Source organism: Pedobacter lusitanus (genome assembly GCF_040026395.1).
Classification (GTDB): domain Bacteria; phylum Bacteroidota; class Bacteroidia; order Sphingobacteriales; family Sphingobacteriaceae; genus Pedobacter; species Pedobacter lusitanus.
In genome coordinates this window covers 4,325,356-4,383,026 of record NZ_CP157278.1, presented here as the reverse complement: position 1 = coordinate 4,383,026, position 57,671 = coordinate 4,325,356, and the positions used below count along the sequence as shown (strand labels likewise).

Below are 57,671 nucleotides of genomic sequence, written 5' to 3'. Positions count from 1 at the left end.
ATCCCAGGTGAAAGTATAAACCTGATCGCGAAAAACAACATCATCAGCAAACCATTGGGATAAGCCGTTTGGCTCACTTATAAAACTAAACAAAATACGTGGAGACGATTTCAACTCATATTCTAGTGTAAATTTTTTCTTTTCTGACATCTTAAATCGCTTATATCTTGTTATTTGTAAATTATTTTAACTTTTTTTTCTAAAGAAAAGTATTTTATTCTATATTTGCAACTCTTTAAAAAAGAGACACCCACGGCGGGGTAGCTCAGATGGTTAGAGCGCAGGATTCATAACCCTGAGGTCGGCAGTTCGATCCTGCTCCCCGCTACTTGATAATCAAACCTTTAGATGTAACACTCTAGAGGTTTTTTTATGTCTGAACGTTTCTTTCAGGGCGTTTTTACTCAATCCTCAGCAAACAGCCTATTCCAAATATAATATAATAACTCATAAACAAGCATAATCAGACATTTTTTGACTAATTAATCTCTGCTCCAAAAAAATTCAGCAATAAACGGGTTTCAATCTGCTTATTCATTTCGTATTTTTGAGTCTGATCTTTATCTTATGCATACACCACAAGACCAGTCAGCTGACCAGATAATCAGCACGATCGAAATCTCTACTCCGCTGGGCCCTATGCTGGCAGGAGCGTCTACCAAAGGTATTTGTATACTTGAATTCATCAACCGTGTTAAACTGGAAAAAGAAATTGCAGACCTGCAGCTATTGCTGAATGCAGTTTTAGTACCCGGTAAAAGCCCATTTTTAACACAGCTGGAAACAGAATTAGCCGAATATTTTGACGGAACAAGAAAAACATTCTCCGTTCCTCTGCATACTCCAGGTAATGATTTTTCACAGACGGTCTGGAAATCCCTGCAGAAAATCCCCTATGGAGAAACCTGTTCCTATAAACAGCAGGCCGACATGATGAATAATCCAAAGGCCATACGCGCAATTGCCTCTACAAACGGCCGGAACCGTCTGGCTATTATCATCCCCTGTCACCGGGTAATTGGCAGTAACGGAACCATGACCGGATATGCCGCCGGAATAGAAAAGAAAAAATGGCTGCTTAAGTTTGAAAGAAGCCATTCCGAAGTACCAGCAGGTAGTTTATTTTAGTGTGGGACAGACCGGTCAGAATTTAAAAATCTAATGAGAAAGATAAAACTGATTATAGCACTGCTGATAGCAGGTATTACCGTATCTGCCCAATCCAGGCATTCTTCTATAAACGGCAATCATGGGATACCAGAAGATTTAAAACAGCTTTCCCTTTGGAGTAATGCTGTACCCGATGGTCCGGGCCCATTGGGTGCAGAAAAAATAACGGCCTCCGGTTCCATAACCAATATATCAAATCCCCGGTTAATCGTTCATCAACCCGTTAAACCTAACGGGACGGCAATTCTGGTCATCAGCGGAGGTGGTTATGCACATATTGAAATGGGAAAAGAAAGTGCGCCGGTAGCAAACTGGCTGCAATCGCAGGGGATCACTGCCTTTGAACTCATTTACAGATTACCACAAGAAGGCTGGAAAACTACTGACGTCCCATTTCAGGATGCACAACGTGCGATGAAAATCATTCGCAGCTTAGCCGGACAATATCATATAAATCCTGATAAAATTGGCATACTGGGATTTTCAGCTGGCGGGCATCTTGCCGGAATAACGGCAACTCAATCCAATAAAAGATTCTATAAACCTATTGATGCTGCAGATGCCCTTTCAGCAAGACCGGATTTTGCAGGGCTCATTTATCCCGTACTCACTATGCTGCCTCCATTTAACAAAACCCATGCGAAAAAGAGTATTCTTGGAAAAACCCCGGCAAAAGCACAGGAAGAAGCATACTCAGTAGAACTGCAGGTCAATAGCAGCACTCCGGTTACTTTTCTTGCTCAGGCCGCTGATGATCCTATATCGCCGGTAAACAATTCCTATCTAATGAATACCGCTTTAAAAAAAGCAGGCATACCAGTTGAAATGCATATTTTTCAAACTGGCGGACATGCCTGGGGAATGGGCAAATCAAACTCACCCACTGCAGCCTGGCCCGCACTTTTTGAAGTCTGGGTAAAATCCTGTGGATTCTGGAAATAGCCGGTTAAGGTGCAATAATAGTAAACAGATAAACCGAGAAAATCACCAGCAGAACTATCCCCTGTAATATATTGGTACGGCCGGTAGCCAGTGATAACATAATTGTAAACTGGGCCAGCAGCAACAATACAGTCGCTTTCATATCAATTCCTAAAGTAATACTCATACCTGTTAAAATAGAAACGATTGCAACCGCAGGAATAGTTAGCCCTATACTTGCAAGTGCAGAGCCCAAAGCCAGATTAAGACTCGTTTGTAAACGGTCTTTTTTAGCAGCGCGATAAGCAGCAAGCCCTTCAGGCAATAATACCACAGCAGCAATGATTACCCCTACCAGAGATTTTGGCGCACCAAAATTGATTACTGCCTTTTCTATATCAGGAGCCAGTGCTTTGGCCAGTAAAACAACAATTCCTAAACATAAAACCAGAAGCAAGCCACTTATTAATGCCACTTTTTTTGTTGGAGGATCAGCATGTATATCCTCATTTCCATCAGCTTCAGGGGGCAAAAAATAATCACGGTGTCTTACTGCCTGAACCATCACAAAAGCACCATACAAAACCAGACATATAATTGCCACAAAAATCAGCTGTACCTGGGTATACTGAGGACCAGGATGGCTGGTCGTATAATTTGGAAGAATTAGCGTCAGTACCATAATTGCGGTAAGTGTGACCAATGCAGCACTTACGCCTGGCAAACTGAACACCTGTTCCTTAAACTTTGCACCCCCCACCAGCAGACTCATGCCCACAATTCCCGTTAAGATAATCATCACGGCAGCAAGTACCGTATCTCTGGCGAGCTCAGCCGTGTCAGGCCCTCCGGTCAGCATCAGCGAAACTATCAGTGCAACTTCAATAATAGTAATCGCCAGAGCCAGTAATAAAGTACCAAAAGGCTCACCTACCCTATGTGCCACAACTTCGGCATGATGTACAGCAGCCAGTACACCACCAATTAATACAGCAGAAAGAAAAAAGGTATAGAATACACCAAGATCCAGAGAAATTCCAAAATAAGCCAGCCAGGCTAACACGGGCGCTACTATTGTCCATAAGGGCAGTGGTAATTGTTGCTTCATAAAATTCCTGTTTATAATGTAATTGTGAAAATAAGAGCAAGCAATTATGATGCTAAGAAATATTCACAAAATTGTTTACAAATACTTAACAATAGTTTATATTAGTATTTATAAACTAAGTTTAGTTTTGCTATACTTATAGTATATAACCTCTAAACGAAATTAAAAATATTCCGATGAAGAAACTAGTATTAGCAGCAGCTATCCTTTGTGCAGGATTCCAGCTTAAAGCACAACCAAAAAACATTAAACACATTGTCCTGATTGGCTGTGACGGATTTGGTGCCTATGCCATTCCCGAAGCAAAAATGCCTAACCTGAAACAATTAATGAGCACAGGCTCATGGTCATTAAAAGCACGTTGTGTGTTGCCCTCATCAAGTGCAGTGAACTGGGCATCGATGTTAATGGGTGCAGGGCCAACAGAACATGGTTATACCGAATGGAACAGTGCTGTTCCGGAGATCCCTTCTGCCGTTAAATCCCAGTACGGATTATTTCCCGGTATCTTCACTTTGATTAAAGAACAAAGGCCAAAAGCCAAAACCGCTGTAATTTATAGCTGGCAGGGCATTCGTCCATTAATTGAAAAGGATGCCATAACCTTTGTCGTACCAGGTCCGTCAGGTGACAATGATAATTTCTGCGCAGATACAGCAGCTGCATTGATCATTAAAGAAAAACCCTTACTGACTTTTGTACATCTTTCCGAGCCTGACGGAACCGGGCATAATATAGGTCACCGTACACCAGCGTATTATGCAGAACTGGAAAATGTAGATAAACGGATAGGAAAAATCGTTGATGCAGTAAAAAAAGCAGGTATAGCTAATGAAACGGTAATTATTGTTTCAGCAGATCATGGTGGTACCGGTAAAGGACATGGCGGTAAATCCCTGGACGAGGTTCAGATTCCATGGATTGCCAATGGCACAGGGGTATCAAAAGGACATGAAATCAAGGATGTGATTATTACTTATGATACTGCTTCTACCCTAGCCTGGCTTCTGGGTTTGAAAGAACCACAAAGCTGGAGAGGGAAACCTGTTACCGAAGCATTCAAAAATCACTAAACGAGAAAAAATTAACAATAATATAACACAAAATTGTTTACAAATATTAAACAAAAACACTATTATTGTAAACAAACAAAATTATAAGTGATGTCGATAAAATTAGTAGTGTTTGATATGGCAGGTACAACCGTAAGTGATAAAAACTACGTAGCCCTATCATTTCAGCAAGCAATGAAAAAGCATGGATATATGATGGAAGTGGAAGATGTAAATCCACTGATGGGCTATGAAAAGCCACTTGCAATAAAGATGATGCTGGATAAATATGAAACTGATACAAAAAAAATCAATGAAGATTTAATCGGTCAGATACATACTGATTTTGTAAATATAATGATTGATTTTTACACCCATTCCACAGATATTAAACCACTTCCGAATGTTGAAAATACATTTAGTGAATTAAGAAATATGGGTATTAAAATTGGCCTGGACACTGGTTTTTCCAGAGATATTGCAGAATTGATTATCAGTCGTCTGGCCTGGGAAGACAAAATTGATGTCATGGCAGCCAGTGACGACGTAAAAAATGGTCGTCCTTATCCGGACATGATTAATCAGATCAAAGCACAATTGAATATCCTGCCAACTGATCAGGTGGTAAAGGTTGGAGATACCGAAGTTGATATTAATGAAGGCATAAATGCAGGTTGCAAATATGTAATCGCTATCACTACCGGAGCTTTTACCAGACAGGAGCTGGAACCTCACCATCCAACACATATTATTGATGATATTTCAGAAGTTATAACGATTATCAACTCTTAACATACAGACAGGATGAATAATGATCAATACGATTTAATTGTTATAGGCGGCGGAATCTTAGGTACTTTTCATGCATACCACGCCCTGACAAGAGGAAAGAAAGTACTTCAGCTGGAAAAAGACAATTTCCCTGTCGGTGCAACCGTTAGAAATTTTGGCCAGGTGATTCCTTCAGGAATGACAGGTGAATGGTTTAATTACGGGTTACGTTCAGTAGAGATTTATCAGCAGATACAGCAGGAATTTGATATTTCAGTTAGAAAAAACGGTAGCGTATATATCGCTTCCGATCAGGATGAGCAAACATTAATCCATGAATTAAGTGCTTATTATGATACATTAGGCTATTCTCACAGTCTTTTAAATAAAGAACAGATTCTGAGCAAATATCCTTCTATTAAAGAATCATATGCCCGCGAAGCATTGTTTTTTGATCAGGAGATCAGTGTGGAACCAAATCTCATGATTCATCGTCTGCACGAATATATGAAGACGAAATTTGAGCATTTCACACTATTATATGATTCGCCCGTGGTTGATTGTTATTCTGCCGCACAGGAGGTAGAAGTACGTTTAAGCAATGGCGATAAATTCAAAGCTGCCAAAGCGGTCTTATGTAATGGTTATGAATTTAAGCTACTGTTTAAAGATCTTTTCCGGGAAAGCGGGCAGGTGATGAGTAAACTTCAGATGATGCGTACTGTACCCGTAAAAAATATCGCACTTCCTGGAAATATTCTGACCGGACTGACCATTCGCAGGTATGAAAGTTTTGAAGAATACTGCCCTTCATTCAAAACCACTCCCCTTCCTGCGCATTATGAAGAGCTAAAATCATATGGTATTCACCTGCTTTTCAAAGTAGCTCCGGATGGCAGTGTGATTATCGGAGATTCCCATGAGTATGCAGCAGCGACCAATTTTGATGAGCTGGGTTATAATCTCAATTCACATATCAATGAACTGATGCTTGCCGAAGCCAGTAGAATTGTAAATTTTGATGTTCGTCAGATTGCAACTACCTGGGCTGGTTTTTATCCTCAGCATCCCGATAAACATATAATAGAATACGATATTGATAATCGTATTCATATACGTACCTGTATAGGTGGGAAAGGAATGACTGCAAGTGCAGGATATGCAGAAGCCAGTATAAAACAGCTGTTCGATTAGCAATCAAATCCGGATTTACTGTTTTTTTTGACCTGTAACTTAATTCCTGGTGGGTTTTGACATAGTTTTAACTAATATTTACGATTAAACTCTGCCGAATTTCTTAAGTTTGAGCAATTGCCCCTTTATGGAAGAGAATATTATACTTAAGATAAGTAACAGAATAAAAGAAATAAGAAGAGAGAGGAATACAACAGTACAGGAACTTGCTGATCGTGCTGGTGTAAGTAAAGGTTTGATTTCGCAAATTGAAAACAACCGTACAGTCCCTTCATTAATGGTGCTTATTGATATCATAAGTGCGTTGGATGTTGATTTGAATCAATTTTTCAAGGATATATCCGCCAGTAGTCAGCTTAGTCCTGTTATTATTAAAAGGAAAAATGAATATCAGTCCTTCGAAAAAGAACAGGCCCTGGGATTTTTGTATCAGCGGATTTTCACCAAGACCTTCAAAAACTCGACTGTTGATATCGTCCTGCTTGAACTTGAGCCCAATGCGACCAGACCTATGGTGGTTACAGAAGCATTTGAATACAAGTATATCCTTTCAGGAAAAGTAGATTATATTTTTGAAGATCAGACTTACAGTCTTTCTGATGGGGATTCCATGCTTTTTGACGGACGTTTACCCCATACGCCCAAAAATACTTCAGCAGAAAAAGCCATCATGCTGATTATTTATTTCTTTGAACAGAACGGAAACAGTTCCGGAAAATAAAAAGGCAGAAGCCAGCCGGAATTTGCCTTTATAAAAAGATGAGCCTTAATTCTATGAATTAAGGCTCATTTCTTTTAATGCCATTGCATTTCTCCCGTATTTACTTTTGCACTCAGTTCCAGTGCCAGTATAAACTTAGAATCAGGATATATTTTCTTTAATGCTGCAATCAAACCGGCAGAAGTCTTTTCTTTCTTCAGTTGCTGTTCATAAACTTCAAGATATTGCTTCGTATATTTCACAGAAGCAGCATTCATAGCTGCACCTGCTCCTGCATGAGCCGGCACAACCACTTCAGGTTTTAAAGCACTTATTTTATCCAGAACGGCAACCCAGTCTGCTCTTTTCTCTGCAGTTGCATCATCAGCAAGCCATACGTGAAAATTATCACCAAAAACATTAATACCACCAATTACAGCTTTAATAGATGGAATCCATACGAAAGATCTCTCAGGTGAAGCATCAGTACTTAATATTTCCAATTGCTGACCTTCCAGCTCCAGGCTATTGCCTTTCAGTACCTGGGGCAATACTGCATTCTTAGGCGCTGCATCTTTTAATTGTGGTCCCCAGACATCCAGTTTGCTCTGAGCTGTTGCTTTAATATGATCAACAGTTTGGGCTGTAGCGTATACAGTCACCTGCGGATAATACTTTTTGATAACTTCCAGACCGAAATAAAAATCCGGATCACCATGACTGATATAAACAGCTTTCAGATTTTTGCCGGTCTTTTTTAACTCCGCCACTACCCGCTCTGCATCAGGTAAGGTAAACTGTGCATCAACCAGGATAGCATCAGTTTTACCACTTACAATAACAGATGCAACGCCCAGACTCGTTTCCGGTGCATTATATACGGTTAATTTTAACGGGTTTGTTTCTACTTTTTTAATTGTTTGTGCATTTGTTTTTGATACAATGAACGTTAGTATCAATGCTGAAATAATGACATTTGTTTTCATAAGATATGTTTTATTATTAAATAAGATTTGTTTGGGTTTCATCAATCAGGCGATCAATATGTTTAGTGATCTCCGTTAAAGAAGAATAACCTTGTTCCAATAAAGTCAGCTGTCCCTGTTCTTCAAATAACAAAGTCGGATAAGAAGAGGCATACTGTATAGCTGTGGCAAATGTAGCCTGTGTGCTTGCTTTCATCTCTTCACTATTGAAGTGAATTATAAACTCAGCACTGTCAATCCCGAGTTCAGCACAGATTTCCAGATAAGTATTTTCCATATTCAGATCTTTACCATCCCTGTATCTCGCCTGTTGCACAGCAACCATAAAAGGTATATTCCGGTCATTCCAGAATTTCTGTACCGTAACAATTGCTCTGGATGGTGTTTCACTATCCAGTTTAACTTCGTGCTGATGGATAAACTGAAAATATGCTTCTCCGAATTCAGTTCCGGTAAGCTGTGCAATCCGCTCATCATGTTTCAGAAAATAACCAGCCATCTGCGGCGATTGCATTCTCACATTTGGCCCTGCCCACATGCCACCAGGAATAATCACAAAATCAAGTCTATCGTTATAAGCTTCAAAAAGTGCAAGCGTATGTTTACTGTTTCCGTAACACCAGCCACAAAGCGGGTCCATTACATAAATCAATTTCATATATTCAGATTAATGATTAGTGATATATTCGAATTTACCATGAAGGAATTCTGTTTTTCTTCCTGATGGAGCAGTCGTATCTTTATAGCTCAGATAAGCAGTTACTTCCATATCTTTTGTATTAATGATCTGGCTTACAGTTAATCCGCTTGCTTCCATCCAGTTTAAAAAATACAGATGGTCATTCAGTTTCTCCAGAGCTACGTGTTCTGATTCTTCTGCGACAACCCCTTTGGCATCTACCGTTTTCCAGTGAATAGTAGAATCGTTAAGATACCGGACCTCGGCCTGAAATTTTTCATAGGTAATTTTTCCTGTTTCCCCGATCAGTTCATGTCCGGGATTTCTTACCGAAGGATCGGTTGAAGTATCCGATGTATTACAGGCAGCTAATACTGCAATCCCCAGAAAACCAAATATTTTAGAAACGGTAGAAAATTTAATAGTCAGCATAATTATTATGTTTTAATATCTACACAAAATTAGGCCTTCCACTGGCGGGAAAAGTTGAACTAGTTCAAAAAAGCATTTACCTCAGTCTGGATACTTTTTTCCTTATTTTACTAAGGAATTCATGAGATATGCCCAGGTATGCTGCTACCTGTTGCTGAGAAAGTCTTTGTTCCAGTTGCGGATATTTCGTAATAAATTCCAGGTACCGCTTATCAGCTGTTTTACTTAATGAAGAAATCATTCTGCGCTGTAAGGCTGCATGCGTTTTTTGTGTCATGACCCGAAACAGTTTTTCTACTTTAGGGAGTGTTTCGTACAGTATATTTTTATAAGGATAGGTAATCATCAGAATTTCACTGTCTTCAAGAGCTTCAATATTCAGTATAGAGGGAGACTGGTTCGTAAAACTATCAATATCTGTAATCCACCATCCTTCTATTGCAAAATACAGGACCTTTTCAAAGCCAGATTCGTCCAGATAATATACCCTCAGGCAGCCTTTATTTACAAACCCTTCAAACTTGCAAATCTCCCCTTCACGTAACAGCATATCCTTTTTCTGCACTTTCTGCAGATAGAAAGGAGCAGAAAACTGCGCAAATTCTTCATCAGTAAGATGAATATGTTTTTCTACATTTTCCCGAAGCAAAGTATACATATGGAGGGTAATTAATCATCCCAAAAATACGGGATAAGTCTAAAATAGGTAATATTTACAAAATGTGATTCAGCACATCATTCAGGGCTATTCTTTTACAAGATTACTTTTGTAACTTTACCATTGCAAATCTCTTAATAAGATAGAATTAATGCTGCTCTCAACACAAATGAAAATGAGTTTAACCAGTGGTTTAACTAAACTATTCAATAACCGGTTATTTATTTTCAGCTTTTTTATCCTGCTGCCTGCAATTACCACTTACAGACAATATCATACAGGCGCTTCTCATAATAATTACCTGATCTTCATTTATACCTATTTTCATGCCAATGAGCACTTGTCATTGTTTGCCAGGTATCCCGAATATCTGGACATGAATCATTACGGGCCATTGTTCTCGCTAATTATTGCCCCTTTTGCTCAATTGCCTGAATTTATCGGTATGTTTTTCTGGGAACTGGCCAATAGCCTGTTTCTGTACTATGCGATCAGGAGTCTGCCGATGAAAGATACGAAAGTTAATGCTGTTTACTGGATTATTGCCCATGAACTGCTAACGGCCTTATTTGCCTGTCAGATTAACCCGTCTATTACAGCAATCATTGTATTAAGCTATACACTGATTGATAAAAAACAGAACTTTTGGGCAGCATGTCTGATTATGCTGGGTACGTTTATCAAACTTTACGGTATTGTAGGGCTGGCTTTCTTCTTTTTTGTTGAAGGAAAGCCAAAATTTATCGCTTATTGCATCTTCTGGGCACTGTTGTTTTTGGTTTTACCTATGCCTTTTTATGGTCAGGAGTATATCCTCTCCCAATATAAAGAATGGTATCTTTCGCTGAGTGCCAAACAGCTGGAAAATGCTACGCTGGTTTCCTGGCAGGATATATCCATTATGGGAATATTCAGAAGAGTAAGTGGCAATGCCAATATCCCGAATCTGCCATTTCTGATTACAGGAGTTATACTTTTCTGTCTGCCATATCTGAGGATTAAACAATATAAATCACCGGATTTCAGACTGATGTATCTCGCATCGACTCTGATCTTTACTGTAATATTCAGTAATTCATCTGAATCACCAACCTATATTCTTGCATTCACAGGTGTTGCTATCTGGTTTGTTCTGCAAAAAAAACCAGTTCAGCCTATAGTAATTGCCCTTTTTGTATTTGCCATCCTGCTCACAACACTGGCGCCTTCAGACTTCTATCCCCGGTATATCCGTGAACATTATATTATGCGGTATTCGTTAAAAGCTCTTCCTTGTGTGCTGATATGGCTATTTATTACTTACCAGATGGTCTTTAAACAATTTGATCTAAAAACAACCTCTGCCTAATGAAAAAACTGGTTTCTGTTGTGATTCCTGCTTTCAATGAGGCAGAGAATTTAACCGTCATTATAGATAGGTTAGAAAGCGTTTTCAGTGAAACTGCCTATAATGTAGAGTTTATATTTATTGATGATGGCAGTAAGGATAAGACCCTGGCTATACTCAAAACAATAGCTGCGGTAAAGCCGAACTTGTTTTATATAGAGTTTTCCCGAAACTTTGGGCATCAGCTTGCACTTAAGGCTGGGCTGGATAAAGCTGCCGGTGATTGTGTGATATCTCTTGATGCTGATCTGCAGCATCCACCTGAACTGATAATTCAAATGCTTGAAAAATGGGAAGAGGGTAACGATGTAGTTTATACGCGCAGAAAGGAGGATAAAAACCTTCCCTACGGAAAAAGAAAATCTTCCATGCTATTCTATAAATTACTAAATGTTCTATCCAGTATACATATCGAAGATGGCACTGCCGATTTCAGACTTATGGATAAAAAAGTAATAGAAGTATTCAGAAATTTTGAAGAAAATGAACCCTTTATAAGGGGGCTTATTCAGTGGATGGGTTATAAACAAATAGCTATTGATTATATCCCCAGCAAACGCTATGCGGGGTCCAGTAAATACAATGTACGTAAGATGATGCGTTTCGCTCTTCAGGGGGTAACCTCTTTTAGTATTAAACCCCTGTACACGGCAGTCTATCTCGGCTTCTCTTTTTCAATGTTATCAATTTTATATATCCCCTATGTATTTTATTCGGTTTACATGGGTATTGAAGTGGATGGCTGGGCATCAACTATCATGACCATTGTCTTCTTCGGTGGTTTGCAGCTCATTATTATGGGAATTATAGGTATCTATATTGGAAAGATGTTTATGCAAACTAAAAACCGTCCTAACTATATTATCAAGTCTACAAATTTAGTTCAACCGCTATAAATATGGTCTTACTCAGTTTTGATATCGAAGAATTTGATATGCCTTTTGAATATGGGAAAACTATAACATTCGAAGACCAGATCAGTATCTCTGCCCAGGGCACGAGGATTATACTCGACCTGCTGTTAAAGAATAAACTTAAAGCAACTTTTTTCAGTACGGTAACCTTTGCAAAGCATGTTCCTGAGCTGATCAGACGTATACTTGATGAAGGTCATGAACTGGCCTCCCATGGTGTTTATCACTCTGATTTTAAAAAAGAGCATTTACTGGAATCACGTCTGGCATTGGAAGAGCTTTCCGGTATAAAGGTAACAGGTTACAGAATGGCCAGAATGATGCCTGTAGATGAACAGGAAATACAAAAAGCAGGATATCTGTACAACAGCTCTATAAATCCGACCTGGTTGCCCGGAAGATATAATAACAGGCATATATCCAGAACATATTTTTATCAGAGCAGCGTTTTACAGTTACCAGCTTCGGTAAGTCCTGTATCACGCTTCCCACTTTTCTGGTTATCCTTTCATAATCTTCCGCTTTGGTATTACCAGCACCTGGCTAAAAGGACCTATCAGAAAGACAACTATCTCAATATTTATTTCCATCCCTGGGAATTTACAGATCTGAAAGATAAAGAACGTTTCGGTTTTCCAGGTTACGTAAGCAAGAATACAGGTGAAGATATGATCAGACGAATGGACCACTTTATGGGTTGGATTAACAGGCAAGGTTATCCTTCAGGAACAATCTCCCAATTCACAAAGCATATTCCTCTGCCTTAATTTAAAGGGTATACCTTACACTTTAAATAACAGAATAATAGCATTCCTGTATACTCAGGTTTTAAATCCGGAGTATACCTGTTATCAAATTACATTTAAGCGTCAGATCAGGCTCTTTCCCTGAAAGTCACATAAGACTGGAAGAAGTAACTGAATGCTGACATTAGCACGATTATAAAGGCTTGTGATGGCGTTGCCCACAAGCCCCAGTATCCGACCAGCAAATGCAGCAGACCATAGTTCATCAGTAATGAGCTTACAGTGACTACTCCATATAATATAAGCTGCTGTACGCCCCTTCCATGCTGCTGAAAAACAAGATATTTATTCAGCATAAAGCCTACCGGAAAACTCACAGAAAGAGCCATCAGATCTGCGGCAATATAAGAGGTGATAGTCAGACTACCGATTTTCAGATCCTGCCCGAACAGGATAAAATTATAACTCAGATAGAATATAGTCAGATTTAATAAGGCATTGCTTCCTCCGGTTACTCCATATCTGAATGTTTTGATAGGAAGGAACTTTGAAAAAGGCGGATAAAAGAAATCTATTAACTTAATGAGCGGATTCTTGAGCAAGACTAATCAGTTATGTAATACAAATAGTAAAAATGATACAGTTGGTAAATATAGGACTCTTTTCAAATCCCTTTCCAAAAAAGATTTAGAAATCAGTAAATGAAAACTCCGGGAGTAAAATGTAAAGGAATATAACCCCATCAGGAAAGGTTTGTAAACTCAATCAGGAAAGACTTATAAACTCAATGCAGAAAGGTTTATAAACTCGATGCGGAAAAGTCTATAAACAAGAAAAGCCTGTAGTTTCCTACAAGCTTTCTTTAAGATTTGGCACCGACCTACTCTCCCACGTGTTACCGCAGTACCATCGGCTCTGGTGGGCTTAACTTCTCTGTTCGGAATGGGAAGAGGTGGACACCACCGATATAGGCACCTAAATGTCTTTATCAATTGTTATTGATCAGTATTTTATTTGTTTTTCTCCAAATAACCTTTACAGTTATCCTGTTTCCAGCTCAGAGACAAACGATGACATATTATTGAAAGAAGTTAGTTATGAAGAACAAACAACAGTTTATTGCTCTTGAAAGCTTCGGATGATTAGTATTACTCGACTATGCTGTCACCAGCTTTACATCTGTAACCTATCAACGTAGTAGTCTGCTACGGTCCTATATGGAATTCTCATCTCGTGGCTAGTTTCGCACTTAGATGCTTTCAGCGCTTATCTATTCCCAACGTAGCTACTCTGCAATGCCCCTGGCGGAACAACAGATTCACTAGAGGTTAGTCCAACCCGGTCCTCTCGTACTAAGGTCAGCCCCACTCAAAATTCCTACGCCCACAACAGATAGGGACCGAACTGTCTCGCGACGTTCTGAACCCAGCTCGCGTGCCACTTTAATCGGCGAACAGCCGAACCCTTGGGACCTTCTCCAGCCCCAGGATGTGACGAGCCGACATCGAGGTGCCAAACCTCCCCGTCGATATGAGCTCTTGGGGGAGATCAGCCTGTTATCCCCAGCGTACCTTTTATCCTTTGAGCGATGGCCCTTCCATGCAGAACCACCGGATCACTATATCCGTCTTTCGACCCTGCTCGGCTTGTCTGCCTCACAGTCAAGCAAGCTTATGCTATTGCACTCCTCATACGGTTACCAAGCGTATTGAGCTTACCTTTGAAAGCCTCCGTTACCTTTTTGGAGGCGACCACCCCAGTCAAACTACCCATCAAACAATGTCCTCTCCTAAAAGAGTTAGACACCGAATACAAAAAGGGTGGTATTTCAACGTTGACTCCACAACACCTAGCGATGCCACTTCATAGTCTCCCACCTATCCTACACATCCTGTATCCAATGTCAATGTTAAATTGTAGTGAAGGTGCATGGGGTCTTTCCGTCCCGTTGCGGGTACCCGGCGTCTTCACCGGGACCACAATTTCACCGAGCTCATGGCTGAGACAGCGCCCAGATCGTTACACCATTCGTGCAGGTCGGAACTTACCCGACAAGGAATTTCGCTACCTTAGGACCGTTATAGTTACGGCCGCCGTTTACTGGGGCTTCGATTCAATGCTTCGCCTTGCGACTAACATCCCCTCTTAACCTTCCAGCACCGGGCAGGTGTCAGGCCTTATACTTCATCTTTCGATTTTGCAAAGCCATGTGTTTTTGTTAAACAGTCGCCTGGGCCTTTTCACTGCGGCTGACATTGCTGTCAGCGCCCCTTCTCCCGAAGTTACAGGGCCATTTTGCCGAGTTCCTTAGCCATGATTCACTCGAGCACCTTAGAATTCTCTTCCCGGATACCTGTGTCGGTTTGCGGTACGGGTTTTTATAACCTGAAGCTTAGCGGTTTTTCTTGGAAGTCTGATTACCTGCGCTATCCACTTACCCGAAGGCTTGCGGTACTATCGACCTTTAGCAAAGAATGCGGATTTGCCTACATTCCCTATACCTACAGTCTTTAACGATCTATTCCGTCAGATCGCGGCAGTGTCACTACTCCGTCCCCACATCGCAGTTATAAAAAGTACTGGAATATTAACCAGTTGTCCATCGAATTTCCCCTTCGGGTTCTCCTTAGGCCCCGACTAACCCTGATCCGATTAGCGTTGATCAGGAAACCTTATCCTTTCGGTGGGCAGGTTTCTCGCCTGCCTTATCGTTACTTATGCCTACATTTGCTTTTCCAGAAGCTCCACCCTGGCTTACGCCAAAACTTCGCTGCCGCTGGAATGCTCCCCTACCGTAATATTAATATTACCCATAGCTTCGGTGTACTACTTTATGCCCGTTTATTATCCATGCACGATCGCTCGACTAGTGAGCTGTTACGCACTCTTTAAATGAATGGCTGCTTCCAAGCCAACATCCTAGCTGTCTAGGCAATCGCACCTCGTTAGTTCAACTTAGTAGTAACTTAGGGACCTTAGCTGATGGTCTGGGTTCTTTCCCTCTCGGCCCGTGACCTTAGCACCCCGGGCCTCACTGCAGTGTATATTTAATAGCATTCGGAGTTTGTCTGGATTTGGTAGGATTTGACTCCCCCGCACCCAATCAGTAGCTCTACCTCTAGTAAACTTAACCACCACGCTGTTCCTAAAAACATTTCGGGGAGTACGAGCTATTTCCCAGTTTGATTAGCCTTTCACCCCTACCCACAGATCATCCGGAAACTTTTCAACGTTTATCGGTTCGGTCCTCCAGTACGTGTTACCGCACCTTCAACCTGTCCATGGGTAGATCACAAGGTTTCGCGTCTACCTCCCCTGACTATACGCCCTATTCAGACTCGCTTTCGCTTCGGATCCATGTCTTAAACATTTAACCTTGCCAGAGAAGAGTAACTCGTAGGCTCATTATGCAAAAGGCACGCCGTCACGCCACCTGGACGCTCCGACCGCTTGTAAGTACACAGTTTCAGGTTCTATTTCACTCCCCTGTTCGGGGTTCTTTTCACCTTTCCCTCACGGTACTGGTTCACTATCGGTCTCTCAGGAGTATTTAGCCTTACCGGATGGTGCCGGCAGATTCCCACAAGGCGTCTCCGACCTCGCGGTACTCAGGATACTACTAGACTAATGTTACTTACGTGTACGCGGCTCTCACGCTATATTGCCAGGCTTCCCATCCTGTTCCACTTCATTTCATTAATGCCACATCGTAGTCCTACAACCCCAGTTATGCCGTAACATAGCTGGTTTGGGCTCTTTCCAGTTCGCTCGCCACTACTTTGGAAATCATTATTATTTTCTCTTCCTCTGCTTACTTAGATGTTTCAGTTCGGCAGGTTTGCGCATCGTAATGCGACTAGTCTTCAACTAGCCAGGTTTCCCCATTCGGAAATCTTCGGATTAATTCATATTTGCTAATACCCGAAGCTTATCGCAGCTTATCACGTCCTTCATCGCCTCTGAGAGCCAAGGCATCCCCTGTGTACTCTTTCTTACTTTCTTCTCTCCATAGCCTTTTGCGCCTATGGAAATGCTTTTTTTGATGGTTATTAACCCTACGGATTGTATCAGTGCAAGCACCTTTACCTTCCTTCAAGCTAACAACGTCTCTATTGTTGTTTGCTCTTCTTTATTAACTTCTTCCAATATGTCAAAGAACTTTATTGTCCCAGATATTTGTATTTCTACTCGTATCCTATTTCCTGTACCTTTTATCTTAAGTACGGGCCAATGGTGGAGAATAACGGAGTCGAACCGTTGACCTCCTGCGTGCAAGGCAGGCGCTCTAGCCAGCTGAGCTAATCCCCCTTAGAATTATAACTGTAGTCCCGAGCAGATTTGAACTGCTGACCCCTACATTATCAGTGTAGTGCTCTAACCAAACTGAGCTACGGGACTAAATTGTCTTTACTGCAGTAGGTGAACACTTATTCGATGTTTCATCCTATGGGTTTTTCTTTTGAGATTTGTTGTCATTTACTTATACCAATTGATCAATCGGTATATCATTTACGCAGCGAGTAATCTACCTTTCTCCAGAAAGGAGGTATTCCAGCCGCACCTTCCGGTACGGCTACCTTGTTACGACTTAGCCCCAGTTATCGGTTTTACCCTAGGACGCTCCTTGCGGTTACATACTTTAGGTACCCCCAACTTCCATGGCTTGACGGGCGGTGTGTACAAGGCCCGGGAACGTATTCACCGTATCATTGCTGATATACGATTACTAGCGAATCCAACTTCAAGAGGTCGAGTTGCAGACCTCTATCCGAACTGTGAATGGCTTTTGGAGATTTGCTTGCTGTTACCAGCTTGCTGCCCTCTGTACCATCCATTGTAGCACGTGTGTAGCCCCGGACGTAAGGGCCATGATGACTTGACGTCGTCCCCTCCTTCCTCTCTGTTTGCACAGGCAGTCTGTTTAGAGTCCCCACCTTAACGTGCTGGCAACTAAACATAGGGGTTGCGCTCGTTGCGGGACTTAACCCAACACCTCACGGCACGAGCTGACGACAGCCATGCAGCACCTAGTTTCGTGTCCTTGCGGACTCATCTATCTCTAAATGATTCACTAACTTTCAAGCCCGGGTAAGGTTCCTCGCGTATCATCGAATTAAACCACATGCTCCTCCGCTTGTGCGGGCCCCCGTCAATTCCTTTGAGTTTCAATCTTGCGACCGTACTCCCCAGGTGGAATACTTAACGCTTTCGCTTAGCCGCTAACTGTGTATCGCTAACAGCGAGTATTCATCGTTTAGGGCGTGGACTACCAGGGTATCTAATCCTGTTTGATCCCCACGCTTTCGTGCCTCAGCGTCAATAAAATCATAGTAAGCTGCCTTCGCAATCGGTGTTCTGTGACATATCTATGCATTTCACCGCTACTTGTCACATTCCGCCTACCTCTAATTCATTCAAGCTCTTCAGTATCAAGGGCACTGCGATGGTTGAGCCACCGTCTTTCACCCCTGACTTAAAAAGCCGCCTACGCACCCTTTAAACCCAATAAATCCGGATAACGCTTGGATCCTCCGTATTACCGCGGCTGCTGGCACGGAGTTAGCCGATCCTTATTCCTTCGGTACATTCAGCACACTACACGTAATGTGGTTTATTCCCGAATAAAAGCAGTTTACGACCCAGAGGGCTGTCTTCCTGCACGCGGCATGGCTGGTTCAGAGTTGCCTCCATTGACCAATATTCCTTACTGCTGCCTCCCGTAGGAGTCTGGTCCGTGTCTCAGTACCAGTGTGGGGGGTCATCCTCTCAGATCCCCTAGACATCGTGGTCTTGGTGGGCCGTTACCCCGCCAACTAACTAATGTCACGCATGCCCATCTTAATCCTATAAATATTTGATCATTGTACAATGCTGTACTGTGATTTTATGCGGTGTTAATCCGAATTTCTTCGGGCTATCCCCCTGATTAAGGTAGGTTGCATACGCGTTACGCACCCGTGCGCCACTTTCGCTACCAGCAAGCTGGTAACTATCGTTCGACTTGCATGTATTAGGCCTGCCGCTAGCGTTCATCCTGAGCCAGGATCAAACTCTCCATTGTAAAATGTGTTGTTTGAACGCTGACCATTCTTAACTTGTATTAATAATAGTCTTTATTCTTATTTGTCTGTCAGAATAGACTTAAAAAACTCGCGCGGTTCATGTACTTTGAACTTGTACGTGTTTACCTCGCTACGTTTGTAAATGACATCTCTTTAATGAACTTCTCGACTTAACCTCCCGGCAGTCTATATATGTTGCAATGCTAATCTTTCTAATCCCTCAAGTCTTAATCTTCTCAAGGTCTTTTCCAGCTTCTCATCGTTTCAATCTTGTTTATTTGCTTTGTCAACATCCGTTGTAAAGCTTCCCGTTTTTGTTGGGACTGCAAAGGTAGAAATCTTTTTTAATTTGTCAAGCTTTTTATTTTTTATTTTTGAAGTTTTTTATTCCTTCTTCAAACTCAACCAATCTCTGTTTTTGCACCCTCTCCATATCCTTTTCACTGTTTCCCTTCCTCCGAAGCGGGATGCAAAAGTAGGAAAATTATGCCGCTATCCAAACATTAACACACTATTAATTGTATCATTCCTTTAACTACATGATTATCAGTTCAAATACTTATCGCTTTAAAAATATATCCTGTGAAATTAACCTTCTCTGCTCTTTAATTCGTTTTCTATTTCTTCAATTGTAGGCAGGCTTGACCTCAGATCCTTTGGCAAAGACCTTGTTAATTCAAATTCAGAAATCCCTATAGGCTTATTCATATCTCTTAAAGCATATTCAGCCATAACCTTATCCTTCGTTTGACAAAGTATAAGACCTATCGTTGGCTTATCACTTTCATACTTAATTAAATCGTCGACTGCTGAACAATAAAAATTCATTTTCCCTGCATATTCAGGTTTAAAGTCTCCCTTCTTTAAGTCAATAACTATAAAACATCTCATTTTAAGATGGTAGAATAAAAGATCCAGGTAAAAATCCTGATCACTTACGGTTAAGTGATATTGTCTGCCAACAAAAGCGAAACCTGCCCCTAATTCCAAAAGAAACTTCTCGACATGTCTGACAAGTTCGGTTTCCAACTCCCTTTCTGTGAAAGGCTGTGCGAGTGTAATGAAGTCAAAGATATACGGATCTTTCAATGTTTCCCGAACCAAATCTGATTCGGGAACAGATAGTGTTTTAGAGAAGTTATTAATTGTTTCCCCTTGTCTGAGATGAAGATTATTTTTTATCATTAACCCCAGAATATCCCTGCTCCAACCATTTAGTATCGTTTGTTCAACATACCAAAGTCGTACATCTTTCTCCTTAATTTTTTGCATCAGCAAAATATTATGACCCCAGGGAATTTGGGAAACAGGTTGTTCACCATTACTTTCCTGTAATTGGGAAACCGCTTGTTTCCCAATTACATCATCAAAATCATATCCTTTGTAAAACTGAACCATAAACTTCAGATTCCTTTCAGAAAAGCCTTTGACCTCCGGCAATTCATTTTTAATATCATTAGCCAGGCGGGACGTAACAGTAGCTCCCCACCCTTGTTCTATCTGCTGTTGATTAACCAACTTACCGATATCCCAATAAAGCATAATCATTTCAGCATTTGCCGAAAGAGCAGCTCTTACCTGAGCACTACGAATTCTAACCTTTATCTCTGTTAATAAATACTGATATACTTTAATCTCCATTGAGTTATGATTACATCAGGAAATTTAAGCCTTATTAAAATTACCTGCATTTCAAAATTAACACAAATTGCTCTTTGGGTGGTAATCTTTTATGTGCTCTCAGATGAGGAATTGGTTATATGATGTAGTAGTCCTTTGCAAAGCCATGAGATAAGCTATTCCCGGTTCTTCCATATCAAGTATAAAAGCGAAAAAAATAGGTAGGAAAACGTTTGTACAGAGAAAACCAGGGCGGTTTATATACAAAAAAAAGGTTGTGCTGTAAAAGTTTGTAAACTCAATCAGGAAAGACTTATAAACTCAATGCAGAAAGGTTTATAAACTCGATGCGGAAAAGTCTATAAACAAGAAAAGCCTGTAGTTTCCTACAAGCTTTCTTTAAGATTTGGCACCGACCTACTCTCCCACGTGTTACCGCAGTACCATCGGCTCTGGTGGGCTTAACTTCTCTGTTCGGAATGGGAAGAGGTGGACACCACCGATATAGGCACCTAAATGTCTTTATCAATTGTTATTGATCAGTATTTTATTTGTTTTTCTCCAAATAACCTTTACAGTTATCCTGTTTCCAGCTCAGAGACAAACGATGACATATTATTGAAAGAAGTTAGTTATGAAGAACAAACAACAGTTTATTGCTCTTGAAAGCTTCGGATGATTAGTATTACTCGACTATGCTGTCACCAGCTTTACATCTGTAACCTATCAACGTAGTAGTCTGCTACGGTCCTATATGGAATTCTCATCTCGTGGCTAGTTTCGCACTTAGATGCTTTCAGCGCTTATCTATTCCCAACGTAGCTACTCTGCAATGCCCCTGGCGGAACAACAGATTCACTAGAGGTTAGTCCAACCCGGTCCTCTCGTACTAAGGTCAGCCCCACTCAAAATTCCTACGCCCACAACAGATAGGGACCGAACTGTCTCGCGACGTTCTGAACCCAGCTCGCGTGCCACTTTAATCGGCGAACAGCCGAACCCTTGGGACCTTCTCCAGCCCCAGGATGTGACGAGCCGACATCGAGGTGCCAAACCTCCCCGTCGATATGAGCTCTTGGGGGAGATCAGCCTGTTATCCCCAGCGTACCTTTTATCCTTTGAGCGATGGCCCTTCCATGCAGAACCACCGGATCACTATATCCGTCTTTCGACCCTGCTCGGCTTGTCTGCCTCACAGTCAAGCAAGCTTATGCTATTGCACTCCTCATACGGTTACCAAGCGTATTGAGCTTACCTTTGAAAGCCTCCGTTACCTTTTTGGAGGCGACCACCCCAGTCAAACTACCCATCAAACAATGTCCTCTCCTAAAAGAGTTAGACACCGAATACAAAAAGGGTGGTATTTCAACGTTGACTCCACAACACCTAGCGATGCCACTTCATAGTCTCCCACCTATCCTACACATCCTGTATCCAATGTCAATGTTAAATTGTAGTGAAGGTGCATGGGGTCTTTCCGTCCCGTTGCGGGTACCCGGCGTCTTCACCGGGACCACAATTTCACCGAGCTCATGGCTGAGACAGCGCCCAGATCGTTACACCATTCGTGCAGGTCGGAACTTACCCGACAAGGAATTTCGCTACCTTAGGACCGTTATAGTTACGGCCGCCGTTTACTGGGGCTTCGATTCAATGCTTCGCCTTGCGACTAACATCCCCTCTTAACCTTCCAGCACCGGGCAGGTGTCAGGCCTTATACTTCATCTTTCGATTTTGCAAAGCCATGTGTTTTTGTTAAACAGTCGCCTGGGCCTTTTCACTGCGGCTGACATTGCTGTCAGCGCCCCTTCTCCCGAAGTTACAGGGCCATTTTGCCGAGTTCCTTAGCCATGATTCACTCGAGCACCTTAGAATTCTCTTCCCGGATACCTGTGTCGGTTTGCGGTACGGGTTTTTATAACCTGAAGCTTAGCGGTTTTTCTTGGAAGTCTGATTACCTGCGCTATCCACTTACCCGAAGGCTTGCGGTACTATCGACCTTTAGCAAAGAATGCGGATTTGCCTACATTCCCTATACCTACAGTCTTTAACGATCTATTCCGTCAGATCGCGGCAGTGTCACTACTCCGTCCCCACATCGCAGTTATAAAAAGTACTGGAATATTAACCAGTTGTCCATCGAATTTCCCCTTCGGGTTCTCCTTAGGCCCCGACTAACCCTGATCCGATTAGCGTTGATCAGGAAACCTTATCCTTTCGGTGGGCAGGTTTCTCGCCTGCCTTATCGTTACTTATGCCTACATTTGCTTTTCCAGAAGCTCCACCCTGGCTTACGCCAAAACTTCGCTGCCGCTGGAATGCTCCCCTACCGTAATATTAATATTACCCATAGCTTCGGTGTACTACTTTATGCCCGTTTATTATCCATGCACGATCGCTCGACTAGTGAGCTGTTACGCACTCTTTAAATGAATGGCTGCTTCCAAGCCAACATCCTAGCTGTCTAGGCAATCGCACCTCGTTAGTTCAACTTAGTAGTAACTTAGGGACCTTAGCTGATGGTCTGGGTTCTTTCCCTCTCGGCCCGTGACCTTAGCACCCCGGGCCTCACTGCAGTGTATATTTAATAGCATTCGGAGTTTGTCTGGATTTGGTAGGATTTGACTCCCCCGCACCCAATCAGTAGCTCTACCTCTAGTAAACTTAACCACCACGCTGTTCCTAAAAACATTTCGGGGAGTACGAGCTATTTCCCAGTTTGATTAGCCTTTCACCCCTACCCACAGATCATCCGGAAACTTTTCAACGTTTATCGGTTCGGTCCTCCAGTACGTGTTACCGCACCTTCAACCTGTCCATGGGTAGATCACAAGGTTTCGCGTCTACCTCCCCTGACTATACGCCCTATTCAGACTCGCTTTCGCTTCGGATCCATGTCTTAAACATTTAACCTTGCCAGAGAAGAGTAACTCGTAGGCTCATTATGCAAAAGGCACGCCGTCACGCCACCTGGACGCTCCGACCGCTTGTAAGTACACAGTTTCAGGTTCTATTTCACTCCCCTGTTCGGGGTTCTTTTCACCTTTCCCTCACGGTACTGGTTCACTATCGGTCTCTCAGGAGTATTTAGCCTTACCGGATGGTGCCGGCAGATTCCCACAAGGCGTCTCCGACCTCGCGGTACTCAGGATACTACTAGACTAATGTTACTTACGTGTACGCGGCTCTCACGCTATATTGCCAGGCTTCCCATCCTGTTCCACTTCATTTCATTAATGCCACATCGTAGTCCTACAACCCCAGTTATGCCGTAACATAGCTGGTTTGGGCTCTTTCCAGTTCGCTCGCCACTACTTTGGAAATCATTATTATTTTCTCTTCCTCTGCTTACTTAGATGTTTCAGTTCGGCAGGTTTGCGCATCGTAATGCGACTAGTCTTCAACTAGCCAGGTTTCCCCATTCGGAAATCTTCGGATTAATTCATATTTGCTAATACCCGAAGCTTATCGCAGCTTATCACGTCCTTCATCGCCTCTGAGAGCCAAGGCATCCCCTGTGTACTCTTTCTTACTTTCTTCTCTCCATAGCCTTTTGCGCCTATGGAAATGCTTTTTTTGATGGTTATTAACCCTACGGATTGTATCAGTGCAAGCACCTTTACCTTCCTTCAAGCTAACAACGTCTCTATTGTTGTTTGCTCTTCTTTATTAACTTCTTCCAATATGTCAAAGAACTTTATTGTCCCAGATATTTGTATTTCTACTCGTATCCTATTTCCTGTACCTTTTATCTTAAGTACGGGCCAATGGTGGAGAATAACGGAGTCGAACCGTTGACCTCCTGCGTGCAAGGCAGGCGCTCTAGCCAGCTGAGCTAATCCCCCTTAGAATTATAACTGTAGTCCCGAGCAGATTTGAACTGCTGACCCCTACATTATCAGTGTAGTGCTCTAACCAAACTGAGCTACGGGACTAAATTGTCTTTACTGCAGTAGGTGAACACTTATTCGATGTTTCATCCTATGGGTTTTTCTTTTGAGATTTGTTGTCATTTACTTATACCAATTGATCAATCGGTATATCATTTACGCAGCGAGTAATCTACCTTTCTCCAGAAAGGAGGTATTCCAGCCGCACCTTCCGGTACGGCTACCTTGTTACGACTTAGCCCCAGTTATCGGTTTTACCCTAGGACGCTCCTTGCGGTTACATACTTTAGGTACCCCCAACTTCCATGGCTTGACGGGCGGTGTGTACAAGGCCCGGGAACGTATTCACCGTATCATTGCTGATATACGATTACTAGCGAATCCAACTTCAAGAGGTCGAGTTGCAGACCTCTATCCGAACTGTGAATGGCTTTTGGAGATTTGCTTGCTGTTACCAGCTTGCTGCCCTCTGTACCATCCATTGTAGCACGTGTGTAGCCCCGGACGTAAGGGCCATGATGACTTGACGTCGTCCCCTCCTTCCTCTCTGTTTGCACAGGCAGTCTGTTTAGAGTCCCCACCTTAACGTGCTGGCAACTAAACATAGGGGTTGCGCTCGTTGCGGGACTTAACCCAACACCTCACGGCACGAGCTGACGACAGCCATGCAGCACCTAGTTTCGTGTCCTTGCGGACTCATCTATCTCTAAATGATTCACTAACTTTCAAGCCCGGGTAAGGTTCCTCGCGTATCATCGAATTAAACCACATGCTCCTCCGCTTGTGCGGGCCCCCGTCAATTCCTTTGAGTTTCAATCTTGCGACCGTACTCCCCAGGTGGAATACTTAACGCTTTCGCTTAGCCGCTAACTGTGTATCGCTAACAGCGAGTATTCATCGTTTAGGGCGTGGACTACCAGGGTATCTAATCCTGTTTGATCCCCACGCTTTCGTGCCTCAGCGTCAATAAAATCATAGTAAGCTGCCTTCGCAATCGGTGTTCTGTGACATATCTATGCATTTCACCGCTACTTGTCACATTCCGCCTACCTCTAATTCATTCAAGCTCTTCAGTATCAAGGGCACTGCGATGGTTGAGCCACCGTCTTTCACCCCTGACTTAAAAAGCCGCCTACGCACCCTTTAAACCCAATAAATCCGGATAACGCTTGGATCCTCCGTATTACCGCGGCTGCTGGCACGGAGTTAGCCGATCCTTATTCCTTCGGTACATTCAGCACATTACACGTAATGTGGTTTATTCCCGAATAAAAGCAGTTTACGACCCAGAGGGCTGTCTTCCTGCACGCGGCATGGCTGGTTCAGAGTTGCCTCCATTGACCAATATTCCTTACTGCTGCCTCCCGTAGGAGTCTGGTCCGTGTCTCAGTACCAGTGTGGGGGGTCATCCTCTCAGATCCCCTAGACATCGTGGTCTTGGTGGGCCGTTACCCCGCCAACTAACTAATGTCACGCATGCCCATCTTAATCCTATAAATATTTGATCATTGTACAATGCTGTACTGTGATTTTATGCGGTGTTAATCCGAATTTCTTCGGGCTATCCCCCTGATTAAGGTAGGTTGCATACGCGTTACGCACCCGTGCGCCACTTTCGCTACCAGCAAGCTGGTAACTATCGTTCGACTTGCATGTATTAGGCCTGCCGCTAGCGTTCATCCTGAGCCAGGATCAAACTCTCCATTGTAAAATGTGTTGTTTGAACGCTGACCATTCTTAACTTGTATTAATAATAGTCTTTATTCTTATTTGTCTGTCAGAATAGACTTAAAAAACTCGCGCGGTTCATGTACTTTGAACTTGTACGTGTTTACCTCGCTACGTTTGTAAATGACATCTCTTTAATGAACTTCTCGACTTAACCTCCCGGCAGTCTATATATGTTGCAATGTTAATCTTTCTAATCCCTCAAGTCTTAATCTTCTTAAGGTCTTTTCCAGCTTCTCATCGTTTCAATCTTGTTGTTATTGCTTTGTCAACATCCGTTGTAAAGCTTCCCGTTTTTGTTGGGACTGCAAAGGTAGAAATCTTTTTTAATTTGTCAAGCTTTTTATTTTTTATTTTTGAAGTTTTTTATTCCTTCTTCAAACTCAACCAATCTCTGTTTTTGCACCCTCTCCATATCCTTTTCACTGTTTCCCTTCCTCCGAAGCGGGATGCAAAAGTAGGAAAATTATACCGCTATCCAAACATTAATACACTATTAATTGTATCTATTCCTTAACTACATGATTATCAACCCAAAATACCGTAAACTATTTTCAGCAGCAGCAGCAGAGCGATCAGCTTTCCTTCAATGAAGCCTTAATAGTGCAGTATTTAACAACAGCATGAAGTCCAATTACACCGATTAACAGCAACATCAGCCCGGTCAACTAAGCAATCGCAGCTCTCAAATCGCACAATTACATCACATAGACCTGCCCTTTCACCTCTCATCACCACAATTTCAACATTCAATACTCAACTGATTGTCCGGTGAATTATTATTTCCAGGGTTTCTTTAGGGGTAGTGCTGGGGTTTGAACTAGCCTTGAACTGGGGTTGAACTAGCCTTGAAGTAGTCCAGGCTAGTTCAACCCCAGTTCAACCCTACTTCAATACCACTTCAACAGGCTACACAACCCCTACCCAACCCAAACAATACAATCTAATACCGGTCATGATATATATACTCCAGCCAGATGACCATTCCTTTATAGCACAGCTATAGCACACATCTAACAGATTTGTTCAATCCCCACAGATAACAACAAGTCAGCTCACAGCTCAATAAGACTTCGGGGTTGGTATAGGGTTGGTATACCCCAGGGGTATACCAACCCTATACCAACCCCGACCACAAACACCCTTTAAACCTCCCCGCAATTCAACCCTCCTTTTCCAATTTATAAAACCCCGCATATGATAATCATATATACTGTATAAAACTATCCCCCATTATCCTCTGTATAAAGTCATTCTTACAGTAACCTTCATAAAATTTAGATTTTATTATTAAATTTGCAGCTGTTAAACGCCGTTTGCAGCGGTATCAATTTTTTATGGAAAAATTCAATACAATACTATACTATTGCTATAGCCCTATAGCGAATGCAGAACAATTTGCTGCCGATCACCTTAAATTTTGTAAATCATTAGGTCTTGTTGGCCGTATCATCGTTGCTGATGAAGGATTAAACGGAACCGTTTCTGGTTTGGAAAGCGCTTGTAAAGCTTATATGGATGCTGTTCATGCCGATGAACGTTTTGCAAAAACAGAATTTAAGATAGATGAAGTTGCTGAGCCGTCTTTCATTAAAATGCACTGTCGCTATAAATCTGAGATTGTACACTCAGGTCTGAGAGATGCCAGCATTATCAATCCTAACGAACAGACAGGAAAACATCTTGAACCGACTGAGTTTAAAGAAATGATTGATCAGGAAGATGTGATCATCCTGGATGTACGTTCCAACTATGAACACAGCCTTGGCAGATTCAAGAACGCGATCACACTTGATATCGATAATTTCAGAGAATTCCCTGAAAAGATCAATGAACTGGCGCAATACAAAGACAAAAAAGTCCTTACCTACTGCACTGGCGGGATTAAATGTGAAAAAGCCTCTGCCTTACTGCTTCACCATGGTTTTAATGATGTTTACCAGTTACATGGTGGGATTATTAAATACGGAAAAGAAGCGGGTGGCGAAGATTTTGAAGGTAAATGTTATGTATTCGACAACCGTATAGCTGTAGATGTAAACTCAGTGAACCCGACTATAGTTTCAAAATGCTATAACTGTGGTACAATAACGGCAAAAATGATTAATTGCGCTAATCCGGAATGTAATGAACACATTACCCAATGTGATGAATGTGGTACAAAACTGGAAGGATGCTGTTCAGCTGCCTGTGTAACTAATCCACGCCGTCGTCCATATGACGGCACAGGTTATTATGTCAAAGTTCCTCAACAGGTAAATGTAGCCGTAAAATAATCTATCCGGGTTTTATTGTCTGCTGATACGTATTAAAGCTTATATATACCTCTGTTTCCCAATATTTCCGCTATAACCGGCAGTATTGGGAATTCATATAACCATACCTGATGAACAGTGGCGAACCAATCTTTCGTTTACAGATAAATGTGCTTTAATGCAGTGTAAACGCTGCCCTGAAACGAAAATCCCGCATTCGGTGTTCGATTTTATATGGAGAAACTAATTTTTAATGTATAATTTGCGGAGCTTATAAATATTCGAGTATCAATTTTATAAATGAAAATCCGCCATCTCCTGAATTCCCTGCTGTTCCTGTCTTTGATTTTAACAGGTATGCTGCTAAAGGCGGCACAAATAAAGAGCATCGGTGTTCCTTATGTCCAGAACTTCCCAAAATCCGTTTATCTCTCCGGGAATCAGAACTGGGCTATCGCAAAAGATGCACAGGGAATCATGTATTTTGGCAATACACAAGGCCTGCTGACCTATGACGGTAAATACTGGCAGCAATATCAGCTGCCTAACCGGCAGATAGTCCGCTCAGTTGCAACCGACTCCAAAGGCAAGGTTTATACTGGTGGTTTTGGTGAATTTGGTTACTGGTCTACGCAAAACAAAAAACTTACCTATACTTCTTTAGTTAAACTGATTCCTAAAATTCCGCAGCTGTCTGATGAGATCTGGAAAATTCATATAGATGGCAAAAGGATTATCTTTCAGTCATTCACTACCATTTATATTTACGAAAACAATAAGATAAGTGAGATCAAAGGCCCCGGATCATTTCTGTTTCTGCATCATGTGGGCAGCAGATATCTAATCGAAGTATTGGATAAAGGGATATTCGAACTGAAAGGACATAAACTGACTCCTCTGCCGCATACCGACCAGATAATTCCGCGGAATATCATGACCATTCTTCCTTATAAAAACGGAAGCATGCTGATTGGAACCAGTAAAGACGGTCTGTTCATCTATAACGGTTCAACCTTCACCCCTTTCCAGACACCGGCAAATGATTTTCTGATCACATTTCAGCTGAATAACGGCAGCAGAATAGATAATCAGTATTATGCTTTCGGCACTATTCTGAATGGCCTGATCATCATTGATCAGGAAGGAAACATTGTACAGCAGATTAATAAATCCAGAGGTCTGCAGAACAATACGGTATTAAGTGTCTTCACAGATAATGAGCAAAATCTCTGGGCAGGACTGGATAATGGAATTGACAGGGTTGAATTAAACTCTCCGCTTTATTTTTACCTGGATAAAGCAGGGCAGTTCGGAACAGTCTATTCCAGTCTGATTTACAATAATAACATCTATCTGGGCACCAATCAGGGCCTTTTTTATAGCCCATGGGCACCTGATAACGGAAAAAGATTCAATGCATTTGATTTCAGGCTGGTTCCCGGATCACAGGGGCAGGTATGGGACTTAACTGTACTGGATGGTCAGCTGATCATGGGACATAATGTGGGTAGTTTTACTGTAAAGGGTAACCAGCTGGAGAAAATTTCTGCTTCAAGCGGAGGCTGGACTATTAAAAAGTTAAACAGTAACCCGGGTTATCTGATTCAGGGAACTTATAATGGCCTTGTTTTGTATCAGAAAGATGCTGCAGGACAATGGAAATATTTTACAAAGATCCAGAACTTCGAAGAACCTTCACGTTATGTGGAACAGGATTCCAGAGGCGATATCTGGGTAAGTCACGCCTATAAGGGGCTGTACAAGCTTACGCTGAGTCCGGACTTCAAAAAGGTAGTTAAAAAGCATTACTATGATGAGAAGAACGGCCTGCCCGGAAATTATAACATCAACTTGTTTACCCTCGAAAATAAACTGGTCTTCTCTTCTGACGCCGGCTTTATGCTGTATGATGAGATCAGCAACCGCTTTACGCCCTATAACGAATTAAATAAAGGTCTGGGTAGTTTTTCCCGCTCCAATAAAATTATCAGTGCCGGTGTAAAAAAATACTGGTTTATCAACCATGGAAAAACAGCAATGGTTGATTTCAGTGAGCCTGGCAAACTGAAGATTGATTCTAACAGGTTAAGCCTGCTGGACGGCAGAATGGTACAGTATTACGAAAATATAAGCCCGATCAGTAATACAATGCACCTGGTAAGTGTAGATGATGGATTTGTTATTTACGATGCGATTGCCGGGAATGATCCGGGAAAGAAAAAAAGTCTGCCGGCTGTACTGATCAGAAGAGTCGAGGATGTTACTGATACTTATAAAACCATCAGTGAAAACGGGAATAACGGGGATGAAATTGAAATTCCTTTTAGCAGGAATAATATCCGTATTTCTTTTGCTCTCCCTTATTACAGACAGGCAAAAATAAAATTCCAGTACTACCTGGAAGGCTATTCAAAACAATGGTCAGAATGGAGTCCTTCGTCTCAGAAAGACTTTACCAATCTGAGCAAAGGCAGTTACAGGTTTTTGGTTCGTGCTAAAATCAATGATGAACTGATCAGCCAGGTCAGTGTATTTGAATTCACTGTTCTCCCTCCTTTTTATGCCAGCAACTGGGCTTTCGCAATATATGTTATTTTGATTGTTCTGCTTTTTCTGATGGCTAAAAAACAGTATGAGCTGAAACTCAGAAAAGATCATGATGAGATCCTGGCAAAGGTTCAGCTGGAAAAAGAGATCTTCCTGAAAAAAGAAGCGGAAGAAAGAGAAAAACAACTGAACATCATTCAGACTGAAAGACTCCATACGGAGTTAAAAAGTAAAAATCGTGAACTGGCCAATTCGGCCATGAGCCTGGTCTATAAAAATGAACTGCTGCAAAAGCTGAGTCAGGAGATGATTAAACTCAAAGACGAGAAAGGTAAAGCTGTTGCAGATGATCAGTTCAGGAAAATACAGAAAGTCATAGACGAAGGTATGAACGACGAGCGGGACTGGAATTTATTCGAGACCAGCTTCAATGAAGCACATGGAAGTTTCTTTAAAAAGCTTAAAGCAAGCCATCCGGACCTGGTTCCAAACGACCTGAAATTATGCGCATATCTGCACATGAATATGAGCAGTAAAGAAATGGCTTCTCTGCTGAACATCTCTTTAAGAGGGGTTGAAATCAGAAGATACAGATTGCGTAAAAAGCTGAATATACCCCACGACAAGAACCTTGCAGAGTTCTTTATGGAGCTTTAGGACTACATCATTACTACACATAGTCTCAAAAACGTTTTAAATACCGCAATTCTTCTCCAACAGAATCACTGTGCCCTATCCTTTCTTAAAGGCCTTTTTAAAGCATTTTTTACGGCTTTAACACTTATTGTATTTTCTACACAAAGATATAATGATGTATTAATGTAGAGGTACTTTCCTTGCTTATGATCCAAATCCGACGGAGATTTAACGGAATATTAACACAAAACCAATAATCAGTATGAAACGAATCTTTACAAAATTTTCTGTTTTAACTTTTCTATGTTTGCTTTTTATAAACGCAGCATCTGCCCAAAACATTACTGTTAAGGGTACCATTACAGATGGTCAGGATAAGACAACTATTCCTGCAGTGAGCGTCGTGGTAAAAGGAACAACCATCGGAACACAGACAGATGCCAACGGTAAATATGCCATCAGCGTTCCAGCCAATGGAACCTTAGTATTTACCTATATCGGCTACAATACACAGGAGATTCCTGTCAACAATCAAACTACTGTAAACGTAATTTTAGCTTCCAGCTCCCAGCAGTTAGAGCAGGTAGTGGTGGTAGGTTATGGTACCCAGCGTAAAGTTGACGTAACGGGCTCCGTAGCTAGTCTTAAAGGCACTGAAATATCCAAGCAGGCTTCTACCAATCCGGTAAGTGCATTACAGGGTAAAGTAGCCGGTGTGTCTATCACCAATACGGGTACTCCCGGTGCTGCACCACAAATCCGCATCAGGGGTTTAGGTACGATATTCGGTAACCAGGCCCCTTTGTATGTAGTTGATGGTGTATGGTACAGTGATATTAATTTCCTGAATCCTGGTGATATCGAAAACATGAGTGTTTTAAAAGATGCATCAGCACAGTCTATTTATGGTATCCGTGCTGCGAATGGTGTAGTGCTGATTACTACCAAAAAAGGAAAACTGGGTGCTGCCACTACAATTAATTATGATGCTTATGCAGGTTTTCAGTCAGTGACCAATCAAGTTAAAATGGCCAATGCTACTGAATATGCAACGCTGACTAACGAATTATATACTTATAACGGTCAGCCAGCCCTGTTTAGTGATCCTTCATCTTTAGGAGCCGGTACAGACTGGTACAAACAGATTTTACAGAATGCATTTGTAATGAATCACAATATCTCTATTACTGGTGGTTCAGAAAAATCTACTTACAATGTTTCCCTGGGTTATTTAGATCAGGATGGGATTATAAAAACAAATAATTACAAAAGATATACGGCAAGGGTATCCAATGATATTCAGGTTTTCAAAGCACTGAAAATCGGCTATAACGTTACCGGTGTTGCCAGTAAATCAAGAGACGTTCCTCAAACAATTTTCCACGAGATATACTCTGCTTCTCCAACAGTACCAGTATTCAATGCTGACGGAAGTTATGGTGATCCAAGACTTCAGAACTTAGGAGATGGAGCGAAAATCAATCCTCAGGCCAGTATTGACTTCTTCAATCAGAGATCTCAGGATTACAGAGCTACCGGTAATATCTATGCTGAACTGAAATTTGCTAAACACTTTACTTTCAAAACCAGTATAGGCGGAGAGTTTGGTCAGGCAGAATCAAGAAAATATGCTCCTGTTTATGCGGCTACTTCTTCACAAAGAAGTGATGTCAGTACTTTAGACCTTAAACGTGTTGAAACCAGAAACTGGATCGTTGAAAACACACTGACTTATCAGAATACTTTCAATGAAGATCATAGTCTGACTGTATTATTAGGTCAGTCTGCACAAAGCAATAAATCTTATACAATTAATGCTTCGGCACAAAATGTCCCATTCAACAGTGATGCTGATTTATATTTGAGACTGGGTGATGCAGCGACAAGAAATGTGCTTGATCAGGGATCACTGATTAAGTTTGCTTCTTATTTTGGCAGGGTAAATTATGGTTTCAAAAATAAATATCTGCTGAATGCTTCTATCCGTGCGGATGGCGCGTCGCAGTTCTTTGGTAGCGAAACCTGGGGATATTTCCCATCAGTAGGTGCCGGATGGGTAGTTACCAATGAAGATTTCATGAAAAACCAGACTGTATTCAGCTCTTTAAAAATAAGAGGAAGCTGGGGTAAAGTAGGTAATGCAAGTGTACCGGTTAATCCTAGTCAGTCATTGATTGCACAAACAGCAGACCTGATTGCTTTTTATAATAACAACCCAAATACTGGCGCAAGTGGTAATACATTGATACCACCAGTTATTGTATGGGAAAAAGGAATCGGAAGCAATATCGGTTTTGAAGCTGCTTTCATCAAAAACAAACTGACTATTGAGGGTGATTATTATAGCAGAAAAACTTCAAGAGCAATTTTCGGTTTACCGGTTCTGGGTTCTTTAGGTACTGTGGATAACCAGATTTTAGGTAATCAGGCGGATTTACAGAACAGAGGTGTCGAGCTGTCAGCAAACTGGAGTGATGTAACCGGCGGTGGTTTAACTTATTCAATTGGCGGTAACATCAGTTATAATCAAAACAAAGTTCTTTCTGTACTTTCAGGTAAAACGCCTATTTATGCAGGTAGTACTGGTCTGACAAACGGTTATGTAGCGAACAGAACAATGGAAGGCAGCCCGATCGGAGAATTCTTCGGTTATAAAACTATAGGTATCTTCCAGAATGCAGCTGATATTGCTAATTCTCCGACACAGTCAGGGGCTTTACCGGGTGGATTTAAATATGCGGATACCAATGGTGACGGACAGATTAACTCTCAGGACAGAGTTGCCCTGGGCAATCCTAACCCTAAATACACTTATGGTATCAACACCAGTTTCTCTTATAAAAACTTTGATCTGGCTTTAGATTTTCAGGGTGTAGCTGGCGTTGATGTTTATAACTCTAATCTTGCTTATCGTTTTGGAAATGAAAATTTCACCAAAGATTTTGTAGACAACCGCTGGCATGGTGAAGGTACTTCAAATACCTACCCTTCAGTAAACATCGGTTCTTCTGCCAACTCAGCTCCAAACTCTTTCTATGTAAGCAGTGGTTCTTATTTCAGAGTAAGAAATGCACAGTTAGGCTATACCCTGCCTAAAAGCATTCTGGCAAAATGGAAAATTCAGAAGATCAGGTTCTATGCCAATGCACAAAATGCGATTAACCTGTTTGGTTACAAAGGATTCAGTCCTGAAGTCGGACCTATTCCGGTTGATAACTCTGAAAAAATCAAAGAAAGACCAACTAACTATTTAAATGCAGGTCTTGACGCTAACGTTTATCCGTTATACGCGACTTACAACTTTGGTGTTAACCTTACTTTTTAATCTGAAACATCATGAATAAAAATATATATACAAAAACGGTATTAGGCCTGGGCCTGATCGTTTCTATTGCTGTAATTCCTGCCTGTAAGAAAAGCTTCCTGAATGTACCTGAACAAGGACAGCAAAACAGTATCATATTCTGGAAAACTGCTGAGGATGCCGGAAAAGGTGTAAATGCAATTTACGGAAACCTGCGTTCATGGGAAAATACAGCTTTCCCTGCTATTGCAATTGAAAGTATGGGTTCTGATGATGCTGAAAAAGGCAGTACACCAAGTGATGCCAGTTTCTTTCTTGACTTTGATGAATTTAAAGTAGACCCTGCACAAGGTAATATTGCTGGTTTCTGGACCGGACAGTACAGAAATATCAACTACGCTAACCGGGTACTGGATAATGTTCCTGCTATTGTTATGGACGACGCCCTAAAAGCGAGATACCTTGCAGAGGCCAAATTTGTAAGAGCATTCTCTTATTTCAGACTGGTTCGTGCTTTTGGTAATATCCCATTGCGTCTACATGTACCGACTGATCCTAACAAGGATTATAACCTGCCCCAGACTCCTGTCGCACAGGTTTATGCACAAATTGAAAAAGATCTGACAGAAGCTGAAGCCGTTTTACCACAGAGTTATGCCGCGGCTGATCTGGGAAGAGCGACCAAAGGTGCTGCTTTAACGCTACATGCTAAAGTTGCGATGTATCAGAAAAAATGGAATGACGTGCTTACATTAACTAACCAGGTAATGGGTATGGGTTATACTTTATTACCTGATTTTGAGCAGGTATTCAGACTGGCTAATGAAAATAGTTCTGAGTCAATTTTTGAAATCCAGTGCGTATTGCTACCTGGAAATACAGCAGCATCAAACTCTCAGTATTCACAGGTTCAGGGTGTACGCGGAGTTAGCGGTGTAGATGGAGGCGGATGGGGCTTTAATGTGCCTACTCCTGATCTGGCTGCTGCTTTTGAGCCTGGTGATCCAAGAAGATCAGGCACCATTCTTTTCAGAGGTACGACTACTCCTGAAGGTGATGTAATTCCTAAAACTGGTGATAATCCGATGTACAACATGAAATCATATGTTCCATTTAAATTATATGTAACTGGTTTCAATGAAGGTGCTCAGCAAAATGTACGTATGCTACGTTATTCTGATGTTTTATTAATGAATGCAGAAGCTGCAAACGAACTGGGCAACTCTGGTCAGGCTTTATCTTCATTAGAACAGGTAAGAAGAAGAGCGCGTCAGGGAAATCCAAATATATTACCGGCTGTAACGACTACAGACCAGGCTGCTTTACGTGCTGCAATCTACAGAGAAAGACGTGTAGAATTTGCAATGGAGTTTGACCGCTACTTTGATGTGATCCGTCAGGGAAGAGGTGCTACCGTTTTTGGTCCTAAAGGCTGGAGAGCAAACAGAAATGAAGTATGGCCTATTCCACAAACAGAGGTCGATCTGAGTGGTGACGTACTGGTACAAAATCCAGGTTACTAATTCAATAAACACACAAATCCAGGAGGTTGCCAGACATAGTCTGGTAACCTCTTTTAACATCATTCAGGCTCGCTGCACGCAAAACACACATCAAATGAAACTCAATTCTTTAAGTATACTTAGTTTTCTGATTCTGACAACGTTTGGTTTCTCTGCATTAGCACAAAAAAAGAATAGTGCTTTTCAGGGTATTAAACCAGAATTGAAAATACAGAAAAACCTGACCGATGAACAATTGCTTGATCTGGTACAGAAACAGACTTTCAGGTATTTCTGGGACTTTGGTCATCCGGTAAGCGGAATGGCACGTGAACGCAGTAATGCCGCTTTTGATTATGGCCATGAAGTGGTAACTACAGGAGGAACCGGTTTTGGAATCATGGCCACGATTGTAGCTGCCGAACGTCAGTTTATCACCCGCGAACAGGCCGCTGCCAGAACCAAAAAAATTGTAGACTTCTTATATAAAGCAGATCAGTTTCACGGGGCTTTCCCCCACTGGCTAAATGGTGAAACCGGAAAAGTAATCCGTTTCAGTCCTAAAGATGATGGAGCTGATATTGTAGAAACGTCCTTTCTTTTCCAGGGACTGCTTACCGCCCGTCAGTATTATACAGCAGACAATGCCGTTGAAAGTGACATCCGTAATAAAATACTCTGGATGTGGGAAGGAATTGAATGGAACTGGTTTACGCAACAGCAAAATGTTCTTTACTGGCATTGGAGTCCTAATAATGGATGGAGCATGAATCACCAGATTAAAGGATGGAACGAATGTTTTATCACCTATATCATGGCTGCAAGTTCTCCTAAATCTGCTATTGACCAGAAAGTTTATCATGAAGGCTGGGCTAACAGCAATACGTTTTTCAACGGGAAAAAATTTGAGGGAATTACCCTTCCGCTTGGCTTTGATTTTGGTGGCCCCTTATTCTTTTCACAATATTCCTTTATAGGACTGGATCCGCGTGGATTGAAAGATCGTTACGCAGATTATTTTGAACAGAATAAAAACCACACACTGATTAATCATGCTTATTGCGTTGAAAACCCTAAACATTACAAAGGTTATGGTGAAAATAGCTGGGGCCTGACAGCAAGTGACAGCTGGCAGGGATATGCTGCACATTCTCCATCAGAAGATTTAGGGGTGATCAGCCCTACTGCTGCCTTATCGGCTTTCCCATACACTCCCGAATATTCAATGAAAGCTTTAAAACACTTCTATTTTGACCTGGGTGATAAAATCTGGAGTGAATACGGTTTTGTTGATGGTTTCAGCGAAGAACATAACTGGTATGCCAAATCGCATCTGGCAATTGACCAGGGGCCTATTATTTGTATGATAGAGAATTATCGTTCCGGCCTGTTATGGAAATTGTTTATGAGCAACCCTGATGTTAAAAACGGGCTAAACAAACTGGGTATTCAAAGTCCTGCAATCACTAAATAAGATGGCAATGAAAAGAAATATACTTTTATTCTGCTTCCTGATTTCGGGCTGTGCATTATTTGCCCAGAAAAAGCAGCTGACTTACTGTAATCCGGTAAACCTGGATTATGGTTATACGCCTATTCCGCATTTTGCTGATCAGGGTAAACACAGGGCAACTGCAGACCCGGTAATTGTCAACTATAAAGGAGATTATTTCTTATTTTCCACCAACCAGAAAGGTTATTGGTGGAGCGCTGATTTATATAACTGGAATTTTGTTTCCCGCTCTTTCCTGCGCCCGGAACATAAAGTTTATGATGACCTCTGCGCACCATCTGTCTGGATACAGGGTGACACGATGCTGGTATTTGGCTCTACTTATGCCAAAAACTTTCCGATATGGATGAGTACAAACCCGAAAAAGGATGAATGGAAAGAAACCGTACATGAATTTGAAATCGGTGGATGGGACCCGGCACATTTTATAGATGAAGACGGCAAATTGTATATGTACAATGGCAGCAGTAACCGTTATCCGTTATATGGCGTTGAGCTAAACCGCAAAACCTTCGCTCCAGTCGGAACAAGAAAGGAATTACTGCTGCTGGAAGATGAAAGATTTGGATGGCAGCGTTTTGGAGAAAATCTTGACAATACATTTTTAGATCCTTTTATTGAGGGTGCCTGGATGACTAAACATCATGGGAAATACTATTTGCAGTATGGCGCACCGGCAACCGAGTTCAGTGGTTATGCAGATGGTGTGGCTATATCCAAAAGTCCGCTTGGCCCATTTGAACATCAGTCTTTGCCGCTCTCTTATAAACCGGGAGGTTTTGCCAGAGGTGCCGGACATGGTGCAACATTTCAGGACCGCTGGAAAAATTACTGGCATGTTTCTACGATGGTTGTCTCGGTTAAAAATAATTTTGAACGCAGACTGGGAATCTGGCCTGCCGGTTTTGATCAGGATGATGTGATGTATATGGATGCAGCATTCGGGGATTACCCGCATTATCTGCCTACAAAAGCCACTGATCATTTAAAATCCGGTTTCACAGGCTGGATGCTGCTTAATTATAATAAACCGGTAACGGTTTCTTCTACACTGGGCGCCTTTACGGCAAATAATGCTGTGGATGAAAGTATCAAAACTTACTGGAGTGCTGCCAGCAGCGCCAAAGGAGAATGGATACAGTCTGACCTGGGCAAATTATCCGTGGTTAACGCAGTACAGCTCAATTATGCAGATCAGGATGCAGAGTTTTTAGGTAAACAGACAGGGATCTGTCATCAGTATAAACTCTGGTACTCTGCAGATGGTAAAAACTGGAAAATTCTGGAAGATAAAAGTAATAATCAGAAAGATGTTCCTCATGATTATATAGAGCTGGACAAACCTGTTTCGGCCCGTTTTATCAAACTGGAGAACATTCATGTGCCAACGGGAAAATTTGCGATCAGCGGATTAAGGGTATTCGGAAATGGAAATGGTCAGAAACCTGCAGCTGTTAAAGATTTCACTGTATTAAGAACAGAAAAGGATAAAAGAAATTCTTGGATCAGATGGAATACGGTCAATGATGCTTATGCCTATAATATCTATTTGGGTACTGATCCCGACAAATTATACAACAGTATTATGGTTTACCAGGCCAATGAATATTGGTATAAAGGCATGGATAAAGAAAAACCATATTACTTCTGCATAGAGGCTATCAATGAAAATGGTGTATCTGAGAAATCAAAAGTAATCAGGGTCAATTAAATCCATCGTTATAAAGAATAAACACAACACACAAATGAAAATCCGGCAAAACCGGATACAATACAATTAAACAGAATATACATCATGAGAACAAAGACTTCCTTATTTTTCCTGACGGCTGTTTTCTGTGCAAACTCTTTAGTTGCACAACAGAAAAAAACCGTTAGCGCGCATGAACAGAAAATGAATGCCCACATCGCTCAGCTAAAGTCTGAAAAGACAAAGATGAATGCCTTCATTGATGAGCTGATGTCTAAAATGACGCTGGATGAAAAAATCGGACAACTTAACCTTCCGGCGGTAGGTTTCGATGTAACAGGCCCGATCTTGAGTCAGGGTGTGGATGAAAAAATTGAAAAAGGCCTGGTAGGAGGTGTTTTCAATACATTTACTCCGCAGGCTGTGCGTAAACTGCAAGAACTTGCTATGACTAAATCACGCCTGAAAATCCCTTTGTTATTTGGTTATGATATAGTACATGGTCATAAAACAATATTCCCTATCCCTTTGGGATTAAGTGCCAGCTGGGATATGGGCCTGATTGAGAAAAGTGCACGTATTGCTGCAAGAGAAGCAAGTGCTGATGGTTTGAACTGGACCTTTTCTCCTATGGTGGATATTGCAAGAGATCCGAGATGGGGAAGAATTTCTGAAGGTTCTGGTGAAGATCCTTATCTGGGTTCATTAATCGGCGCTGCCATGGTTAGAGGTTATCAGACCAACAGCCTGGCGAATAAAGATGCGATACTGGCTTGTGTAAAACACTTCGCTTTGTATGGTGCAGCTGAAGGTGGAAGAGATTATAATACGACGGATATGAGTCTGATCAGAATGTATAACGAATATCTGCCTCCTTATAAAGCAGCTGTTGATGCTGGTGCTGAAACAGTAATGGTGTCTTTCAATGATATTAACGGCATACCGGCGACTGCCAATAAATGGTTATTAACTGATTTATTACGCAATCAGTGGGGTTTCAAAGGTTTTGTTGTCAGCGATTATACAGGTGTATCTGAGTTGATTCCGCATGGTTTGGGAGATTTGCAAACTGTTAGTGCAAAGGCGCTGGAGGCAGGAACTGATATGGACATGGTTAGTGAAGGTTTCCTGACTACGCTCAAACAATCCCTGAAAGAGAAAAAAATCACGCAATCTGTTATTGACCTGGCCTGCCGCAGAATTCTGGAGTCAAAATATAAACTGGGTCTGTTTGAAGATCCCTATAAATATGTTGATGAAGAGCGTGCAAAAACTGAGATTCTTTCAGTCCAGAACAGACTGGATGCCAGAAATATTGCTGCTGCTTCTATGGTGTTATTGAAAAATAACAATCAGTTACTGCCGTTGAAGAAAAATGCGAAGATTGCGCTAATCGGCCCTCTGGCAGATAATAAGCGTGATATGATTGGTAACTGGAGTGCAGCTGGTGACTGGAAAAAAGCCATCAGTGTACTGGAAGGGCTGAAAAATGTTGCACCTGAAATGGATATTACTTATGCTAAAGGTGCCAACCTGGTGGATAATGCAGCAATCCTTAAACAGATCAATTTTAATGGAGCTGATATCATTGCTGATGCAAAATCACCACAGCAATTAATTGATGAAGCTGTAGCTACAGCTAAAAAGGCCGATATTGCCGTGGTCGTTTTAGGAGAAAGTGCTTTAATGGGTGGTGAAGCGACCAGCCGTACCAATCTTGATCTGCTGCCTAATCAAAAGGAATTATTAAAAGCACTGACTGCAACGGGTAAGCCTGTTGTTCTGGTCCTGATGAACAGCCGTCCGCTGACACTGGAGTGGGAAGATGCAAATGTTCCGGCAATTCTGGAAACATGGTTCAGTGGTACCGAATCAGGAAATGCAATTGCAGATGTGCTGGTTGGAAATTATAATCCTGCTGGTAAACTGACAGCTACCTTCCCCAAAAATGTAGGTCAGATCCCGCTGTATTATAACCACAAAAACACGGGCCGTCCTTATGACGGTATTTCAAACGAAAAATTCAAATCCCGCTATATAGATAGTTCAAACGACCCTTTGTACCCGTTTGGTTTCGGTCTGAGCTATACAGATTTCAGTTTCTCACCAGTTAAATTAGATAAATCATCGATGAAAAGCGGTCAGACTATCAAAGCTACAGTAGAGGTAAAAAACACTGGAAATTTTGATGGACAGGAAGTAGTTCAGCTATATCTCCAGGATATTTATGGCTCTGTGACCCACCCGGTTAAAGAGCTAAAAGGTTTTCAAAAAATATTCTTAAAAAAGGGTGAATCGAAGCAAATTACATTTACCATTGATACAGAAATGCTTAAATTTTATAACACTGATTTAAAGTTCGCAGCCGAGTCCGGCGACTTTAACGTATTCACAGGACCAAATTCGAGAGACGTCTCCTCAGCAAAATTTAGTTTTACGCTTTAGGTGTAAAATTCAAAAAAGCCTCTCAGCGATATTGCTGAGAGGCTTTTTTTTTGTCTTTACCAAAACACATCACTCCTATTTCGCTCCATTTCCATGGAAATAAGCTATAGGACATATGGCAGAGAAAAATAAATTTCTTTAACTATTGCATTTAAACTTTCCTTTCTTTAGTTTAGATATAGTGTACGAACTACACATATAACATTGTGTATTAACTACACGTATATTTTTTATTAACCTTTAAACCCATTTAAATAAAAAAAAGCTTTACAAAAATAATCCCTTCACCTAAACCAAATATAAACTTATGCAACGAAATTTACCACTTTTCAAGAGGGGCTTCCTTCTCTTGTGCCTGGGCTTGTCTTTTGCTATCGGAGCAATGGCCCAAAGTAAAATTACCGGAAAGGTTATCGCAAGCGATGATAAACTACCTGTTATCGGCGCTTCAATCAAAATCAAAAATTCCCCGGGTGGCACGACCACAGATGGGAATGGTGCATTTGCACTCAATGTAAAACCAACAGACATCCTGGTGGTATCTTTTGTAGGCTACGGAACCAAAGAAGTACCGGTGGGCAAACAATCCAATATTACCATCACGCTGCTTGCAGACAACAACAATCTGACCGAAGTTATCGTAACCGGTTATTCTTCGCAGCGAAAAAAGGATCTGACAGGTTCTGTTGCTGTTGTCAATATGGGGCTTTTAAAGTCTCAGCCGGCGGCAAGTGCTGTTGAAGCTTTACAGGGTAAGGCAACCGGGGTACAGATTATCAATGATGGTGCACCGGGCGGAACACCACAGATCAGAATCCGTGGTATCAGTACAATTAACAACAACGAACCTCTTTATGTAATTGACGGAGTACCATTTGAAGGAAAATTATCATGGCTTAACCAGAATGATATTGAAAGTCTTCAGGTATTGAAAGATGCATCTTCTGCTTCAATTTACGGATCAAGGGCTAATAATGGGGTTGTAATTATTACAACGAAAAAAGGAGTAGCCGGAGCACCAAGAATCACGCTGGACTCCTATTACGGTACTCAGGTTCCAAGAAAAGGCAGTTTCCCAAAAATGATGACTCCGCAGCAATATGCCCAGTATGTATTTGACGGTTATACCAATGCAGGAAAAACTATTGCAGCAGGAACAAATTACGGATCAGGTTCAACACCTGTACTGCCGGATTATCTTGTGGCAGGTTCAAAAACAGGTCAGGAAATTACTGCTGCTGATCTGGACATGTCAAAATATAATTACAGCCGTGATCCTAAAACTTTTTACCAGATCACCAGAGCAAATAAACAGGGAACCAACTGGTTTGATGAAATTACAGACGTTGCTCCTATTCAAAACTATCAGTTAAGTGCTACGGGTGGCGGAGAAAATGCTACTTATACTTTTTCGGGTGGTTACCTGGATCAGAAAGGAACGTTAAAATATACAGGCTTTAAGCGCTATAATTTCAGATCAAACACCAATATTTCGGCTTTTAACAAAAGAGTACGTTTTGGTGAAAATGCACAATACAGCTATTCTGAAGGTTATGGTCTGGGTGTAAATCAAAATGGTTCGGGAGATTACCAGGATCAGGGAAGTGCATTAGGCTGGGCTTATCGTATTCCAACAATTATCCCGGTATATGATGAAGGCGGAAATTTTGCGGGTAGCCGTGGTAGTCAGCTGGGTAATGCAGAAAATCCTCTGGCTTTCCTTTACCGTGGAAAAGACAACAAAAACAAGAGTAACTTCTTTTTCGGAAATGTATACGCTGAGGGTGACATTTTACCGGGACTTGTATTAAAGACAAACTTTGGTTTGCGCTATGAAAACTACAACGGTTTATCCATGCGTTATCCGAATCTGGAGTTCTCAGAGGGTAATAACTCCAACAGTCTGAGTGAGTACATGGGTTATACTACGGAGTGGACCTGGTCAAACACACTGAATTACAGTAAAGTATTTAATGATAAACACAGACTGAATGTATTGGTCGGTACTGAGGCAATCAGGTCTAAATCCCGTCAGCTGAATGCAGCCAGAAATGACTTCTTCCTTTTAGGTAACCAGGACTATTATTACCTGAATACGGGTTCTTCAAACATCAGTAACTCCAGTTATGGTGCAGTAGGTTCACTTTTCTCTTTATTTGGTAAAGTTGATTACTCTTATCATGACCGTTATCTTGCCAGTATTACCCTGCGTCGTGATGGTTCATCTAATTTTGGTCCGGCTAACAAATACGGATATTTCCCTGCCGCAAGTGCTGCATGGAGAATTTCTGAAGAGGACTTTATGAAAAATGTGAAGTGGGTAACTGACTTAAAGTTCCGTGTTGGTTATGGAGAAACGGGTAATCAGAGAATACCTTCAAACCAATATATCAACAGATTCCAGAGTTCTATCGTGAATGCAGCTTATGCAGTTGGCGGAGGAAATGGCTTAACTACCGGAGTATGGCAGAATGCCTATCAGAATCCGGATATCAAATGGGAATCTGTAAAATCTCTGAACGTAGGTATTGACTTTACCTTACTGGATGGTACTTTTGACGGATCAGCAGACTGGTATAACAAAAAGACTTCTGACATGCTTTATAACCTTCCGCAGCCTTCAAGTGTAGTCGGAATGGGTAGTTCTCCTTATGTAAATATTGGTGATATGAGCAATAAAGGGATCGAATTTAATGTAGCTTATCATTATGGAAAAAAATCTGATAGTCCGTTTAAATTTGATGTTGGTCTGAATTTCTCTAAAAACATTAACAAAATTGTAAGACTTGCCCCTGGTATATTCAACCAGACTTATGGTAATTACAGAAGTTTACAGACCAGTGTTTTACAGGAAGGCTCACCATTTGGTTCATTCTACGGATACAAAACGGTTGGAATTTATCAGAGCGCAGCGGATATTGCAAACAATCCATCCTATACAGGAGCGAGAGTTGGTGGTTTACGTTATGCTGATATCAACGGGGATGGGGTAATTGATCCTAAAGATCGTACCGTTATCGGAAATCCAAATCCGGATTTCACTTACGGTATCAATTTAAATGCTTCTTATAAAAACTGGGATATTGCAACTTTCTTCTATGGAGTTCAGGGTAATGATCTTTTTGAAGCAACACGTTACTTCACTGACTTCCCATCATTTGATGGTGCCAAAAGCACAAGATTGTTGAATGCATGGAGCCCAACCAATACTTCAAGCCAGATCCCTTCAGCTTATACAGGAGCATCTGATCTGGAATATGCTTCTTCGAGCTACTATGTTCAGAAAGGCAGCTTCTTCAGATTGAAGAATATACAGATAGGTTATTCTATTCCAACAGCTAAGGCATTTGGTCCGAAATCAGGTATCAGCAAACTAAGAGTGTATGTAAGTGCTACCAACCTTTTCACCATTACTAAATACACAGGCCTTGATCCGGAAGTAAGTCAGACAAGAGATGCCTCTGTTTCAGTTGGAGGTGCAAGCCCACCAGCCGATACGTTCTCAGCACTTGGCGTTGACAAAGGAGTTTATCCTTCACCACGTCAATTCCTTATTGGTATAAATGTTGGATTTTAATTAAAAGAGACAAAGATGAAACACTTAAAATATATTTTCCTATCCTTTTTAATTTGCAGTATACTTTCCTGCAAAAAGGAATTCCTAACGGTTCAGCCACAGGGTGAGCTGACAGATAAGCAATTGACAACACAAGATGGTGTTGAAGGATTGCTTGTCGGGGCTTATGGTTTACTTAATGGCAACGTAAATGGCACATGGGGTAATTATGGTGCTGCACCAAGCCAGTGGTTATTTGGTGAAGTGGCTTCAGATAATGCCCATAAAGGCAGTAGTAATGGGGATCAGCCTAATATGAATGCCATAGAACGTCATGCTCCTACCAGCACCAATGATAACCTGTCAAATTTATGGGACAGATGTTTCGAAGGAATTCAGCGTTGTAACAATACCCTGAAAATTCTAACTGCGCTGCAAGCCGGACAGGGTACTGCAAAATTTGATGATGCCCGTGCAAAAGAAATTCAGGGTGAAGCGAGATTGCTTCGTGCCCATTATTATTTCTTTTTAGTCAGAGTTTTCAAGGCTGTGCCTTATGTTACGGAAGCTACCAACGGGGCAATTGTTCCAAATGATAAAGATATTTATCCAAACATTGTTGATGATCTTCAGTTTGCAGTAGCAAATCTGAGTACAACCAAACCAAAAGGCCAGAAAGGCCGTATGGATAAATATGCAGCACAAGCCTATCTTGGAAAGGTATTTTTATATCAGAAAAAATATCCTGAAGCTTATGCTTTGTTAAATGCTGTAATTGCAGCAAAACCAAGTCTGATCAATTTACCTTATTCAGATAACTTTGATATTACCAAAGAAGATGGTCCGGAATCAATTGTTACCGTAGAGCACTCTGTTGGAACAGATGGTACAGGTGGTGATAATGGAAATGTTGGGGATATGCTGAATTTCCCTTACGGTAGTGCCCCAATCAATTGCTGTGGTTTCTTCCAGCCTACCATTGACTTAGCTAATTCATTCAAGGTTGATGCTTCGGGCTTACCATTATTAGATGGCAGTTACCGTACAAATCCATACACTTCTGATTTAGGCTTAACAGCAGATCAGAAGAAAACCTACGCCGTAGATAAAACGTTGGCTTTAGATCCAAGGATTGAATCTACTTTAGGCAGAAGAGGCATTCCGTTCCGTGACTGGGGCTTAATGCCAGGTGATGACTGGATTCGTGACGCAAGTAATGGCGGACCATTCCTTGCTGTTAAAAATACGATTGAAGTAGCTCAGATGAGTAGTGGAACTGCTCCGGGAAGTACGAATGTAACCGGCTTAAATGTTAACCTGATCCGTCTGGGAGATATCTATCTGATGGCTGCAGAATGTGCAGTTGAGACAGGTGATCTAGGAACAGCTTTAACATTGGTAAACGCAGTAAGACAGCGTGCGGCAAAAATAACTCCGCAAACTATCAACGGAGCAGCAGCAGCGGCCTACAAAGTTGGTCTTTATACTTCTTTCCCAAGTGCTGATTACGCCAGAAATGCTGTTCGTTTTGAGCGCAGACTGGAATTAGCGCTTGAAGGTCATAGATTTTTTGACCTGGTACGCTGGGGAATTGCTAAAACAACGCTGGAAAGTTATTTCAAATTTGAAGGCGGATACTTCGACTACCTTAAAAACATTACTTTAAAACCACGTGATGAGTATTTCCCTTTACCGCAAGATCAGATTGACAGAAGTCAGGGTAAATTAGTACAGAGTCCTGGTTATTAATAAGAATTTACACATAGTGATTTCAACTCAACATTAATTCATGAAAACCCGCTCATATCCGAGCGGGTTTTTTTAATTTAGTAACATGAAGCATTTCAAATTAATTCTCTGTTTTTCTCTCCTGTTCACCTTACAAACAAAGGCTCAGGATTTCAAAAAGTATGATAAGGGCAGTTTTATTGACGGCAAAGACAGTATCTCTTACCGTATTCTTTTCCCTGAACATTTCGATCCTAAACAAAAATACCCGGTTCTGTTTTTTCTGCATGGGCGTGGTGAGAGCGGAAAAGATAATGTCAAACAGTTACTCCATGGAGGTGCACTATTTCTAAAAAACGATTTTCGTCAGCAATACCCTGCAATTATCATTTTTCCTCAGTGTCCGGAAGAGAGCTTCTGGGCTAATGTAAAGATGACTGTTGATTCTGCCGGGAAGAGAACTTTTGATTATCAAAAAGGCGGAAAACCTACTACTTCGATGAAAGCATTACTGGGTATGATTGATAACATCCTTGATAAGCCTTATATCAATCACAAACAAGTTTATGTCGGTGGTCTGTCGATGGGTGGTATGGGAACTTTTGAGCTGTTAAGACGCAAACCAAAAACTTTCGCAGCTGCCTTTGCTATCTGCGGTGGTGATAATATTGCCAACGTAGACAAATACAAGCACGTTCCACTCTGGATTTTCCATGGCGGTAAAGATGATGTGGTACCCGCTGAAGGATCTACTGCAATAGCTAACCAGTTAAAAATTATTGGTAAGGAAGTGAAGTTTACGCTTTACCCTGACGCGAATCATAACAGCTGGGATGATGCATTTGCAGAGCCTAAGCTTCTTTCATGGTTATTTAGTCATCAGAAGTAATTCTTAAAATGGAGAAATAGTCTCTGCTGATCTATTGATATTAATCCTCATACGCTGATATCAGCAGACCGACAGAGACTATTCTGATTTATCTGCATGTTTAAATATAAATTAACACGTTATAGTATTTATAGATTTAAACAAAGAACATGGATAATTTCGCGCCTTTACAATCAGCAACAATAGCAGAATTAAGAGCTATCAATAGCACAACAACTTTATCAGACCAGTTTTATGTAACTAACAAGGGACATGAAGGGATCTGGTATTATGATCCTGCCGATACGACTTCTGCAGATAATACTGCTACAGTTTTGGTTTCACAAAATGGCAGGCGTCTTAAAAGAGTTTTTGAATCAGAAATTTCAGTAACCTGGTTTGGAGCCAAAGGAGATGGAAATACTGATGACACTGTATCTATACAAAATGCTATCAATTTTGCTGCAGACAATGTATCAGTCAGAATCCCCAAAGGCACCTTCTTAATTAGAGCAGATTTTGAATTCTATGATGATCATGCTTCAGGTTTTTTAATAGATAAAGGCGGTATTTATTTAAATGACAACAGTACACTTTTATTGGATGAAGAATGTTACTTAAAAGCAGTTGGCACACTCAAACAAGCATCCAACGTAATCAGAATCCACGAAAAAAAGAATGTTACGATTAAAGGTGGCCATATCATCGGTGACAGATACTATACCGGGAAAAATAATGGGGAATGGGGTTATGGATTAGCTATTAGTGGTTGTGAAAATGTTTATGTGGAAAATCTGAAAGCATCAGATTGCTGGGGAGATGGCTTTAATTTACAGGTAACCACCGGTGATAAAGGTATTACGATAAATAAACACATTTATTTTAACAAATGTATTTCAAATAACAACAGACGTCAGGGCTTAAGTATAGAAGGAGGAACCGACCTCACCTTCTTTGCCTGTCAGTTTACCAACACAAGGGGTAAAGGTCCGGAATGTGGTGTTGATATTGAACCTTATTCTGTAGATAATCTCGTTGACAATGTTCTTTTTGACAGATGTTATTTCAAAAACAATGCAGCTGCCGGGCTCCAGATCTGGGGGAATAGTATCAGTAACGTGAAAGCTTTAAACTGCATTTTTACCGGGGACGATACTGGTGCAGGAAAAGGTTATCATCATCTGGCGACAGGACATAATCCGAAAAACATTACATGGGAGTCATGTAATTTTGATAACGGTGTAAATCAAACTGATAAAAGAGGAGCAACAATCAGAGGCGGGACAGATTTATTATTCTTAAATAATACTATTACTGCTGTACATTTTCAGATTAATGAAGATCCCGGCACTGATAATCTGGATATTTATATCACCTATAGCATTATTTTTAAAGGAAATACATTTGTTAGTGATGATCAGTCTGGTAATAATTTAGCGTCACTTGGAAGTACTAATGTCTGTAAGGCCATTATTATTGAAAATAATATTTTCAATTGTGTTAACTCTGCGAATAAAGCTGGCCTGGTGATATATCTGGAAAGCAAAAGTAATCAGCTAAAATTCAATACATTTCTAAATATCAAAAATGGTATTGTTTTAGGCGGAAATGTTACAAGCGAGATTTCATTTAATACTTTTCATAATTCCATATCTCATTTAATTGAGGTGCGGGATAATGCCATTATCAATGGGAATACCTTTTATGGCCCATGTTCATTAAACACTGACCTAAACCATACAGAAAGCATCATAAGAATAAAACAATCAGGATCTACTGAAATAAATGGCAATGATGTAATTATTCAAAATAATATAATTCACGAAAAAGGTATAAGAGACACCCAGAACACAAGTAAGGCCAAGTGTATACTGGGATTTGATAATGCTGCTATTGTGCAAAGACTGGATTTTATTAACAACAAAGTTATTTCACCATCAAACCCAACTCCATTGAGGGACATTGGTACTGTTGATGCTGAATATACAGACTTCTTTGTATCCCGTAAAAATCTATACCAACCTGCAGATTCAGCAAGTTATAACATTCCGACTTATGGTTATTTACCACACCGGGTTAAGGCTGGTGATATGGTTTTTCTACAAGATACTCCTGAATTTTTATTGATTATGACCCCTTTTATCTTTAATCCGGATGGAACAACCGTTTATCCAACTTTTATAAATTTCAAAAAAGTTCCTGATAATCCTCCTGTCTGATCATTTCAACATTTTTTCTGATTTAACGCTCTCTCTAAATCTCTCATGGATCCAGATCGTCTATCCATCATTTTAACACATCCGCTAACCGTTCTGTCTTAACGCACCTTCCAAATTCTCCCCCCATATCCGATTACTACCTGTATAAAAAAAGTCGTGAGGTTTTTCTTCTGACATTGTTCGCTTTTCGCGAACGTCAGAAGAAAAACCTCACGACTTTTTTTATAGTTTAGCGGATACCCCTCTACTCTGCCATGTTATGATAAACCGCCTGCACATCATCATCCTCTTCCAGCTTATCAATCAGCTTCAACACATCAGCAGCCTGTTCTTCAGAAATAGGTGTAGTAGACAAAGCAATTCTTTCCAGTTTTGCACTTTTCATTTCAAAGCCTAAATCTTCCAGTGCTTTCTGCATTTTACCAAAGTCCTCAAACGCTGTCTGAACAACTGCGATATCGTTACCTTCTTCATCAGACTCCAGGTATAATTCTTCCAGACCAGCATCAATTAGTTCAAACTCCAGTTCTTCCATATCTTTTTCTCCTGGTACAAATCTGAAAATAGATTTGCGGTTAAAGATGAAATCCAGAGAACCTGTTTTTCCTAAAGAGCCACCGGTTTTGCTAAAATAACTCCGTACGTTAGCTACAGTTCTGTTTGTATTATCCGTAGCTGTTTCGATTAGTACAGCTACGCCATGAAGTGCATATCCTTCATAAACATGCTCCTCATAACCATTTTCATCCTTATTAGATGCCCGTTTAATTGCAGCGTCAACTCTGTCTTTCGGCATATTTACCGCTTTGGAGTTTTGAATCGCCGTACGTAAACGCGAATTCGTTTCAGGATTAGGGCCTCCGTCTTTTACGGCCATTACAATCTCTTTCCCTATACGGGTGAACTGTACGGCCATTTTAGCCCAACGTTTAAATTTTCTTTCTTTTCTGAACTCAAATGCTCTTCCCATGGTATCAATTATAGAGGTTTACCCTATTTTTTTTAAATTATTTAACATATCTGTCGTTATTCTTGACAGATCAAATTCTGGTTTCCAGCCCCAGTCTAATTTCGCAACCTGATCATCCATTGAACGTGGCCAGCTTGCAGCGATCTCCTGACGGGGATCATTAGCAGTGTAAGTTAATGTAAATTCCGGAATGTGCTTCCTGATTTCAGCTGCCAAAATTTCCGGCGTGAAACTTACACCAGCAAAATTATAACTTGAACGGATAGAAATACGGTCTGCAGGAGCATCCATTAATTCTATTGTTCCGCGAATTGCATCATCCATATACATCATTGGCAATTCCGTTTCTGCAGAAAGGAAAGAAGCATAACTTGCTTTCTTCAATGCATCATGGAAAATATGTATAGCATAATCAGTTGTTCCACCACCCGGCGCAGCTTTCCAGCTGATTAATCCCGGATAACGGATACTTCTTACATCAAGACCATATTTCTGAAAATAGTATTCACACCATCTTTCTCCTGCTAATTTACTGATTCCATAAACGGTATTTGGATCCATCACGCAATATTGGGACGTTTGATCCTTCGGAGAATTAGGTCCGAACACTGCAATAGAACTTGGCCAGTAAACTTTTGCCGTTTTATAGACAATTGCCAGGTCAAGAATATTTAACAAACCATTCATATTCAGATCCCAGGCAAGTTTTGGATTCTGCTCACCAGTGGCTGATAATAAGGCTGCCAGTAAATAAACCTGAGTAGGTTTGTATTTATTAAAAATGGTATTTAATGTATCCTTCTCTAAAACATTAACAAATTCAAAAGGTCCTGAATTCTTAATGTCATAATCAGGACGTCGGATATCACAGGCAACTACGTTATCTTCACCATAAGTTTTACGCAGCGCAGTAACCAGTTCAGTTCCTATCTGCCCGTTAGAGCCTAATACTAGTATTTTTTCAGTCATTGGTCGTTCGATTTTGGCAAAGGTAAAAAATTGCACGAAACCTGTTAAAAAATGTTTTTAGATCCTTGCCGGGTTGTTCTTTTGCTAAATCCTTATTTAGAATGAATACAGGGTGTAACAAAAGCAAGATAAGTAAGAATTAAATATCATTTTTTTGTTCGTTAAGCATATTTTTTTTCTATTTTTAAGAGTTGATAGTGTACAAACAACACCTTAAATAACCAAATATTAAGTATGGAAAGAAGAGAAGCAGTCAGAAACATTGCCTTTTTAATGGGAGGCGCATTATCTGCTACTACAATCGGAGTATTTCTTGACAGCTGTAACACTCCTTCGGCCAAGAACGGATCGGGACTATTTTCAGCAGATCAGGATCAAATGATTACGGAAATAGCAGACATCATTATTCCAACAACAAAAACACCGGGTGCAAAAGCTGCCGGAGTTGGACCATGGATTTCAATGATGGTCAGGGATTGTTATCCTAAAGAGGCTCAGGACGTATTCGTCAAAGGTCTTGAGGATCTGGAAGCCCGTTCTAAAAAAGAATACAATAATTCATTCCTTAAAATCTCTGTAAAAGAGCGCGAACAGTTACTTGGAAAAGTAAGAGATGAAACTGTGGCTGCACAGAAAGCTGATGGCGAAAAAAATGCTGCTGCTGAGAAAGCTAAAAGCAAAGCACTGACGAATACGGTTAAGGCTGCCAAATATGGACCGCAGGGCCCATCATACTTTTTTGCAATAGCAAGAGACTTAACCATGCTGGGTTATTTCACTTCAGAAATCGGTGCAACACAGGCATTACAATATGTTGATGTTCCCGGCCGCTATGATGGCTGTATTGATTTAAAACCAGGACAAAAAGTGTACGCCTAACCTATTTACTAAAAGAGATGAATTTAAATACAAAAGCAAACGCACAAAATACATATGATGCGATAGTAGTCGGATCGGGAATAAGTGGTGGATGGGCAGCAAAAGAACTGACTGAAAAAGGACTTAAAGTTCTGCTTCTTGAACGTGGCAGAAATATAGAACATATCAAAGATTATACTACGGCCATGAAAAAACCGTGGGAATTTGAACATCGCGGCAAATTAACTGAAGCACAAAAAGATGCTCATCCGGTACAAAAACGTGATTATCCTTATCAGGAATTTAACGAGAGTTTTTGGGTTAATGACCACGAATGCCCTTATACTGAGGTCAAACGTTTTGACTGGTATCGCGGTTTTCATGTAGGTGGAAAATCACTGATGTGGGGCAGACAGAGTTACCGTTTCAGCGATCTGAATTTTGAAGACAACAAAAAAGATGGTCACGGTATTGACTGGCCTATCAGATATAAAGACTTAAGCCCGTGGTATGATCATGTGGAAAAATTTGCAGGCATCAGTGGTCAGGTAGAAAACTGGCCGGCTTTACCTGACGGGCATTTCCTGCCACCAATGGAAATGAACTGTGTGGAGAAAGATGTCAAAAAAAGAATTGAAGAAAAATGGAATAAATCACGCATCATGACTATTGGCCGTACAGCCAATCTTACTGTTCCTCACGGAGGAAGAGGCAGTTGTCAATATCGTGACAGATGCAGCAGAGGCTGTCCTTTTGGTGCATATTTCAGTACACAGTCTTCTACTCTTCCGGCTGCTGTTGCCACAGGAAATCTTACTTTACGTCCTTTCTCTCTGGTTGATCATATTGTTTATGACAAAGAAACCCAGAAAGCAACTGGTGTGGTTATTATCGATTCGGAAACAAAGGAACACATTGAATATTTTGCAAAAATTGTTTTTGTAAACGGTTCTACCTTGGGAAGTACTTTCTTATTACTGAATTCTACTTCTGCTGAACATCCTAATGGTTTAGGTAATGGAAGCGGAGAACTGGGACATAATTTAATGGATCACCATTTCCGTTGCGGTGCTTCGGGAGATGCTGAAGGTTTTGAAGATAAATATACTTATGGCCGCAGAGCTAACGGTATATATATTCCGCGTTATCAGAATATGGGTGGTGACAAGCGTGATTATCTGCGCGGATTTGGTTATCAGGGTGGTGCCAGCCGCTCAGGATGGCACAAGGATGTTGCTGAACTTGCTTTTGGCGGCGACTTTAAAGATCTGATGACACAACCGGGTGTATGGAAAATGGGTCTGGGTGGTTTCGGAGAGGCTCTTCCTTATCATGAAAACAGAGTTTATATCGATAAAACGAAAAAAGATAAGTGGGGAATGCCGGTACTGGCTATCGACTGCGAGTTTAAAGGTAATGAAGAGAAAATGCGTATTGACATGATGAATGATGCAGCAGAAATGCTTGAAGCAGCAGGAATCAAGAACGTACAGACTTATGATGCGGGTTCAACTCCAGGTATGGCAATCCATGAGCAGGGTACAGCCCGTATGGGAAATGATCCTAAAACTTCAGTACTAAATAAATGGAACCAGATGCACGAAGTGAAAAATGTATTTGTAACGGATGGTTCTTGTATGCCATCTATTGCTTGTCAAAATCCTTCGCTGACTTTTATGGCATTAACAGCCAGAGCGGCTGACTATGCTGTAAGCGAATTAAAAAAAGGTAATCTTTAATGAACAATAAAATAAGAATGGGGATGATCGGTGGCGGCAAAAATGCCTTTATAGGCGCCGTCCACCGCATTGCAGCCAATATAGACGGGCAGATAGAACTGTGTTGCGGAGCTTTAAGTTCCAATCCGGAAACTGCCAGGGAATCTGGTGAATTACTATTCCTGGAACAGGACAGAAATTATGGAACTTATCAGGAGATGATCGAAAAAGAGAGTCTCCTGCCTGCAGCGGTAAGAATGCATTTCGTAACTATTGTTACGCCCAATTTTGCACATTTCGCACCTGCGATGATGGCGCTTGAACATGGTTTTCATGTCGTAATAGATAAACCGATCAGTCTTACACTGGCAGAGGCCAAACAACTCAGGGATAAAGTACAGGAAACAGGTTTGACTTTATGTCTTACCTACACCTATTCTGGTTATCCGCTGGTTAAACAAGCCCGCCAGATGGTAAAGGACGGAGCTTTTGGCAAAATCAGAAAAATTTTAGTGGAGTATCCGCAAGGCTGGTTAAGCTTACCGTCAGAACGGGATGGCAACAAACAGTCTGCATGGAGAACTGATCCTTCCAAAAGTGGAATCAGTGGCTGTATGGGTGACATCGGAACTCATGCGGCACAACTTGCTGAATATATTTCAGGTCTGGAGATTACAAAAATATGTGCAGATCTTAATATTATGGTAGACGGCCGTGCACTGGATGATGACGGAAATGTATTACTGAAATTCAATAATGGTGCTAATGGTGTCTTAGTTGCGTCACAGATTGCAGCTGGAGAAGAAAATGCATTAAAAATCAAAGTTTACGGAGAAAAAGGAAGTCTGGAATGGCATCAGGAAGAGCCAAATACACTGAAAGTCAAATGGCTGGATGCACCGACACAACTTTATCGTGCGGGACAAGGTTATTTAACTGAAGCCGCCCGGTTCAATACCAGAACACCTGCCGGACACCCGGAAGGTTATCTGGAAGCTTTTGCTAATATTTACAGAAATTTCGCATTAACTTTAAAGTCAAAGCTGGAAGGTAAAACCCCTACTGCAGAAATGCTTGATTTTCCCGGAGTAGAAGAAGGTGTACGTGGAATGGCTTTTATAGAAAATGTAGTAGCCTCAGGGCTGTCAGATCAGAAATGGTTTGATTTTAAAATATAAATACAATGACAACACTCAAAGGACCAGCAGTTTTTTTAGCCCAGTTTATTGGAGACCAGGCCCCGTTTAATTCTCTTGACGGAATTTGTCAGTGGGCAGCAGACCTGGGTTTTAAAGGCATACAAATGCCAACCCTGGATACCAGATTTATTGACCTGCAAAAAGTAGCAGAGAGTAAAACCTATGCTGATGAACTGAAAGGAAAAGTAAATTCATACGGACTGGAAATTACGGAACTTTCTACCCATATACAGGGTCAGTTAGTCGCTGTTAATCCTGCTTATGACAAGGTATTTGACGGTTTTGCACCTGCTGCGTATCATAATAATCCTGCAGCAAGAACAGAATGGGCAGTACAGCAGCTAAAATATGCAGCCAAAGCTTCTCAGAATCTTGGTCTGAATGCACATGCAACTTTCAGTGGATCACTTTTATGGCATATGTTCCATCCCTGGCCACAAAGACCTGAAGGTTTGGTTGAAGAGGGTTTTAAAGAACTTGCCCGCCGCTGGTTACCAATTCTGAATGAATTTGACAGCTGCGGTGTGGATGTTTGTTATGAGATTCATCCGGGTGAAGATTTATTTGACGGAATAACTTATGAAATGTTTTTGGAACAGGTAAATTTCCATCCACGGGCATGTTTATTATATGATCCTTCACATTTCGTATTACAGCAGCTGGACTATATCCAGTATATTGATTTTTATCATGAACGTATTAAAGCTTTTCATGTAAAGGATGCCGAATTTAACCCAACTGGCAGACAAGGTACTTTTGGTGGCTATCAGAGCTGGGCAAATCGTGCCGGTCGTTACCGTTCTCCGGGAGACGGTCAGGTAGATTTTAAAACCATATTCAGTAAACTTGCTCAATATGACTTTAAAGGATGGGCAGTAATGGAATGGGAATGCTGTATCAAAGATTCTGAAACCGGCGCCAGAGAAGGTGTTGAATTTATTAAGAATCACATTATCCCGGTCACCAACAGAGCATTTGATGATTTTGCTGCTACAGGTACAGATCAGGAATTTAACAAACAAATTTTAGGTATAAAATAACACGACCACGAGACAGACCTGCATGATTATGCTTGTTTACGGATCTCAATACAACACCATAGAAACACACAAAAAACAATAAAATTATTATGAAAAAGACACTGTTAATTTTGGGATGTATCAGTTTAGCGATAGCTTCTTGCGGAAACCCGGGAGCTACAACTGAAGGATCAGCTACCTCATCATCTGCAGATACCGAGGCTTCAGCAAAAACAGCAGCCCCATCAGAAATGCTGCCTGGCGAGAAACTGATTGCTACAGCAGATTGTATCGGCTGTCATAACAAGACCCAAAAGGTAATCGGACCTGCATATGTTGATATTGCAGCAAAATATCCTTCAAATGAAGAGAATATCAATAAGCTGTCTGATGTAGTAATCAAGGGAAGCAAAGGCACCTGGGGCGACCTGCCAATGACGCCTCACCCTAACTTGAGCAAAGACGATGCAAAACAAATGGTGACCTGGATTTTGTCACTAAAAAAATAAGTTCTCCGGAACAGGAAAACATCTCTATCTAACCAAATATTATATGATGAAACCTGCATGAGCTTAAGCTCATAATCAGCTGGACTAAGTTCATGCAGGCTCCATCACAAAAATAACCAGTATAATCCTATGGAAAAGACCAAAAAAG

General features: G+C 41.2%; 36 protein-coding genes, 5 tRNA genes and 6 rRNA genes (2 of these 47 only partly in view). 27 read left to right on the top strand and 20 right to left on the bottom strand.

All coding sequences use genetic code 11. The annotated features are described in order from the left end of the window. Positions 1-150: the beginning of an START-like domain-containing protein gene (locus PL_RS18780; RefSeq protein WP_041882351.1), read on the bottom strand. It extends 231 nt beyond the left edge of the window; only the first 150 of its 381 coding nucleotides appear in the window; its start codon is at positions 148-150; its stop codon lies off the left edge, out of view. 104 nt (positions 151-254) lie between these two features. Here PL_RS18780 and PL_RS18775 point away from each other — a divergent pair. The 3 genes from PL_RS18775 to PL_RS18765 all read left to right on the top strand — a co-directional run bounded on the left by PL_RS18775 (position 255) and on the right by PL_RS18765 (position 2,112). Next, positions 255-328: transfer RNA gene (locus tag PL_RS18775), tRNA-Met, on the top strand. Positions 329-567: 239 nt separating this feature from the next. Beyond that, positions 568-1,128, top strand: a complete 561-nt coding sequence (locus PL_RS18770; protein ID WP_052496284.1) for a methylated-DNA--[protein]-cysteine S-methyltransferase — start codon at positions 568-570, stop codon at positions 1,126-1,128. Positions 1,129-1,161: 33 nt separating this feature from the next. Beyond that, on the top strand, positions 1,162-2,112 hold the full coding sequence (locus tag PL_RS18765) for an alpha/beta hydrolase (RefSeq protein WP_348620094.1): 951 nt from the start codon (positions 1,162-1,164) through the stop codon (positions 2,110-2,112). Positions 2,113-2,116: 4 nt separating this feature from the next. Here PL_RS18765 and PL_RS18760 read toward each other — a convergent pair whose 3' ends face one another. Beyond that, the gene (locus PL_RS18760; protein WP_041882354.1) at positions 2,117-3,199 is read right to left on the bottom strand and encodes a calcium:proton antiporter; all 1,083 of its coding nucleotides are present in this window, start codon (positions 3,197-3,199) and stop codon (positions 2,117-2,119) included. Positions 3,200-3,375: 176 nt separating this feature from the next. Between PL_RS18760 and PL_RS18755 the strand changes: the two genes are divergently transcribed. The 4 genes from PL_RS18755 (at position 3,376) to PL_RS18740 (ending at position 6,937) form a co-directional block, all read left to right on the top strand. Further along, entirely contained in the window at positions 3,376-4,272 is an 897-nt protein-coding gene (locus PL_RS18755; protein WP_041882355.1) for an alkaline phosphatase, read from the top strand. A 90-nt stretch (positions 4,273-4,362) separates the two neighbouring features. Beyond that, positions 4,363-5,043, top strand: coding sequence for an HAD hydrolase-like protein (locus tag PL_RS18750; RefSeq protein ID WP_041882357.1), 681 nt, complete (start codon positions 4,363-4,365; stop codon positions 5,041-5,043). A gap of 12 nt (positions 5,044-5,055) precedes the next feature. Beyond that, positions 5,056-6,216 carry a TIGR03364 family FAD-dependent oxidoreductase gene (locus PL_RS18745; RefSeq protein WP_041882360.1) on the top strand — a complete coding sequence of 387 codons (1,161 nt, stop codon included), beginning with the start codon at positions 5,056-5,058 and terminating at the stop codon, positions 6,214-6,216. 127 nt (positions 6,217-6,343) lie between these two features. Then, positions 6,344-6,937: a helix-turn-helix domain-containing protein gene (locus tag PL_RS18740; RefSeq protein WP_041882363.1), complete on the top strand. Its 594-nt coding sequence runs from the start codon at positions 6,344-6,346 to the stop codon at positions 6,935-6,937. Positions 6,938-7,011: 74 nt separating this feature from the next. On the opposite strand, the gene PL_RS18735 is transcribed toward PL_RS18740, so the two are convergent. The 4 genes from PL_RS18735 to PL_RS18720 all read right to left on the bottom strand — a co-directional run bounded on the left by PL_RS18735 (position 7,012) and on the right by PL_RS18720 (position 9,671). Continuing rightward, positions 7,012-7,902, bottom strand: a complete 891-nt coding sequence (locus PL_RS18735) for an MBL fold metallo-hydrolase (RefSeq protein ID WP_041882376.1) — start codon at positions 7,900-7,902, stop codon at positions 7,012-7,014. A 16-nt stretch (positions 7,903-7,918) separates the two neighbouring features. Continuing rightward, positions 7,919-8,560, bottom strand: a complete 642-nt coding sequence (locus tag PL_RS18730) for a DsbA family protein (RefSeq protein ID WP_200890737.1) — start codon at positions 8,558-8,560, stop codon at positions 7,919-7,921. 9 nt (positions 8,561-8,569) lie between these two features. Next, positions 8,570-9,013 (bottom strand): MoaF-related domain-containing protein, encoded by a 444-nt coding sequence (locus tag PL_RS18725; RefSeq protein WP_052496285.1) that lies wholly within the window; start codon positions 9,011-9,013, stop codon positions 8,570-8,572. 76 nt (positions 9,014-9,089) lie between these two features. Then, positions 9,090-9,671: a Crp/Fnr family transcriptional regulator gene (locus PL_RS18720; protein ID WP_041882365.1), complete on the bottom strand. Its 582-nt coding sequence runs from the start codon at positions 9,669-9,671 to the stop codon at positions 9,090-9,092. Positions 9,672-9,846: 175 nt separating this feature from the next. Here PL_RS18720 and PL_RS18715 point away from each other — a divergent pair, with 175 nt between their 5' ends. Genes PL_RS18715 through PL_RS18705 form a run of 3 tightly spaced genes read left to right on the top strand, consistent with a single transcriptional unit; the run spans position 9,847 to position 12,739 of the window. After that, entirely contained in the window at positions 9,847-11,019 is a 1,173-nt protein-coding gene (locus PL_RS18715) for a glycosyltransferase family 87 protein (RefSeq protein WP_041882382.1), read from the top strand. After that, positions 11,019-11,954 (top strand): glycosyltransferase family 2 protein, encoded by a 936-nt coding sequence (locus PL_RS18710; protein WP_041882366.1) that lies wholly within the window; start codon positions 11,019-11,021, stop codon positions 11,952-11,954. The genes PL_RS18715 and PL_RS18710 overlap by 1 nt, the downstream gene beginning before the upstream one ends. A gap of 2 nt (positions 11,955-11,956) precedes the next feature. After that, positions 11,957-12,739 (top strand): polysaccharide deacetylase family protein, encoded by a 783-nt coding sequence (locus PL_RS18705; protein ID WP_041882368.1) that lies wholly within the window; start codon positions 11,957-11,959, stop codon positions 12,737-12,739. Positions 12,740-12,846: 107 nt separating this feature from the next. Here PL_RS18705 and PL_RS18700 read toward each other — a convergent pair whose 3' ends face one another. From PL_RS18700 to PL_RS18645, 12 genes are all read right to left on the bottom strand, one after another. Further along, a complete protein-coding gene (locus PL_RS18700; RefSeq protein ID WP_041882370.1) occupies positions 12,847-13,320 on the bottom strand; it encodes a GtrA family protein in 474 nt (157 codons plus the stop codon). Between the two features lie 265 nt (positions 13,321-13,585). Next, positions 13,586-13,697 (bottom strand): 5S ribosomal RNA (gene rrf, locus PL_RS18695). Positions 13,698-13,841: 144 nt separating this feature from the next. Continuing rightward, positions 13,842-16,720: ribosomal RNA gene (locus PL_RS18690) — 23S ribosomal RNA — on the bottom strand. Between the two features lie 229 nt (positions 16,721-16,949). Further along, positions 16,950-17,026 (bottom strand) — tRNA-Ala (locus PL_RS18685). A 15-nt stretch (positions 17,027-17,041) separates the two neighbouring features. Next, positions 17,042-17,116: transfer RNA gene (locus PL_RS18680), tRNA-Ile, on the bottom strand. A 141-nt stretch (positions 17,117-17,257) separates the two neighbouring features. After that, positions 17,258-18,779 (bottom strand): 16S ribosomal RNA (locus PL_RS18675). Together the 16S, 23S and 5S rRNA genes with 2 tRNA genes alongside form the textbook arrangement of a ribosomal RNA operon. Positions 18,780-19,368: 589 nt before the next feature. Then, entirely contained in the window at positions 19,369-20,421 is a 1,053-nt protein-coding gene (locus tag PL_RS18670) for a PDDEXK nuclease domain-containing protein (protein ID WP_041887393.1), read from the bottom strand. Between the two features lie 383 nt (positions 20,422-20,804). Continuing rightward, positions 20,805-20,916 (bottom strand): 5S ribosomal RNA (rrf, locus tag PL_RS18665). Between the two features lie 144 nt (positions 20,917-21,060). After that, positions 21,061-23,939 (bottom strand): 23S ribosomal RNA (locus tag PL_RS18660). A 229-nt stretch (positions 23,940-24,168) separates the two neighbouring features. Further along, a tRNA-Ala gene (locus PL_RS18655) sits at positions 24,169-24,245 on the bottom strand. Positions 24,246-24,260: 15 nt separating this feature from the next. Further along, positions 24,261-24,335 (bottom strand) — tRNA-Ile (locus tag PL_RS18650). Between the two features lie 141 nt (positions 24,336-24,476). Beyond that, positions 24,477-25,998 (bottom strand): 16S ribosomal RNA (locus tag PL_RS18645). A 1,357-nt stretch (positions 25,999-27,355) separates the two neighbouring features. Between PL_RS18645 and PL_RS18640 the strand changes: the two genes are divergently transcribed. The 11 genes from PL_RS18640 to PL_RS18590 all read left to right on the top strand — a co-directional run bounded on the left by PL_RS18640 (position 27,356) and on the right by PL_RS18590 (position 50,281). Continuing rightward, the gene (locus PL_RS18640; RefSeq protein ID WP_041883995.1) at positions 27,356-28,294 is read left to right on the top strand and encodes a rhodanese-related sulfurtransferase; all 939 of its coding nucleotides are present in this window, start codon (positions 27,356-27,358) and stop codon (positions 28,292-28,294) included. A gap of 279 nt (positions 28,295-28,573) precedes the next feature. After that, on the top strand, positions 28,574-31,477 hold the full coding sequence (locus tag PL_RS18635) for a ligand-binding sensor domain-containing protein (protein WP_348620090.1): 2,904 nt from the start codon (positions 28,574-28,576) through the stop codon (positions 31,475-31,477). 241 nt (positions 31,478-31,718) lie between these two features. Further along, positions 31,719-34,781 (top strand): SusC/RagA family TonB-linked outer membrane protein, encoded by a 3,063-nt coding sequence (locus PL_RS18630; RefSeq protein ID WP_041883996.1) that lies wholly within the window; start codon positions 31,719-31,721, stop codon positions 34,779-34,781. A gap of 11 nt (positions 34,782-34,792) precedes the next feature. After that, positions 34,793-36,283: a RagB/SusD family nutrient uptake outer membrane protein gene (locus PL_RS18625; RefSeq protein WP_041883998.1), complete on the top strand. Its 1,491-nt coding sequence runs from the start codon at positions 34,793-34,795 to the stop codon at positions 36,281-36,283. Between the two features lie 94 nt (positions 36,284-36,377). Further along, on the top strand, positions 36,378-37,736 hold the full coding sequence (locus tag PL_RS18620) for a glucoamylase family protein (RefSeq protein ID WP_041884000.1): 1,359 nt from the start codon (positions 36,378-36,380) through the stop codon (positions 37,734-37,736). A gap of 7 nt (positions 37,737-37,743) precedes the next feature. Continuing rightward, positions 37,744-39,486: a family 43 glycosylhydrolase gene (locus PL_RS18615; protein WP_041884007.1), complete on the top strand. Its 1,743-nt coding sequence runs from the start codon at positions 37,744-37,746 to the stop codon at positions 39,484-39,486. A gap of 84 nt (positions 39,487-39,570) precedes the next feature. Beyond that, entirely contained in the window at positions 39,571-41,910 is a 2,340-nt protein-coding gene (bglX, locus tag PL_RS18610) for a beta-glucosidase BglX (protein ID WP_041884001.1), read from the top strand. Between the two features lie 307 nt (positions 41,911-42,217). Further along, complete coding sequence (locus tag PL_RS18605; RefSeq protein ID WP_041884003.1) at positions 42,218-45,487, top strand: SusC/RagA family TonB-linked outer membrane protein; 3,270 nt, start codon at positions 42,218-42,220, stop codon at positions 45,485-45,487. Between the two features lie 15 nt (positions 45,488-45,502). Beyond that, positions 45,503-47,215: a RagB/SusD family nutrient uptake outer membrane protein gene (locus PL_RS18600; protein ID WP_052496436.1), complete on the top strand. Its 1,713-nt coding sequence runs from the start codon at positions 45,503-45,505 to the stop codon at positions 47,213-47,215. Between the two features lie 85 nt (positions 47,216-47,300). Next, entirely contained in the window at positions 47,301-48,083 is a 783-nt protein-coding gene (locus tag PL_RS18595) for a prolyl oligopeptidase family serine peptidase (RefSeq protein ID WP_052496437.1), read from the top strand. A 149-nt stretch (positions 48,084-48,232) separates the two neighbouring features. Further along, positions 48,233-50,281: a right-handed parallel beta-helix repeat-containing protein gene (locus PL_RS18590; RefSeq protein WP_041884005.1), complete on the top strand. Its 2,049-nt coding sequence runs from the start codon at positions 48,233-48,235 to the stop codon at positions 50,279-50,281. A gap of 244 nt (positions 50,282-50,525) precedes the next feature. Here PL_RS18590 and PL_RS18585 read toward each other — a convergent pair whose 3' ends face one another. Together PL_RS18585 and PL_RS18580 are read right to left on the bottom strand one after the other, a co-directional pair. Next, positions 50,526-51,251 carry a YebC/PmpR family DNA-binding transcriptional regulator gene (locus PL_RS18585; RefSeq protein WP_041886848.1) on the bottom strand — a complete coding sequence of 242 codons (726 nt, stop codon included), beginning with the start codon at positions 51,249-51,251 and terminating at the stop codon, positions 50,526-50,528. An 18-nt stretch (positions 51,252-51,269) separates the two neighbouring features. Next, positions 51,270-52,220, bottom strand: a complete 951-nt coding sequence (locus PL_RS18580; RefSeq protein ID WP_348620085.1) for an NAD-dependent epimerase/dehydratase family protein — start codon at positions 52,218-52,220, stop codon at positions 51,270-51,272. A gap of 234 nt (positions 52,221-52,454) precedes the next feature. On the opposite strand from PL_RS18580, the gene PL_RS18575 reads away from it, so the two are divergent. From PL_RS18575 to PL_RS18550, 6 genes are all read left to right on the top strand, one after another. After that, positions 52,455-53,099 carry a gluconate 2-dehydrogenase subunit 3 family protein gene (locus tag PL_RS18575; RefSeq protein WP_041886851.1) on the top strand — a complete coding sequence of 215 codons (645 nt, stop codon included), beginning with the start codon at positions 52,455-52,457 and terminating at the stop codon, positions 53,097-53,099. A 17-nt stretch (positions 53,100-53,116) separates the two neighbouring features. Next, positions 53,117-54,817 carry a GMC oxidoreductase gene (locus tag PL_RS18570; protein WP_041886854.1) on the top strand — a complete coding sequence of 567 codons (1,701 nt, stop codon included), beginning with the start codon at positions 53,117-53,119 and terminating at the stop codon, positions 54,815-54,817. After that, positions 54,817-55,974, top strand: coding sequence for a Gfo/Idh/MocA family protein (locus tag PL_RS18565; protein WP_041886856.1), 1,158 nt, complete (start codon positions 54,817-54,819; stop codon positions 55,972-55,974). Before PL_RS18570 ends, PL_RS18565 begins: the two co-directional genes overlap by 1 nt. 5 nt (positions 55,975-55,979) lie before the next feature. After that, positions 55,980-57,035, top strand: coding sequence for a sugar phosphate isomerase/epimerase family protein (locus PL_RS18560; protein WP_041886858.1), 1,056 nt, complete (start codon positions 55,980-55,982; stop codon positions 57,033-57,035). 89 nt (positions 57,036-57,124) lie between these two features. Beyond that, positions 57,125-57,523, top strand: coding sequence for a c-type cytochrome (locus tag PL_RS18555; RefSeq protein WP_041886859.1), 399 nt, complete (start codon positions 57,125-57,127; stop codon positions 57,521-57,523). Between the two features lie 129 nt (positions 57,524-57,652). Next, positions 57,653-57,671, top strand: the start of a protein-coding gene (locus PL_RS18550; protein WP_041886861.1) for a Gfo/Idh/MocA family protein. The gene runs 1,439 nt beyond the window's last position; only the first 19 of its 1,458 coding nucleotides appear in the window; the start codon lies at positions 57,653-57,655; its stop codon lies beyond the right edge, outside the window.

Bases quoted from the DNA above. Each gene is read 5' to 3' on its own strand.
- PL_RS18710 (WP_041882366.1), top strand. From the start codon at position 11,019: ATGAAAAAACTGGTTTCTGTTGTGATTCCTGCTTTCAATGAGGCAGAG.
- PL_RS18745 (WP_041882360.1), top strand. From the start codon at position 5,056: ATGAATAATGATCAATACGATTTAATTGTTATAGGCGGCGGAATCTTA.
- PL_RS18595 (WP_052496437.1), top strand. From the start codon at position 47,301: ATGAAGCATTTCAAATTAATTCTCTGTTTTTCTCTCCTGTTCACCTTA.
- PL_RS18620 (WP_041884000.1), top strand. From the start codon at position 36,378: ATGAAACTCAATTCTTTAAGTATACTTAGTTTTCTGATTCTGACAACG.
- PL_RS18755 (WP_041882355.1), top strand. From the start codon at position 3,376: ATGAAGAAACTAGTATTAGCAGCAGCTATCCTTTGTGCAGGATTCCAG.
- PL_RS18715 (WP_041882382.1), top strand. From the start codon at position 9,847: ATGAGTTTAACCAGTGGTTTAACTAAACTATTCAATAACCGGTTATTT.
- PL_RS18740 (WP_041882363.1), top strand. From the start codon at position 6,344: ATGGAAGAGAATATTATACTTAAGATAAGTAACAGAATAAAAGAAATA.
- PL_RS18560 (WP_041886858.1), top strand. From the start codon at position 55,980: ATGACAACACTCAAAGGACCAGCAGTTTTTTTAGCCCAGTTTATTGGA.
- PL_RS18565 (WP_041886856.1), top strand. From the start codon at position 54,817: ATGAACAATAAAATAAGAATGGGGATGATCGGTGGCGGCAAAAATGCC.
- PL_RS18585 (WP_041886848.1), bottom strand. From the start codon at position 51,251: ATGGGAAGAGCATTTGAGTTCAGAAAAGAAAGAAAATTTAAACGTTGG.
- PL_RS18750 (WP_041882357.1), top strand. From the start codon at position 4,363: ATGTCGATAAAATTAGTAGTGTTTGATATGGCAGGTACAACCGTAAGT.
- PL_RS18625 (WP_041883998.1), top strand. From the start codon at position 34,793: ATGAATAAAAATATATATACAAAAACGGTATTAGGCCTGGGCCTGATC.
- PL_RS18575 (WP_041886851.1), top strand. From the start codon at position 52,455: ATGGAAAGAAGAGAAGCAGTCAGAAACATTGCCTTTTTAATGGGAGGC.
- PL_RS18570 (WP_041886854.1), top strand. From the start codon at position 53,117: ATGAATTTAAATACAAAAGCAAACGCACAAAATACATATGATGCGATA.
- PL_RS18735 (WP_041882376.1), bottom strand. From the start codon at position 7,902: ATGAAAACAAATGTCATTATTTCAGCATTGATACTAACGTTCATTGTA.
- PL_RS18630 (WP_041883996.1), top strand. From the start codon at position 31,719: ATGAAACGAATCTTTACAAAATTTTCTGTTTTAACTTTTCTATGTTTG.
- PL_RS18615 (WP_041884007.1), top strand. From the start codon at position 37,744: ATGAAAAGAAATATACTTTTATTCTGCTTCCTGATTTCGGGCTGTGCA.
- PL_RS18555 (WP_041886859.1), top strand. From the start codon at position 57,125: ATGAAAAAGACACTGTTAATTTTGGGATGTATCAGTTTAGCGATAGCT.
- PL_RS18725 (WP_052496285.1), bottom strand. From the start codon at position 9,013: ATGCTGACTATTAAATTTTCTACCGTTTCTAAAATATTTGGTTTTCTG.
- PL_RS18705 (WP_041882368.1), top strand. From the start codon at position 11,957: ATGGTCTTACTCAGTTTTGATATCGAAGAATTTGATATGCCTTTTGAA.
- PL_RS18590 (WP_041884005.1), top strand. From the start codon at position 48,233: ATGGATAATTTCGCGCCTTTACAATCAGCAACAATAGCAGAATTAAGA.
- PL_RS18600 (WP_052496436.1), top strand. From the start codon at position 45,503: ATGAAACACTTAAAATATATTTTCCTATCCTTTTTAATTTGCAGTATA.
- PL_RS18605 (WP_041884003.1), top strand. From the start codon at position 42,218: ATGCAACGAAATTTACCACTTTTCAAGAGGGGCTTCCTTCTCTTGTGC.
- PL_RS18670 (WP_041887393.1), bottom strand. From the start codon at position 20,421: ATGGAGATTAAAGTATATCAGTATTTATTAACAGAGATAAAGGTTAGA.
- PL_RS18730 (WP_200890737.1), bottom strand. From the start codon at position 8,560: ATGAAATTGATTTATGTAATGGACCCGCTTTGTGGCTGGTGTTACGGA.
- bglX (WP_041884001.1), top strand. From the start codon at position 39,571: ATGAGAACAAAGACTTCCTTATTTTTCCTGACGGCTGTTTTCTGTGCA.
- PL_RS18770 (WP_052496284.1), top strand. From the start codon at position 568: ATGCATACACCACAAGACCAGTCAGCTGACCAGATAATCAGCACGATC.
- PL_RS18720 (WP_041882365.1), bottom strand. From the start codon at position 9,671: ATGTATACTTTGCTTCGGGAAAATGTAGAAAAACATATTCATCTTACT.
- PL_RS18760 (WP_041882354.1), bottom strand. From the start codon at position 3,199: ATGAAGCAACAATTACCACTGCCCTTATGGACAATAGTAGCGCCCGTG.
- PL_RS18580 (WP_348620085.1), bottom strand. From the start codon at position 52,220: ATGACTGAAAAAATACTAGTATTAGGCTCTAACGGGCAGATAGGAACT.
- PL_RS18635 (WP_348620090.1), top strand. From the start codon at position 28,574: ATGAAAATCCGCCATCTCCTGAATTCCCTGCTGTTCCTGTCTTTGATT.
- PL_RS18765 (WP_348620094.1), top strand. From the start codon at position 1,162: ATGAGAAAGATAAAACTGATTATAGCACTGCTGATAGCAGGTATTACC.
- PL_RS18640 (WP_041883995.1), top strand. From the start codon at position 27,356: ATGGAAAAATTCAATACAATACTATACTATTGCTATAGCCCTATAGCG.